Origin of the sequence: Burkholderia sp. Bp9143 (assembly GCF_003853645.1) — a bacterium.
Taxonomy (GTDB): domain Bacteria; phylum Pseudomonadota; class Gammaproteobacteria; order Burkholderiales; family Burkholderiaceae; genus Burkholderia.
This window is the reverse complement of sequence record NZ_QTPO01000014.1, coordinates 113,415-162,252: the sequence shown is the minus strand read 5'-3', so window position 1 is coordinate 162,252 and position 48,838 is coordinate 113,415. Positions and strand designations below refer to the sequence as shown.

The following is a 48,838-nucleotide window of genomic DNA, read 5'->3' as shown; positions in this document are numbered from 1 at the left end:
TCAACCGCACCGCTTCCCTTCTTCCTCCCGCGCCGCGTTTCCGTTAGCGCGAAAGAGGCGTGATTCTAAGCAGCTCCCGGCCATCGCGCAAGGGGTTGATGGATTTTTTCCTTCATCCCCGCCGATTCGGCCTTCCGGCCATGCCGCAGCACGAGACCGCTTATGGTGCAAAGAACGGACTAGAATATGAGGTTCTTCGCCCCTTTCTATACGTATTTAATATGCGCCAGCGAATCGCCAAACGCCTCCCCCCCGACGCCGACAAACTGGTCGGCCTGTCGCTTGCGCTCTTCGCCTCGGGCAGTCGCATCGAGGATCGCTTCTGGGAAGCGAAGCTCGATGCGCTGCTCGCCAAGATTGTTCGCAACGGCAACCAGACCACGCTCGACGCAGCACTCGACCATCTGCAGCAGAACCACCCCGATGCCTATGGCGCGCTCGCCGACATGGCCGAGACGCATAGTGAATCGATGGTGATCGAGCACGACGGCCAGCCGTACGATGCGCTGCTGGTCGCCGTTCCCGTTCTCGCGTGGACGCGCTACATGATTCCGTCGGGCCCGCTGAAGAGCGATGTCGCCGACGCACTGCGCGCGCACCTGCAGGCACACGTGCTCGCCACCGGCACGCTCGTCGGGCTGGCCCCGTTCCTGTACAGCATCGACCAGCTGCCGCGCCACCATGTCGAGACCTACCGGCTCGCCCAGCAGCTCGCGCATGCGGCGCTCGGCCAGCACGCCGCCAAGCTCAGCTTCGGCGACCTGCCCGAAACCTCGCCGATCCTGGCCGACCCGCGCTTCCTGCTCGCCGTCGTCGCCGCGCCGGCCGGCGCACCGCTGTTCCGCTGGCAGGAAGAAGAGCACGGCAACCGGATCGAACGCGGCCAGTGTCTCGAGCAATGGACCGCCCAGGGTGGCCCGAACCTGTCGGCTGCCCTCCCCGGCTGCGAGTTCGAATGTCTACTTCCGGACGCGTACTATTCGGCATGCCGCGATGCGGACGAGCGCATCCGTCCGCACACGGTCCGAACGGCCATCCGTTATCTTTTCGACACACTTGGTGCGGCACCGCAAGAACTGCGCGCAGTGGTCGCCGGCTTCGGCGAGCGCCGGATCGACGAGTATCGCGTCGGCTTCACGCGACGTGCCAGCAACGACGTGATCTATGGCGTCGTGTGGCCGCTCTACGGCCGCGAGAACGGCGACGTGTCGATCGACAGCGCGACGCTCGAAGGCGAAGCACCGATCGAAGGGCCGCTCGAGGAAATCGTGAGCCTGCTGAAGGAATGCGGCGTAACCGACGTCCGCCGGCACGCAGGCCGATTCGAGCCCGAATACTGCGACGACTGCGGCGTGCCGCTCTATGCGGATCCGCTCGGCGAAATCGTCCATGCGGAAATGCCGGAAGACGCATCGCCCGCCCAACCGCACTTTCACTGATCGCGCACCGCAGGCCCATTGAGCCTGCCCGACGAAGCCGCTCCCGGTTCCAGCCGGAGCGGCTTTTTTCTCGCCCGCATTTCCCTCACTCGAAATTTCAGACTTTTCCTAAGCCTTTCAGCCAAGCAGACATCGTGTAAGGTCTTTGTCATTATCGAATCCAACGCATGCCGACGGCAGCTCAATGACTTACCTTACGGAGGTTGAATATGCGGTTCCTGGTGCTGAACTCAGACGCCGAACGGCGTGACGGACTGAAGGCCCTGCTGCGGCAGATCGACCGTCACGCCAGCATCAACGATGCGCCCGATGGTTTCCAGGCGCGCCGGCTGCTGCGCACCCAACGTTTCGACCTCGTTGCCATCGACTGGCTGGACGTCGGCCGTCACAGCGAACTCCAGGCGCTCTGCAGCGCCTGCTCGCCGACACCCGCCGCGGTTCTGATCGACGAATCCACGCCGGAGGCCATCCAGCGCTTCTACAACTATGGCGTCGCGGGCGTGATCCCGCACTCCACACGGCCGCACCTGATCGTGCGGGCGCTCGAAATGGTTCTCCTGGGTGGCCATTACATCCCGCCGATCGCGCTCAGCCTGCTGCCCTCCGCCGCCGCGGCACGTCACGACACCCATTTCCAGACGCTCGCCGGATCGCTGCCGCGCCGCCCGCCAAGCGGCCTCCTGTCGCCGAGGCAGGCGCAGATCATGCGATTCGTCCATATGGGCAGCACCAACAAGATGATCGCCCGCACGCTTGGCATCAGCGAAGGCACCGTGAAGATCCACCTCGCCAGCATCTTCCAGCAGTTGGGCGCGGCAAACCGCGCCGCCGCAGTCGCGATCTACAACGGCTGGTTGTCGCCCCATCTCGAGGTGCTGCTGGCGAACCGTGATCGTGCAAGCAAGCCCGTCATCGGCGAACGCGGCCCGGTTCCGCTTCGTGCTCAACGGAACGACCGTCCATACCCGTTGCCTGCCGCGAACGCAGGCACTCGGGACCTGCCGCTCGCGGCCGAACCGCCGGCGCGGTTTCGGCGCGAGCGCTGACCGGGCAGTATCGATATTGCGACGGTCGACATGTGTGGATTCCCACGTTTGATGCTCAACGAGTAATATGAACGCATGGGTTTTCTTTTCACACCGCTTCCGCTCTGGGTTGGCATCGGCGGCTGGATCGCCGCCGTGGCGCTGCTCGCGCTCGCGCTCTGGAATCGTCCCTTCGTCCGGCTGCAGGACGCAACGCTCCAGCACGTGTGGCTCGCGCTCGTCACCGCGATCACGGTGCTTTGGGCCTCGAATGCGTGGCTCGAGGACGGCATCGTCATGCACCTGCTCGGCGCGACACTGCTCGTCACGCTGTTCGACTGGACGCTTGCGCTGATCGCGATGGGTGCCGTCACGGCCGTCGCCGCGATCGTCTTTGATGCGCCGTGGCAAGGCATCGGCCTCACCTACCTGATCTACGGCGCGCTACCGGTCGCCGTGTCCGCGTTGCTGCAACGCGCCGCGATCGCGTGGCTCCCGCACAACCTCACGTCGTTCATCACCGGCCAGGGATTCCTGTCACCGGCCATCGCGATCGCCGCGGTAGCCGGGGTCGCGGCCGGTGTCCAGCTCGCGCTCGCGGACGGCGTGCCCGTCGTGATTCCTTCCGGCTATCTGCTGAACACCGCGCTACTCGCGCTCGGCGAAGCGTGGTTCACCGGCATGGCCACCGCGCTCATCGCCGTCTATCGCCCGGCGTGGGTCACGACGTTCGACGTTCGGCGCTATCGCCTCGGCGGCCCGCGCGCCTGAACGCGCCGGTTCCGATGCGATCGCTGCACGCGGCGATCTGTTTGCGCAGCGCGGGAGAGTGCGGCATCTACTGCCGCACAACTTTTTTACGCTAAGATTGAACTCCTGTTCTTCATCGGGCATCTATACGTGCCCGATGCCTCATTCGCTTCTCACCAATAACCAGATGGACAGCTCACCTGCCTCGCTCCGGATTTTCCGGGCGCTCGGCAAGCTGGCAGCCTGTGTCGCGGGCCTGTCGCTTGCGCTTCCGGCACCGGTATTCGCCGACCTCCTCGACCAGCGCTCCGAACTGATCAACAAATTCGTCAACGAGATGCATGCCGATCCGATCGTCGCCGATTGTGCGGCGCACGGCAGCTTCATCGCCAGCACGTCGTCGGCCTTCGACCGCGTCGACTTCGCGCCCAACGCGTTCGCAAGCGGCAACGCGACGATCACGCCGTGGAACGATTCGTTCGATGAGGGCAAGCAGCGCGTGAAAGTCGACAACATCGTCACCGTGGATGGCCTGGGCGTCCATAGCGACGGCAGCGACCCGACACCGCTGAAATTTCGCTGCGGCTATGTCGGTCAGCAAATGCTTGCGTTCAGCTGGAACGATCCCGTGCCGCCGCTGAAGCCGCGCGTCGAGCGCCCGTCGTCGTCGACGAAGAAATTCAAGGGCAAGTCGCACCGCGGTAAGGTCAAGGCATCCGGCCGCACCGGCAAGAAAGCCGTCGCAACGAAGAATTCCAGCGGCCAGAAGAAAGCCGTGAAGAAGAAAACCGTGAAGAAGTCCTGATACGACGGAGCGGCAACGACAAAAGCTAAAAAGCCGGCGCATCACGCGATGCGCCGGCTTTTTTCATATCGACGACGATGCGCTTACGCAAACGTCTCGACATGCACCAGGATTGCGGCCAGCATCGCCGCGCCGAGTGCAGCGCTCCGCTCGCCGTTCCAGCCAACCCGCTCGTCGGGCAGGTTCGCGTTGTCCTTGAACGGCATCTCGAGCGTCAGCGACAGACAGCCGAACTGATGGCCGATGTACTTCGACGCGAGCTTGAGCGCATCTTCCTTGTACTTGCTCGCCGCATAGCCATGCTCGGTCTGGAAATCCGGGCTCGCGACCTTGAACGCATCGATGAACGCGGTCTGCTCCTTGCCCTGCTGCTCGGTAAAGCTCGGCAGCATCTCCGAACCCGCGACGAACACGTACGGCAGATCCTCGTCGCCGTGAATGTCGAAGAACATGTCGCAGCCGATCGCATGGATCGCATCGCGCACGGCCAGCACTTCGGGGCTGCGCTCGGCATCGGGCGCCATCCACTCGCGGTTCAGGTTCGCGCCCGCCGCGTTGGTGCGCAGGTTGCCGTGCACGCTACCGTCCGGATTCATGTTCGGAACGATGTAGAACGTCGCGCGGTCGTACAGCTTGCGCGCCACCGGATCGCCCGCCCAGTCGCCCCATCCGGCCAGTCGCTTGACGAGCCCTTCGACGAACCACTCGGCCATCGTCTCGCCCGGGTGCTGGCGCGCGATGATCCATACCTTCTTCTTCGGTGCCCCATCGACTTCCGGCGTACCGAGCGTCAGCAGCGACATCGGACGGCCTTCGACCGTGCGGCCGAGTTCGACGACGCTCGCCTGCGGCAATTGCTGGACCGCGCCGAGGAACGCCGCATGACGCTCTTCCGAGTACGGCTCGAAATACGCGTAGTAGATGCTGTCGAACTCGGGCGTATGGTCGATGGTCATCGTCTTGCCGTCGAACGTCGTCGGCACGCGGAACCAGTGGACCCGGTCATAGCTCGCGACCGCCCCGTAGTTGCGCCATCCCGACGGATACGCGCATTCGGCCGCATTCTCGAACGACATCACGCATCGCTCGCCGCGCGCGCCCGTCAGGCGGAAGTAGAACCATTGCGCGAATTCCGAGCGGTTGTCGCCGCGTACACGCAGCCGGATCGCGTCCGCGCTGTCGCATGCCACGACGTCGATGGCGCCCGCGTCGAAATTGCTGGTGATCGAAAGGGTCATCTGTCTCTCCTATGTCGACCGAAGTTACTGCTTCAGCACTTACTCCGGTCCCATGCAAAGCTGTCGACAGGAACGGGCGGTTTGCCGCGTGTCCGGCCTCATGCATGCGCCGGCCGTCTCGTGAACGGCCGGCTTGGTCACTCGCCGATTCGCCGGCGATATACGTAAGTCGAATCGTTCGACGCAGAGGCATCGAACGCGTAGTCTTCCACCGCGAAATCCTTCAGCGCCGCCGGCTCCGCGATGCGGTTCTCGACGATATAGCGCGCCATCAGGCCACGGGCGCGCTTCGCATGGAAGCTGATGATCTTGTAGCGACCGCCCTTCCAGTCCTCGAACACCGGCGTGACGACCGGCGCGGCCAACAGTTTCGGCTTGACCGACTTGAAGTACTCGGTCGACGCGCAGTTGACCAGCACGCGCGCCGCGCCGCTGCGCGTCTCGAGCTGCTCGTTCAGTGCCCGCGTGATCCGGTCGCCCCAGAACGCATACAGGTCCTTGCCGCGCGCGTTCGCGAAACGGGTACCCATCTCGAGCCGGTACGGCTGCAGCAGGTCGAGCGGACGCAGCAGCCCGTACAGGCCCGACAGCACGCGCACGTGCTGCTGCGCATAGTCGAGATCGGCGGCCGACAGCGATTTTGCATCGAACCCTTCGTACACGTCGCCGTTGAACGCGAGCACCGCCTGCTTCGCATTGGCCGTCGTGAAGGTCGGCGACCAGTCCGCGTAGCGCTGGAAGTTCAGCCGCGCGAGCGGGTCGGAGATGTCCATCAGCGTCGAGATGTCCTGCGGCGACAGCTTGCGCAGGCCGTCGATCAGTTCCGACGCATCGTCGACGAATGCAGGCTTCGTGTAAGACGGGACGTGGGCGGGCGTATCGTAGTCGAGGGATTTGGCTGGGGAGAGAACGATTATCATAGAGGCTCGCTGGCACGCCGTGCCTTGCGGTCAGACGAAAACCACCGATTGTAACGAATGACCCGCTCCCTCGCCCCGCATGCCGCACATCGCGTCGTGCTCGACTCGAACGTCTGGATCGACATACTCGTATTCGACGACCCTGCCACACGCCCGATCCGGGCTGCGCTCGAACGCGGCACGCTGGCCGCCGTGATCGACGGCCGCTGCCTGAACGAACTCGAGCTCGTGCTCGACTATCCGCAGTTCGAGGCGCGCGCGATCGACAAGATCGAAGCGCTCGCGACCGTCGCCCGCCTGACGACCCTCGTCGAGCCGCCACCCGTCGACGCCGACGCGCCGCCGCTGCCGAAGTGCAAGGACCGCGACGATCAGAAGTTTCTCGAGCTCGCGCGCGCAGCGCAGGCCGACTGGCTCGTGTCGAAGGACCGCGCGCTGCTCAAGCTCGCGAAGCGCACCGCGCGCGACTTCGGCTTCCGGATCGCGCAGCCCGCGCCGTTTACCGAAGCCTGCGCGCTCGATGCCGCGTCGGGCAGTCCCACCACGCCGGCCTGACGGGCCCGGCGCCACCCGCTTGCGACCGTATCGATGAACGCTCCTTTCGACATGCCTACGACTCCCGTTTTCCCCTCGCGCCTGCCGAACGTCGGCACCACGATCTTCACGGTCATGAGTGCGCTCGCCGCCGAGAAAGGCGCCGTGAACCTCGGCCAGGGCTTCCCGGATTTCGATTGCGACCCGCGCATCGTCGACGCGGTCGCGGCCGCGATGCGCAACGGTCACAACCAGTATCCGCCGATGGCCGGCGTCGCGCCGTTGCGCGATGCGATCGCCGACAAGATCGCACAGGTCTACGGCCGGCGCTACGATCCGGCCACCGAGATCACGGTGACCGCCGGCGCGACGCAGGCACTGCTGACGGCGATCCTGTGCGCGGTGCATCCCGGCGACGAGGTGATCGTCGTCGAACCGACCTACGACAGCTATCTGCCGTCGATCGAGCTCGCCGGCGGCAAGCCCGTATTCGTCACGCTGGAAGCGCCCGACTATGCGATCCCGTTCGATCGTCTGGCCGCCGCGATCACGCCGAAGACGCGGATGATCATGATCAACACGCCGCACAACCCGACCGGCACCGTGTGGCGCGAGGCCGGCATGCGCAAGCTCGAGGAGATCGTGCGCGGCACCAACGTGCTGATCCTGTCGGATGAAGTGTACGAACACATGGTCTACGACGGCGCGCGGCACGAAAGCGTCGCACGCTACCCGGAACTGGCCGCGCGCAGCTTCATCGTGTCGAGCTTCGGCAAGACCTATCACGTGACGGGCTGGAAGGTCGGCTATGTCGCGGCGCCTGCCGCGCTGACCGCGGAGTTCCGCAAGGTCCATCAGTTCAACGTGTTCACGGTGAACACGCCAATGCAGATCGGGCTCGCCGACTACCTGCGAGATCCGGCACCGTACCTAACACTGCCCGACTTCTACCAGAAGAAGCGCGACTTCTTCCGCGCCGGACTCGATCGCACGCGCTTCAGGCTGCTGCCGTGCACGGGCACGTACTTCCAGTGCGTCGATTATTCGGCGATCAGCGACCTGCCCGAAGCGGAATTCTCGAAGTGGCTCACGTCGGAGATCGGCGTGGCGGCAATTCCGGTGTCGGCGTTCTATCACGAGCCGCACGAATCGGGCGTCGTGCGCTTCTGCTTCGCGAAACAGGAAAGCACGCTCGCGTCCGCACTCGAACGGCTCGCGCGCCTGTAAGTCCGGCACGGCACAGGTGCCGCCCTGTGCCGTGCCCGGGTCGCGCTTACGAACGCGCGGCGCTGGTTGCCTCGACGTAGGCCTTGCGATCGGCCGCCACGCGCTGCGCGGCCGGCCGCTCGCCGACCAGCTTCGCGTGCGCCTTCCAGTCGATACCGGCGTCGAGCAGGAAATCGCGGCCGAAGATGGCCTTCGTCGCCATCCCGATCACCGGCAGATGGATCGCTGCGGCAATGTCCGCAAGACTGAATGTGTCGCCGAGCACGTAGGGCGAGAACTGCGCCATCCGCTTGAATGCATCGATCGCGCGCGGCAGGCGCTTCTCGACGTGCGCCTTCATCCCGTCGCTGACCTTGCCGCCGAAAAACGCTTCCGTATAGACCTCGCGCGCCGTCCATTCGAGATACAACTCGAGCGTCTCGACGAGTTCGCGCACCTTCGCGGCCGCGAACGGCCCGGCCGGGAAAATGGCCTTGTCGGGATAACGCGCCGCAAGATACTCGATGATCACTTGCGACTCGAACAGCGCGCCCTCTTCCGTCTTCAAGAACGGAATCTTGCCGAGCGGCGAATCGGCGAGCAGTGCCGGATCGCTGATCGGCAGGCTGCATGCCGATTCCTCGAACGGGATGTCATGCTCGAGCAGGACGAACTTCACCTTGTTGTAGTAGTTGGACAACGGAATACCGCACAGCTGTAGCATCGGAGTCTCCTTCGTTGCTGAGGCGCGGTCGCAGTGATGGCGGCCGCATCGGGACGCGTCGCGCTGAAAAGCACGTTCGTGCTAGTCTAAAGCAGTTTCGCGTCCGTCACGATAACCATACATCCGCTGCGGCAGCACCCTCACGGGGTTGCGCACGAGCCCGCGTAACATGCGGCGCCGCAGCCTCGCCATCCGATGGAGACACACTCGAATGAGTGCTGAACTGCTGGCCTCCCGTCCGCCCGAGAGCGAATCGACGCTCGTCCTCACGCTATCCAATCCCGGCGCGCGCAACGCGCTGCATCCCGACATGTATGCGGCCGGCGTCGAAGCGCTCGCCACCGCCGAGCGCGATCCCGCGATTCGCGCCGTCGTGCTCACGGGGGCCGATCGTTTCTTTTGCGCGGGCGGCAACCTGAACCGGCTGCTCGACAACCGCTCGAAGGATCCGTACTACCAGGCCGACAGCATCGATCAGCTCGGCGCGTGGATCACGGCGATCCGCGCAGCGACGAAACCCGTGATCGCGGCAGTCGAAGGTGCGGCGGCCGGCGCGGGCTTCTCGCTCGCGCTCGCGTGCGATCTGATCGTTGCCGCGCACGACGCGAAGTTCGTGATGTCGTACGCACGCGTCGGCCTCACGCCCGACGGCGGCGGCTCGTGGTTCCTTGCGCGCGCGCTGCCGCGTGCGCTCGCCGCCGAAATCCTGTTCGAGGGCAAGCCCGTCGCGGCCGAACGCCTGCATGCGCTCGGCGTCGTCAATCGGCTCGCCGTGCCCGGTGCCGCACTGTCCGACGCACTCGCGTGGGCCGACTCGCTTGCCGGCATCTCGCCGAACGCGCTTACGCGCATCAAGTCATTGCTCGACGATGCGACCGCGCAGCCGCTCGATGCGCATCTCGGCTCCGAGCGCGATCACTTCGTCGCGTCACTGCATCATGCGGACGCGTTCGAAGGCATTACCGCATTCCTCGAGAAACGCCAGCCCCGCTACAAGCGCTGATCCGGCACGCTTCCGCCGTTCCAACGGCATTGCCGCCGCGGCAGCGACATGCGCGCGCAGACGCGCGGCCGCACGTTTCCGACGCCTGCAGCACATATCGATCCATGCTCTAATGACCGCCTGTCGCGGCGCCCTGTCGGCGCCGTTTTCGCGCATGCAATCAAGGAGTTGACGATGATCGACGTCTACAGCTGGGCGACCCCGAACGGCCACAAGGTACACATCATGCTCGAGGAAACGGGGCTCGCGTATCGTGTGCATCCGGTCGATATCGGTGCGGGCGACCAGTTCAAGCCCGAATTCCTGAAGATCAGCCCGAACAACAAGATCCCCGCGATCGTCGACGCGAACGGCCCCGGCGGCAAGCCGATCTCGCTGTTCGAATCGGGCGCGATCCTCGTGTACCTGGCGGAAAAGACCGGCAAGTTCCTGCCGACCGAGCCGGCCGCGCGCTACGCGACGCTCGAATGGCTGATGTTCCAGATGGGCGGCGTCGGCCCGATGCTCGGGCAGGCGCATCACTTCCGGCTGTATGCGCCGGAGAAGATCGACTACGCGGTCAATCGCTATACTAACGAAGCGAAGCGCCTGTACAACGTGATGGAAAAGCGCCTCGGCGAATCCGCCTATCTCGCCGGCGACACATACACGATCGCGGACATTGCGACGTTCCCGTGGACGCGTTCGTGGCAAAACCAGGGCATCGTGCTCGACGAACTGCCGAATGTGAAGCGCTGGCACGAAACGATTGCCGCACGTCCGGCCGTGCAGCGCGGCGTTGAGGTGCTCGCATCGCTGCGCAAGCCCCTGCAGGACGACAAGGCACGCGAGATGCTGTTCGGCGCGACGCAATACGCGAAGCACTGAAGAAGCACGCGCCGTGCGACGCAGCGGCATCCGTCGATGCCGCTGCGCGCATCAGAAGTAGTGCAGCGTAATGAATTCCGCCGCGCAAACGAGCAACGGCGCGTCCGGACGCTCAACCTGCACCGATACCGACCACGTCACCTGTACGCCGCCCTGTGCGGCCGCCGCGACCTCCTTCACCGCGAACAGCGCGCGCACGCGTGCGCCAACCGGCACCGGCTTCAGGAACCGCACGCGGTTCAGTCCGTAGTTCACGCCCATCTTCTGCTCGAAGCGCATCGCATCGGTCATCAGCGCGGGAATCAGCGACAACGTCAGGAAGCCGTGCGCGATCGGGCCGCCGAACGGCGACTCGCGCCGCGCGCGCTCGGGATCGACGTGAATCCACTGGTGATCGCCGGTCGCATCGGCGAAACGGTCGACCCGACGCTGGTCGATCTCGACCCAGCCGCTCGCGAGCGGTTCCGCGCCGACCCGCTCATGCAGCGCTTGCGTCGACGCGATCAGCGGCAATGTCACGTCCGTCATGCGCCCGCTCCCTGCGGATGACGCAGCCCGAAGATCACCTTGGTATGCACGGTGATCACCGTATCGCCGGCGCCGTTGGTGCCGATCCACTCCGTCGACACGATGCCGCGATCGGGCTTGCTCGCCGACACGCGCTTGTCGTGGACCTTCTGGTACATCGTGATCGTGTCGCCGGCGCGCACGGGCTTGAGCCAGCGGATCGAGTCGATGCCGGGCGAGCCCATGCTGGTCGAATCCGGTCCCAGCTTCTTGATGAGCAGGCTCATGAACACCGAACACGTATGCCAGCCGCTCGCAACCAGTCCACCGAACGGCGATGCCTGGCCGGCCTCTTCGTCGAGGTGGAACGGTTGCGGATCGTAGCGTTGCGCGAACGCCTTGATGTCATCCGGTTCGAACGTGTAGCGGCCGATTTCGGTCGTACTGCCGACTTCCAGATCTTCGTAACTGATACCCACTGTCTATCTCCTCTGGCGCGCTCGCGCGTCGCCGTCATGCCGCGTCGGTCTGCGCGAAATCCGGCAGGGCCGCGATGCGCGCAAGGTGGTGATCGGTGTCGCCCAGTGTCGTCTCGATGATCGACAGCCGCTTGAACAGGTGTGCGGCGGCGACCTCGTTGGTCACACCCATGCCGCCGTGCAGTTGCACGGCCTGCTGGCCGACGAAGCGTGCGGCAGCGCCGACCCTCGCCTTCGCGGCCGAAACCGCCTTGCGCCGCGCATCGGCATCGCCGCCCGCGTAACGCACCGCGGCCAGGTAAGTCAGCGAGCGCGCCTGCTCCGCGTGAATCAGCATGTCGACCATCCGGTGCTGCAGTGCCTGGAAGCGCGCGATCGGTACGCCGAACTGTTCGCGCGTCTTCGTGTATTCGACCGTTTCGCGGTTCAGTTCGTCGAGTGCGCCGACCGCTTCCGCACAGAGCAGGAAGGTCGCGTAATCGGCAATCTGCTCGAGTGCGGCCGCATCGCGTGCGCCGCCCGTCAGCTGCCGCGCGGGCGTTTCATGCAACTCGATCGTCGCGGCGCGCTGGCCGTCGATCGTCCGGTAGTCGACGAGCTTCGCCCCCGCCGCATCGCGCTCGACGACGAACAGGCCGATGCCGCCGCCGTCGACGCGCGCGGGCACGATCCACGAATGCGCCTGTGCGCCGTGCTGAACGACCGACTTGGTGCCGGTCAGCCGGTACGTGCCGCCCTGCTCGCGCGCGTGCGTATCGAGTTCGTACAGGTCGTAGCGCGCCCGCGGTTCGTGGAATGCCACGGTGAGGCGCTTCTGCCCTTGTGCGACCGCTTCCAGCAACGCGGCATCGTCGCCCGTGCCGGACCCGGCGACACGCAGCGCCTCGATGCCGACCGCCGTCGCCCAGTACGGCTCGATCACGAGTGCGCGACCGAGCTCCTGCATCACGACCAGCATGTCGACCGGGCCGCCGCCGAATCCACCCTGTGCGTCCGGCACGGGCAGCGCGGTCAGGCCCAACTCCGCGAATGCGCTCCATTGTGCGTCCGACACACCGGCATCGCTGCGCACGATGGCCTGGCGCGCGTCGAAACCGTATTGCTCGCCGAGATAACGGCGCAGCGCGTCGGCGAACTGTTGCTGCTCATCGGTAAAGCTGAAATCCATGGTTGTCTCCGTTCCCTGATCACAGCCCCAGGATCATCTGCGCGATGATGTTCTTCTGAATCTCGTTCGAACCGCCGTAGATCGACGTCTTCCGGTAATTGAAGTAGTACGCGGCGAGCGGCGCCGCATCGTCGTCGCCCGCGCTGCTGTGTTCGCGCTCACCCTCGAGGAACGGAACGTCGAACGGCGCGGCGAGCGGCCCGATCGCCTCGAACATCAGCTCGGTGAGCGCCTGCTGCACCTCAGTACCCTTGATCTTCAGCATCGACGCTTCGGGGCCCGGCCCCTTGCCGCTCGTCTCGCGGCTCACGACGCGCAGCACCGTCACCTCGAGCGCCATCAGCTCGACTTCGAGCGCCGCGACCTTTGCGGCGAACACGGGATCGGCAAGCAACGGCTTGCCGTTCTTGCGCTGGTTCGACGCCACGCGCTTCAGGAACGCGAGCTCGCGCTTCGACGCGCCAACGCGCGCGATGCCGGTTCGCTCGTGGCCCAACAGGTATTTCGCGTAGGTCCAGCCGCGGTTTTCATCGCCGACGAGATTCTCGACGGGCACCTTCACGTCCTCGAAAAACACCTCGTTGACTTCGTGCTCCTCGTCGAGCGTGATGATCGGACGCACCGTGATGCCGGGCGTCTTCATGTCGATCAGCAGGAACGAGATGCCCTCCTGCTTCTTCGCCGCCGGATCCGTGCGCACGAGACAGAACATCATGTCCGCGTACTGGCCGAGCGTCGTCCATGTCTTCTGGCCATTGACGACGTAGTGATCGCCATGACGTTCGGCGCGCGTGCGCAGCGATGCGAGATCCGATCCGGAGCCCGGCTCGGAATAGCCCTGGCACCACCAGTCGGTGCCGTCGAGGATACGCGGCAGATAGTGGCGCTTCTGCGCTTCGCTGCCGTATTTCATCAGTACCGGCGCGACCATCGATACGCCGAACGGCAGCACGGTCGGCGCGCCGATGCGTGCGCACTCCTCGTCCCAGATGTGCCGCTGCGTCGCATTCCAGTCCGGGCCGCCGTATTCGGCCGGCCACGCGGGCGCGGACCAGCCGCGCTGGCCGAGAATCCGGTGCCAGCTCGCGAAGTCCTCGCGGGCGAGTCGTTTGTGATCGAGTACCTTGGCGCGCAGTGCGTGAGGCAGATTGGCCTCGAGCCAGGCGCGGACGTCGACGCGGAATGCGTCGTCGGCGGGGGAATAATCCAGATCCATGCGCAGTGTCTCCTGACCGCGGCCGTCCGGCCCGGCCAAGGACACACTGCGTACGTCATTGCAGCGGTTCTTTCAGCGCGGCAGGAATCGGCAGCGGCATCACGTCGATGCCTTCTTCGGCCAAGGATTGCGCATCCTCCGGCGTCGTGACGCCACGAATGCTGCGTGCCGGCGCCTCGTTGTAATGGATGCGCCGCGCTTCCTCGGCGAAGCGCTCGCCCACGTTCTCGGTCTTCTCCAGCACCTCGCGCAGCGCGCGCATCACCTGCGCCTGCAGCGCACGTGGATCGGCCGGCTGCGCCTGCGTCGCGCCCGACAGGTTCAGGCGCGGCGCCGACGGCATCCGGTTGATCTCGGTCGTCCCACACACCGGGCATTCGACCAGCTTGCGGGACAACTGCGCTTCGAACTCATCGGTGGAAGCAAACCAGCCTTCGAACCGATGACCGTGCGGGCACTGTAAATCGAGGACCTTCATGCTGAATCAGGGCGTGTGACGAGTGTAGCGCAAAACGCGCTTTTGTGAACGATCGTGCTAAATCAGGACCGCGCGGCCGGACAGCCGCCGCGTCATCCAATTGTAACGCGGCGCCCCACCCGCCGCTGACGCGTCGTCAGGGCTTCTCGACCGCACCGAGCGGCCAGGTTCCGGACAGCACCTTGTCGAGCCACATCGTGCCGATGATCGTCTTCACGTCGGTAATCTGGCCCGTGCGCACCCACTCCTGCAGGTCGGGCAGCGTCGCCGTGAAGGTTTCGAGGAATTCGCCTTCGTCGAGCTTGCGCTCGCCGGCCGTCAGCCCGCGCGCGAGATACAGGTCGATGAATTCGGTCGAATAGGAAATGATCGGGTGAATCCGGGCCAGGAACACGTATTCGCGTGCCGTGTAGCCGGTTTCTTCGCGCAGTTCGCGCACCGCGCAGGCGAGCGCGCCTTCGTTCGGATCGAGCTTGCCGGCCGGGAATTCGGCCATGACCTTGCCGATGGGATAGCGATACTGGCTTTCCATCAGCACGCGGCCGTCGTCGAACAGCGGGATCACCATCACCGCGCCCGGGTGCTGGACGTATTCGCGCGTGGCCTGCTTGCCGTCCGGCAGACGAACGGTGTCACGCTTCAGCTTGAGGAACGAGCCGTCGAAAATCGCCTCGCTCTCGAGGCAGATTTCGGTCAGTGCGGCGTCGTGATTGGGTAGTTCGGCCATCGGCGGGCTCCGGAGGAATGAGCACGCGACGGCCGAAGCCGTCAGCGTCGTTTGACGAGATACTGGAACGTGAAGCCGGGAAACGCGAACACGACAAAGAGACTGAACGTGATCGCGTAAAACTGCCAGCCCTGTTCGAAGCGGTTGCCGGCGCGCGACTCGAGCCAGAAGCCGAGCGCGCCGACGACGAAATACAGCACGATCAGCTCGCCGATCCGAACCCACGCGTTCTTCTTCGTCGCGCCGATCGGCACGACGGCGAAGAGGCGTTGGTTCAGGAACGGCAGGTTGGCGCATATGAGCGCCAACAGCACGATGAACCAGCCAGCTGCCGACATTACAGCGGCAGCGTGTGACGGATCGCCTGCAGGCAGGCCGTCAGCAGCGGGCTCGGGATCAGCCCGAGCACGACGACCGCGAGGCCGTTCAGCACGAGGATCGTGCGCTTGCAGAAATCGCCCGTGACCGGAGCAGTATCCTGCGGTGCATCGAAGTACATCAGCTTGACGATGCGCAGGTAGTAGAACGCGCCGAACAGCGACGTGATCACGGCCAGCACGGCCAGCCACGTGAGACCCGCGTTGACGGTCGCCTCGAGCACCGCGAGCTTCGCATAGAAGCCGACAGTCGGCGGGATACCGGCCAGCGAGAACATCATGACCATCATCACGAACGCGAACACCGGGCTGCGCTTGTTGAGGCCCTTGAAGTCGTCGATCGTTTCCGCTTCGAAATCGCGGCGTGCGAGCAGCATCACCACGCCGAACGAGCCGAGCGTCGTGATCAGGTAGACGATCGCGTAGAACATCGCCGAGCTGTACGCGTTCGCCGGTGCGGTCGCGTCGCCCTTCACGATGCCGGCGAGCAAGCCGAGCAGCACGAAGCCCATGTTCGAGATCGCCGAGTACGCGAGCATCCGCTTGATGTTGCGCTGGACGATACCGGTGATGTTGCCGACGATCAGCGACAGCGCGGCGAGGATCACGAGCGCGGTCTGCCAGTTCTGTGCGAGCGGCAGCAGGCCCATCACCAGGAAGCGCAGACCCCACGCGAACGCGGCAACCTTCGGGCCGCCGCCGACGAACAGCGTCATCGCGGTCGGTGCGCCCTGGTAGACGTCCGGCACCCACATGTGGAACGGCACGGCGCCGAGCTTGAACGCGATACCGGCGACGATGAAGACCACGCCGAACATCAGCACGGCCGCATCGGTATTGCCGCCGACCGCCTTGTACACCTCGCCCAGCTCGAGCGAGCCGGTCGCGCCATAGAGCATCGAGATACCGTACAGCACGAAACCCGACGCGAGCGCGCCCAGCACGTAGTACTTCATCGCGGCTTCACTCGACTGCGGGGCATCGCGGCGCAGCGCGATGACCGCGTACAGCGACAGCGACATCAGTTCGAGGCCGAGGTACAGCGTCAGGAAGTTGTTGCCCGACACCATCACCAGCTGACCGAGCAGCGAGAACATGCCCAGCAGGAACACGTCGCCGCGGAACATGTCGCGGTCTTCGAGGTACTTGCGCGAATAGACGAGCGAGACCGCGAAGCCGATCGACACGACGGCCTTCATCATGCTCGCGAACGAGTCGACGACGACCATCCGCGAGAAGAAGTAGTACTGCTGCGGATCCAGCGCCTGCACGGCGAACCACACGCCGGCGACGACCGACGAAACCACCGCGATCAGATAGGTCAGGCGGCGGCCGGCTGCACCGGTAAAGGTGTCGTTCAGCCATGCGACGACGATGGCGACCATCACCAGCGCGTCAGGCAACAGGACATTCATAGGAGCGTTCATGATCTTGATTTCCTCCGCTCGCGATTACTGGGCCAGCGGCAGCTTCGACTGCGCGACATGGGAGAGGAGGTTTTCCACGGAAACGTGCATCACGTCGGTGAAAGGCTTCGGATACAGGCCCATCAGCATCGTGAACGCGGCGAGCACTGCCAGCATCACGAATTCGCGACGGCCGATGTCCTTCAGCTTGGCAACGTGATCGTTCGCCACCGCGCCGAAGTACACGCGCTTGTACATCCACAGCGTGTAGGCCGCGCCGAGGATCAGCGTGAATGCCGCGCCAAATGCGATCCAGAAGTTGTACTGGACGGCCGCGAGAATCACCATGAACTCGCCGACGAAACCCGAGGTACCCGGCAGGCCGCAGTTGGCCATCGAGAACAGCATCGCGAATGCCGCGAACTTCGGCATCACGTTCACGACGCCACCGTAATCGGCGATCTGGCGCGAGTGCACGCGGTCGTACAGCACGCCGATGCACAGGAACATCGCGCCCGACACGAAGCCGTGCGAGATCATCTGGATGATCGCGCCTTCGACGCCGAGCTGGTTGAAGATGAAGAAGCCGAGCGTCACGAAGCCCATGTGCGCGATGGACGAATACGCGACCAGCTTCTTCATGTCGGACTGCACCATCGCGACGAGGCCGATGTAGATCACCGCGATCAGCGACAGCGTGATCACGACCGGTGCCAGGAAGTGGCTTGCGTCGGGCGTGATCGGCAGCGAGAAGCGCAGGAAACCGTACGCGCCGAGCTTCAGCATGATCGCCGCCAGCACGACCGAGCCGCCCGTCGGCGCTTCCACGTGCGCGTCCGGCAGCCAGGTGTGCACCGGCCACATCGGCACCTTCACCGCGAATGCGAGGAAGAATGCAATGAACAGCAGGATCTGCGGCGTCATCGCGATCTTGGCGTTCTGCCACGTCGCGAGGTCGAACGAATGCGTCTGCGTGTACAGGTAGATCAGCGCGACCAGCATCAGCAGCGAGCCGGCCAGCGTGTACAGGAAGAACTTGAATGCCGCATACACGCGGTTCGGGCCGCCCCACACGCCGATGATGATGTACATCGGGATCAGGGTCGCCTCAAAGAACACGTAGAACAGCAGGCCGTCGGCCGCCGAGAACACGCCGATCATGATCCCGGACAGGATCAGGAAGGCCGCAAGGTACTGCGACACGTGCTCGGTGATCACCTCCCAGCCCGCGATCACGACGATCACGGTGATGAGCGCGGTCAGCACGACGAACCACATCGAGATGCCGTCGACGCCGAGGTGATACGAGATGTTGAAGCGCTCGATCCAGGTCGACTGCTCGACGAACTGCAGCGCGGCCGTGCTCGCATCGAAGCCGGTGACGAGCGGAATCGTCACGGCGAGACCGAGCAGCGAGCCGATCAGCGCGAGCCAGCGGGCAGGCCCCGGATTTTTGTCGTTACCCACCGCGAGCACGAGGAGGCCGAAAACGATCGGCAACCAGATCGCGGTACTCAGAATCGGAAAAGCGTGCATTGTTCTTGTCCCCTCGCCTTATTTGCCGCCGAGCGTTACAAACAGGGTCAGGAGCCCCAGCATGCCGATGATCATGGCGAACGCGTAGTGATAGATGTAACCGGATTGGAGGAAGCGGATCACGCCGGCAAACCAGCCGATGAACCGGGCGCTGCCGTTGACGAGACCGTCGATCACCACGACATCGCCCTCTTTCCACAGGCCGCGGCCGATCGCGACCGAGCCCTTGGCAAACACCACCTCGTTGATCTTGTCCATGTAGTACTTGTTGTCCAGCAGCGTGTAGATCGGGCCGAACGCGCGGCGGATCGACGCCGGCAGCTCCGGACGCTTCAGGTACAGGAACCATGCGACGACGACGCCGGCGATCGCGAGCCACAACGGCAGCGTCGTCAGCGAGTGCAGCGCCATCGCGGCCCAGCCATGGAATTCCTTGCCCAGCTCTTCGAGGCCCGGGTGGTTTTCGCCGATGAAGATCACCTTGTCGAATGCCACGCCGTGTTCGAAGAAGCTGCCGTACAGCATCGGCCCGATCGCGATCGCACCGACGATGACCGACGGAATGGCGAGCAGCACGAGCGGCAGCCACACGACCCACGGGGTCTCGTGCGGTTCGTGCGCGTGGTCGTCGTGACCATGGCCGTGGCCGTGATCGTCGTGACCGTGCGCGGCCGCCATGCCCATCGGCGATTCAGGATGCTTCGGGTGACGGAAGCGCTCTTCGCCGTGGAACACGAGGAAGTACATGCGGAACGAGTACAGCGCCGTCACGAACACGCTCGCAACCACTGCGAAGTATGCGAAGCCCGAACCCGCGAGATGCGATTCCTTCACGGCCTCGATGATCGAATCCTTCGAGTAGAAGCCCGAGAAGAACGGCGTGCCGATCAGCGCGAGCGAGCCAATCAGCGACGTGATCCACGTAATCGGCATGTACTTGCGCAGGCCGCCCATGTTGCGGATGTCCTGGTCGTGGTGCATGCCGATGATCACCGAGCCCGCGCCGAGGAACAGCAGCGCCTTGAAGAACGCGTGTGTCATCAGGTGGAACAACGCGACCGGGTACGCGGACACGCCGAGCGCGACCGTCATGTAGCCGAGCTGCGACAGCGTCGAATACGCGACCACGCGCTTGATGTCGTTCTGGATGATGCCGAGGAAGCCCATGAACAGCGCCGTGATCGCGCCGATCACCGTGACGAACGACAGCGCGGTGTCCGACAGCTCGAACAGCGGCGACATGCGCGACACCATGAAGATGCCGGCCGTCACCATCGTCGCCGCGTGAATCAGCGCCGAGATCGGGGTCGGGCCTTCCATCGAGTCCGGCAGCCACACGTGCAGCGGGAACTGTGCCGACTTACCCATCGCGCCGATGAACAGGCAGATACAGGCGACGGTCAGCAGGCCCCAGTCGGTGCCCGGGAAGTGCAGGCTCGCGAGCTCCGCGCGCTTCGCGAACACTTCGCCGTAGTTCATCGAGCCGGCGAACGCGAGCAGCAGGCCGATGCCGAGCAGGAAGCCGAAGTCGCCCACGCGGTTCACGAGGAACGCCTTCATGTTCGCGTAGATCGCGCTCTCACGCGTGAAGTAGAAGCCGATCAGCAGGTACGACACCAGACCCACAGCTTCCCAGCCGAAGAACAGCTGCAGGAAGTTGTTGCTCATCACGAGCATCAGCATCGAGAACGTGAACAGCGAGATGTACGAGAAGAAGCGCTGGTAGCCGTCTTCCTCCGACATGTAGCCGATCGTGTAGATGTGCACCATCAGCGAGACGAAGGTCACGACGACCATCATCATCGCGGTCATCGAATCGACGAGGAAGCCGACTTCGAGCTTCAGCGAGCCGACCCGCATCCATTCGTAGATGGTCGCGTTGAAGCTCGCGCCGCCCATCACGTCGAGGAAGACTTTCGCCGACAGGAGGAACGCGATCAATACGCCGAGGATCGTGATCCGGTGTGCGCCCTTGCGCCCGACTGCGTTCCCGAACAGCCCCGCAATCAGCGAGCCGGCCAGCGGAGCGAGCGGAATCGCCAGCAGCAGGTTTTCATTGAGTGTCGTTGACATAACAGCGTTGCCTGAAATTAACCTTTGAGCTGATCGAGATCCTCGACATTGATCGTGTCGAGCTTGCGGAACAGGGTCACCAGAATCGCGAGACCGATCGCGGCTTCCGCTGCGGCGACGGTCAGCACGAAGAACACGAAGATCTGGCCGTGCACGTCGCCGAGGTAGTGCGAGAACGCGACGAAGTTGGTGTTCACCGCCAGCAGCATCAGTTCGATCGCCATCAGGATGATGATGATGTTGCGGCGGTTCAGGAAGATCCCGACGATCGCGATCGCAAAGAGGATCGCGCCGAGCACGAGGTAATGAGCAAGAGTCAGCATGATTTTCTTTTCCTCCGCTTAGCCGTTGGTGCTCGTACCGGCTTCGCTCTGCGCCGTTTCCGGCTGCGGCTTTTCCGCTTCCATCTTCACGAGGCGCACGCGGTCGTCGCGACGCACCTTGACCTGATCCGACACGCGCTGGCGCTTGCTGTCCTTGCCCTTGCGCTCGGTCAGCCCGATCGCCGCGATGATCGCGACCAGCAGCACCAGGCCGGCAATTTCAAACGCGAAGATGTAGTCGGTGTAGATCACCTTGCCGATCAGTCGCGTGTTCGACCAGCCGGCCATCGCGCCCGTCGCCATGGCGTGGACCGTGTGCGTGTCGCCGTAGCCGCGCCACAGGATCAGCGCGGTCTCGACCACGATGATCGCGCCGACGACCGTTGCCATCGGCACGAAGCGCTTGAAGTCGCGGCGCAGGTAATCGATGTTGATGTCCAGCATCATCACGACGAACAGGAACAGCACCATCACGGCGCCCACGTACACCAGCACCAGCAGGATCGCGAGGAACTCCGCTTCCAGCAGCATCCAGATCGCGGCGGCGTTGAAGAACGCCAGCACAAGGAAAAGCGCAGACGCCACCGGGTTGCGCGAAGTGATCACCTTCAGCCCTGATACCACCAGGAGCAGCGCGAAGATGTAGAACAGTACGGTCGTGAATTCCATGATTACCGGTTCATCGTTAGGCCATAGTCAGGCGCGGCTTGCGGGACGCTCTCGCGTGCCGCACCCGTCGCGGCGGCTCGGCCCGTTCATGCCGGGCCGGCACTGCAAACACAATCAACGATACGGCGCGTCGGCAGCCTTCGCCGCTGCGATGTCCTTCTCGTAGCGATCGCCCACCGCGAGCAGCATTTCCTTCGTGAAATACAGGTCGCCGCGCTTTTCGCCGTGGTACTCGAGAATCTGCGTCTCAACGATCGAATCGACCGGGCAGCTTTCTTCGCAGAAACCGCAGAAGATGCACTTCGTCAGGTCGATGTCGTAGCGCGTCGTGCGGCGCGTGTTGTCCGCGCGCGTTTCCGATTCGATCGTGATCGCCATGGCGGGGCACACGGCCTCGCAGAGCTTGCACGCGATGCAGCGCTCTTCGCCGTTTTCATAGCGGCGCAGCGCGTGCAGCCCGCGGAAGCGCGGCGAGATCGGGGTCTTCTCTTCCGGGAACTGCACGGTGAACTTGCGCCGGAACGTGTAACGACCGGTCAGCGCGAGCCCCTTCAGCAGCTCCGTCAGGAAGAAGGTCTTAAAGAAGTGTTGGATTGCCGTCATGATTTCGTCCGATCTTTACTTCACCCAGATGTTGAGCGGCGACATCATCCAGAAGCCGACCACGACCACCCAGATCACCGTGACGGGCAGGAACACCTTCCAGCCCAGACGCATGATCTGGTCGTAACGGTAGCGCGGGAACGTCGCGCGCACCCAGATGAACACCGACAGCAGCGCGAATATCTTCAGCACCAGCCAGAAGATGCCCGGAATGAACGACAGGAATTCGAACGGCGCATCCCAGCCGCCGAGGAACAGCGTCGCGGCCAGCGCCGAGATCACGATCATGTTGATGTACTCGGCGAGGAAGAACAGCGCGAACGCCATGCCCGAGTAATCGATCATGTGACCGGCAACGATTTCCGACTCCCCTTCCACCACGTCGAACGGGTGACGGTTCGTTTCGGCGATGCCCGAGATGAAGTAGACGACGAACGCCGGCAGGAGCGGCAGCCAGTTCCACGACAGGAAGTTCACGCCGTGGCCCGCGAAGAAGCCATGCTGCTGCGAATTGACGATTTCCGACATGTTCAGGCTGCCGGCCGTCATCAGCACGAGCACCAGCGCGAAGCCCATCGAGATTTCGTACGAGACCATCTGCGCCGCGGCACGCATCGCACCGAGGAATGCGTACTTCGAGTTCGACGCCCAGCCCGCGAGGATCACCGCATACACGCCGATCGACGAGATCGCCATCGCGTACAGCAGGCCCGCGTTGATGTTCGCGAGCACGGCCTGGGCCTGGAACGGAATCACCGCCCACACGGCGAACGCCGGCACGACGGTCATGACCGGCGCGATCAGGTACAGCCAGCGGCTGGCGGCGCTCGGCTGAATGACTTCCTTCAGCAGCAGCTTCAGCACGTCGGCGATCGGCTGCAGCAGGCCGCCGGGGCCGACGCGGTTCGGGCCGAGACGCACGTGCATCCAGCCGATCAGCTTGCGCTCCCACAGAATCAGGTACGCGACGCACAGCAGGATGACGACGGAGACGACGAGGATGCGCACGATTGCCCACACCGTCGGCCATGCGATGCCGAGAAGCTGGGCGCCGCCCGCGTTGATCGTATCGAACAAGCTCATTTACGCCTTCTCCACCACCAGTTCACCGGACAGGCTGCCGAGCGCTGCGCCGGCAGGCGTTGCCGCCGACACGCGAACGACCGTCTCCGCAAGATTCGCGTCGCGCACGGCTGGCAACTGCACCGCACGCTCGCCCTGGCGCACGCGCACCGCGTCGCCTTCCTTCAAGCCCAGCTTGTCGAACAGCGCGGCCGGCAGGGCCGCGGCGTTCGCCACCTTCGCGGCGGCCGTCAGGTGCAGCGCACCTGCGCGGCGCACGAGTGCGTCGGCATGATAGATCGGCACATCGGCGAGGCGCTCGAAACCGCCGTTCGCGGCAGTTGCCGCGACGCGAGCCGGTGCGACCGACGCCTGGTTCGACAGACGGTTCGCGACGCCTGCGTCGCCGAGGGCCGCTAGGCGCACTTCTTCCGCCGTTTCGTATTCGAAGTTCGGCAGGCCGAGCAGGCTGCCGAGCACGCGCAGCACCTTCCACGCCGGACGCGTGTCGCCGAGCGGACGCACGACGCCGTTGAAGCTCTGCACCGAGCCTTCCGCGTTCACGTACGTACCGGCCGTTTCCGTGAACGGCGCGATCGGCAGCAGCACGTCGGCGTAATCGAGGCCGTGCTTGAACGGTGACATCACGACGACCATTTCGGCCTGGTTCAGCGCGGCAAGCGCCTGGGCCGGATCGGCCGTGTCGAATTCCGGTTCGACGTTCAGCAGCACGTAGCCCTTGCGCGGCTGCGCGAACGCTTCGCGAGCGTTCAGGCCGCCTTCGCCCGGCAGTGCGCCGACGACGTGCGCACCAACCGTGTTCGCCGCTTCCGTCAGGAAGCCGAACGTGGCGCCGGTGTTGTCGGCGATCCACTGTGCGACGGCGTGCAGCTTCGCGAATTGCGGGTGACGGACGGCTGCGTTGCCGAGCAGCACCGCGCGGCGCTCGCCGTTCGCGAGCGACTGGGCGACCGCTTGCGCGGCCGGCGATGCCGTGACGCCCGCGAGTGTGTCCGGCAGTGCGACGCCGCGCAGTTGCGCGACGGCTGCGGCAACGCCGGCCAGCTCGTCGAGCCATGCCGACGGCGCGGCGACGATGCGCTTCGCGGTCGGGATCAGCGAGTCGTCAGCGGTCGCGTGCAGGAAGTGCAGCTTCGCGCCGTTCTTCGCGGCCTGACGCAGGCGTGCGGCGAACAGCGGGTGGTCGCGGCGCAGGAACGAACCGACGACGAACGCGGCATCCACGTTCGACAGGTCGGCGATCGGCATGCCGAGCCACGGTGCGCCCTGGACCGGCGCCGAGAAATCCTGCTGACGCAGACGGAAGTCGACGTTCGGCGTCTTCAGTTCGCTGGCGAGCTGCTTCACGAGGAACAGCTCTTCAGCGGTGCTGTGCGCGCTCGCGAGCATCGCCAGCGCGTTCGCGCCGTGATCCGCGGCGATGCCCTTCAGGCCCTTCGCGACGTATTCGAGCGCGGTCTGCCAGTCGGTTTCGATCCACTGGCCGCCCTGCTTCAGCATCGGCTTCGTCAGGCGCTCTTCGCTGTTCAGACCTTCGTACGAGAAACGATCCTTGTCCGAGATCCAGCACTCGTTGATCGCTTCGTTCTCGAACGGCAGCACGCGCATCACGCGGTTGTTCTTCACCTGCACGACGAGGTTCGCGCCGACGGAATCGTGCGGGCTCACCGACTTGCGGCGCGACAGTTCCCACGTACGGGCGCTGTAGCGGAACGGCTTGCTGGTCAGCGCGCCGACCGGGCACAGGTCGATCATGTTGCCCGACAGTTCGGAGTCGACCGTCTTGCCGACGAACGTCGTGATTTCCGAGTGCTCGCCACGACCCAGCATGCCGAGCTCCATCACGCCGGCGATTTCCTGGCCAAAGCGGACGCAGCGCGTGCAGTGGATGCAGCGCGACATTTCTTCCATCGAGATCAGCGGGCCCACGTTCTTGTGGAACACCACGCGCTTCTCTTCCGAGTAGCGCGACGACGACTTGCCGTAGCCGACGGCCAGATCCTGCAGCTGGCATTCGCCGCCCTGATCGCAGATCGGGCAGTCGAGCGGGTGGTTGATGAGGAGGAATTCCATCACCGACTGCTGCGCCTTCACGGCCTTGTCGGACTGCGTGCGCACGATCATGCCGGCCGACACGGGCGTCGCGCAGGCCGGCACGGCCTTCGGCATCTTCTCGACTTCGACGAGACACATCCGGCAGTTGGCCGCGACCGACAGTTTCTTGTGATAGCAGAAGTGAGGAATGTACGTATCCGCCTTGTGCGCAGCCTGGATCACCATGCTGCCTTCGGGCACCTCGACCTTCTTGCCGTCTATTTCAAGTTCAACCATGATGGTGAATGGTCCTTAACCTATTTCCGCCCGTTCGCGCCTTCGCCCGACCGTGCGCTCAAATTCCGCAACCGGTGCTTCGCTTCAGGCTGCCGCCGCGTGTGCGTGGCCGCCGACCATGCAGTGCTTGTGCTCGACGTGGTACGCGAATTCGTCCCAGTAATGCTTGAGCATCCCGCGTACCGGCATCGCCGCCGCATCGCCGAGTGCGCAGATCGTGCGGCCCATGATGTTCTCGGCAACCGAGTTCAGCAGGTCCAGATCTTCCTGGCGGCCTTCGCCGTGCTCGATACGATTCACGACGCGATACAGCCAGCCGGTGCCTTCACGGCACGGCGTGCACTGGCCGCACGACTCCTCGTAGTAGAAGTACGACAGGCGCAGCAGCGAACGCACCATGCAGCGCGTCTCGTCCATCACGATCACCGCTCCGGAGCCGAGCATCGAGCCCGCCTTCGCGATCGAGTCGTAATCGAGATCGGTCTGCATCATGATGTCGCCCGGGATCACCGGTGCCGACGAACCGCCCGGGATCACTGCCTTGATCTTGCGACCGCCTCGCATCCCGCCGGCGAGTTCCATCAGCGTCGCGAACGGCGTGCCGAGCGGCACTTCATAGTTGCCCGGACGCTCGACGTCACCCGACACCGAGAAGATCTTCGTGCCGCCGTTGTTCGGCTTGCCGATCTCGAGGTAATTCTGCGGTCCGATGGACAGCAGGAACGGCACCGCGGCGAACGTCTCGGTGTTGTTGATCGTGGTCGGCTTGCCGTACACGCCGAAGCTCGCCGGGAACGGCGGCTTGAAGCGCGGCTGGCCCTTCTTGCCTTCGAGCGACTCGAGCAGCGCCGTTTCCTCGCCGCAGATGTACGCGCCGTAACCGTGGTGCGCGTGCAGCTGGAACGAGAATTCCGAGCCCATGATGTTGTCGCCGAGGAAACCCGCGGCGCGCGCTTCATCGAGCGCGGCCTCGAAGCGTCGATACACTTCGAAGATTTCGCCGTGGATGTAGTTGTAGCCGACGGTGATGCCCATCGCGTACGCGCCGATGGCCATGCCTTCGATCAGCGCATGCGGGTTCCAGCGCAGGATGTCGCGATCCTTGAACGTGCCCGGCTCGCCTTCGTCCGAGTTGCAGACGAGGTACTTCTGCCCCGGGAACTGGCGCGGCATGAAGCTCCACTTCAGGCCGGTCGGGAAGCCCGCACCGCCACGGCCACGCAGGCCCGACGCCTTCACGTCGGCGATCACCTGCTCCGGCGAAATCTTTTCTTCGAGAATGCGGCGCAGCTGCTTGTAGCCGCCGCGCGCAACGTAGTCTTCGAGATGCCAGTTCTCGCCGTTCAGACCAGCGAGGATCAGCGGTTTGATGTGACGGTCGTGGAGGGACGTCATTTCGAGAGCTCCTCAAGCAGCTGGTCGATCTTCTCGCGGCTCATGAAGCTGCACATTCTGTGATTGTTCACCAGCAGCACCGGTGCATCGCCGCACGAGCCCATGCATTCGCCTTCCTTCAGCGTGAACTTGCCGTCGGGCGTGGTCTCGCCGAAGCCGATGCCCAGCTTCTGTTTCAGGTAGTCGGCAGTCGCTTCCGCGCCGCCGTGCGGGCCAAGCTGGCACGGCAGGTTCGTGCAGAGCGTGATCTTGTGCTTGCCGACCGGTTTGAGCTCGTACATCGTGTAGAACGTCGCGACTTCCTGCACGGCGACGGCCGGCATGCCGAGATAGTCCGCGACGAACTGCATCAGTTCGGGCGACAGCCAGCCGTGCTCTTCCTGAGCGACGGCCAACGCCGACATCACGGCGGACTGTTTCTGATCGGCGGGATACTTCGTCAACGCTCGATCGATTTCCTTCAGGCCTTCAGCTGAGATCATTTTCAGACACGACTCTTTCAATTCCTACCGAACGAACAACCTGCCGCACTGCTGTGCATGGACGGCAGACCTGGCGCTCACTGTTGACAGCTTGCGAAGCCGCGCCGGTTCAGCGCGCATCGCGTGTGACTGACTGCTCGCCGCCGGCTCGCGCGGGCGGCGCAACCATTAGCGATCGATTTCGCCGAACACGATGTCCTGCGTACCGATGATCGTGACGGCGTCGGCAATCATGTGACCGCGCGCCATTTCGTCGAGCGACGCGAGATGCGCGAAGCCCGGTGCGCGAATCTTGAGGCGATACGGTTTGTTGGCACCATCCGACACGAGGTAGATGCCGAATTCGCCCTTCGGATGCTCGACTGCCGCGTACGCTTCGCCTTCCGGCACGTGAAAACCTTCAGTGAAGAGCTTGAAGTGGTGAATCAAGTCTTCCATGTTGGTCTTCATGCCGACGCGCGACGGCGGCGCAACCTTGTGATTGTCGGTCATCACCGGGCCCGGATTCTTGCGGAGCCACTCAATACACTGTTTCGCGATACGGACCGACTGGCGCATTTCCTCGACGCGCACCAGATAGCGGTCGTAGCAATCGCCGTTCACGCCGACCGGCACGTCGAAATCCATGCGGTCGTACACTTCGTACGGCTGCTTCTTGCGCAGGTCCCACGCGATGCCCGAGCCGCGCAGCATCGGGCCCGTCAGGCCCATCTGCAGCGCACGTTCCGGGCTGACGACGCCGATCCCGACCAGACGCTGTTTCCAGATCCGGTTGTCGGTCAGCAGCGTTTCGTATTCGTCGACGCACTTCGGGAAGCGCGTGAAGAAGTCGTCGATGAAGTCGAGCACCGAGCCGCTGCGCGCTTCGTTCATCTTCGCGAGCGCCTTCTCGTTGCGAATCTTCGACGCCTTGTATTGCGGCATTGCGTCAGGCAGGTCGCGATAGACGCCGCCCGGACGGTAATACGCCGCGTGCATCCGGGCACCGGACACCGCTTCGTACACGTCCATCAGGTCTTCGCGCTCGCGGAACGCGTACAGGAACACGGCCATCGCGCCGACGTCGAGCGCGTGCGCGCCGATCCACATCAGGTGGTTCAGCACGCGCGTGATCTCGTCGAACAGCACGCGGATGTACTGCGCACGCTCCGGCACGTCGATGCCGAGCAGACGCTCGATCGCGAGCACGTAGCCATGCTCGTTGACCATCATCGACACGTAGTCGAGACGGTCCATGTACGGCACGGACTGGATGAAGGTCTTGCTTTCCGCGAGCTTTTCAGTCGCGCGGTGCAGCAGGCCGATGTGCGGATCGGCGCGCTGGATGACTTCGCCGTCGAGCTCGAGCACCAGGCGCAGCACGCCGTGCGCTGCCGGGTGCTGCGGGCCGAAGTTGAGGGTGTAGTTCTTGATTTCTGCCATGACGCCCCCTTAATGTTTCAGACCGCCATAGCGATCCTCGCGGATCACGCGCGGCGTGATTTCGCGCGGCTCGATCGTCACCGGCTGGTAGACGACCCGCTTCTCTTCCGGGTCGTAACGCATTTCGACATAGCCCGACACCGGGAAGTCCTTGCGGAACGGGTGGCCGATGAAGCCGTAGTCGGTGAGGATGCGGCGCAGGTCGGGGTGACCCTCGAACACGAGGCCGTACAGGTCGAACGCTTCGCGCTCGTACCAGTTTGCGGAGGTCCAGATGTCGACGAGCGATGCCACGATCGGCAGATCGTCGTCCGGCGCGAACACACGCAGGCGCAGGCGCCAGTTGTTCGTGACCGACAGCAGCTGCGACACGGCCGCGAAACGCGGGCCGTCGTAGGCGCCGTCGCCGTAGGTCTGATAGTCGACGCCGCACAGGTCGATCAGTTGCTCGAAACGGAGCTTCGGATCGTCGCGCAGCATCTTTGCGACTTCGAGGTAATCGCTCGCCTTCACGACGAGCGTCAGTTCACCGATCGCTTCGGTGAGGCTCACCACGCGCGCGCCGAGCGCGGCTTCGAGGTTTGCCTTGAGGGTCTCGATTTTGCTTGCCATATTGAGGGGACGCTCGGGGCTTTATTGACGGGCGATGGTGTTGGTGCGGCGGATCTTCGCCTGAAGCTGGATCACACCGTAGACCAGCGCCTCGGCCGTGGGCGGACAGCCCGGCACGTAGACATCGACCGGCACGATCCGGTCGCAACCGCGGACCACCGAGTACGAGTAGTGGTAGTAGCCGCCACCGTTCGCGCACGACCCCATCGAGATCACCCAGCGCGGCTCGGCCATCTGGTCGTACACGCGGCGCAGTGCGGGCGCCATCTTGTTGCACAGCGTGCCGGCGACGATCATCACATCCGACTGACGCGGGCTCGGACGGAACACGACCCCGAACCGGTCCAGGTCATAACGGGCCGCGCCCGCATGCATCATCTCGACGGCGCAACACGCGAGCCCGAACGTCATCGGCCACAGCGAGCCTGTACGCGTCCAGTTGATCAGCTTGTCAGCCGTCGTGGTGACAAACCCTTCCTTCAAGACCCCTTCGATACTCATTTGCTTTCCACTCCAGACGAGCGGCCCAGCGTGGCCACCCATGCAAACCGGCGATTAACCCATCACTCCCAGTCGAGGCCGCCTTTCTTCCAGATATAGGCAAAGCCCAGCAGGAATTCGAGCAGAAAAATCATCATTGCGATGAAACCCGGCCAGCCGATGTCCCGGAGCGCGACGCCCCACGGAAACAGGAATGCGGTTTCGAGATCGAAGATGATGAACAGGATGGCGACGAGGTAGTACCGGACGTCGAATTTCATCCGGGCGTCTTCAAAGGCTTCGAAGCCGCACTCGTACGGTGCGTTCTTCTCGACGTCCGGCTTGTTGGGACCAAGGAGCTTGCCGATGCTGACCAGCGCTATACCTAAACCAGTGCCCACGAGGAGGAACAACAAGACGGGGTAATAGGCTGCGAGGTTCAAGGCAATCCTCTATCGGTTGGTTCTGAGCGTCCGGAGAATACCACTTCCGGCGGAAGGAATCATTTCGGAGTGCATGCGATCACAAGACAACCGCAAGGCACACCCCACAAATGAAAAATGCCAGCCACTAGAAGCGGCTGGCATTGAGCAACTTTGGTGCCGACGGCGAGACTCGAACTCGCACAGCTTTCGCCACTACCCCCTCAAGATAGCGTGTCTACCAATTTCACCACGTCGGCACTGCATGCAACTCGGGTTGTACTGCTTGTTTCCCGCGAATCGCTTCAAGAATTAAATTCTAACCCGAGTTCCAAATTTGTTCAACGCACAAACGCAAAAATTTGAACTTTTTATTTCGGGACGTCCTGGCCCGGCGCGCTCGCGGCCGAACCCGCGGCAGCGGACGCCGCGACGGCCGGCGCCGACGCGGCAGGCGCCGATGCCGGCGCGGTCGCCGCCGCGCCGAGCACGCCTGCCGACGGCGTCGACTTGTACGAACCGAGGTACGTCAGCGCGAGCGTCGCGACGAAGAAGATCGTCGCGAGAATGCCCGTCGTGCGCGACAGGAAGTTCGCGGAGCCCGTCGCGCCGAACAGGCTGCCCGACGCACCGCTACCGAATGCAGCGCCCATGTCGGCACCCTTGCCGTGCTGCAGCAACACGAGCCCGATCACACCAAGTGCGGACAGCACCTGCACGACAATAATCAACGTCTTGAATAACAGCATCACACCCACCCGATTGGATCAGGCGACCGGACCGACCGGCCGCCATCATGGTTCAATTCGATCCCGGACCGCTCAACGTGCAGCCCGGCAGATCGCCAGGAAATCTTCCGCCTTCAGCGACGCGCCGCCGATCAGGCCGCCGTCGATGTCCGGCTGCGCGAACAGCTCTTCCGCGTTGTCCGGCTTCACGCTGCCGCCGTACAGCACCGATACGTCCGCCGCACCCTTCGCCGCGAGACGCGCACGCAGGAATGCGTGCACGTCCTGCGCCTGCGCCGACGTCGCGCTCTTGCCCGTGCCGATCGCCCAGACCGGCTCGTACGCGACGACGATGCGCACCGCTTCTTCAGCCGTCAGCACCGCGAGCACGGCGTCGAGCTGCGCACCGACCACCTGCTCGGTCGCGCCCGCTTCGCGCTCGTCGAGCGTTTCACCGACGCACACGACAGGCGTGAGGCCTGCCGCGAGCGCGCGCTGCGTCTTCGCGGCGACGGTTTCGTTGCGCTCGCCGTGATACGCGCGACGCTCCGAGTGACCGACGATCGCATACTGCGCGCCGAACTCCGCCACCATCGCGGCCGCCACTTCACCGGTGAACGCGCCTTGCTCGTGCGCGGACACGTCCTGCGCGCCGAACACGACACGGCCGCCGGCGAGCTGCGCCTGAACCTGCGCGAGATACGGGAACGGCACGCACACGCCGATCGACGTCTCAGCCGCCACCGCGCCCGCGCCCTGCACCACTTCGTTCAGCAATGCCTGGTTGCCGGCCAGCCGGCCGTGCATCTTCCAGTTGCCGATCACTCGCTTTGTTCGTTGTTTCGACATCGTGTCTGTCTCGTCACTATCTTGTCATTAACGCACCGGAAACCGGCCGTCAGGTTGGATCTGGCGAAGCAAACCCGCGATTTTACTGCGCGTGGCTTGAACCGGTCAAACCGCGCATGTCAAGTCCGGCCGCATGGACCGTCAGGCGGTCGTACCCCAATCGAGGACGATCTTGCCGATGTGTTCGCCGCTTTCCATCAGCGCATGCGCCTGCGCGGCCTCGCCGGCCGGCAGCACGCGATAGATCACGGGCTTGATGCGGCGGTCCGCGAGCAGCGGCCAGACGCGCGCCTTCAGCTGTGCGGCGATGCGCGCCTTGAACTCGACCGGACGCGGACGCAGCGTCGAGCCCGTCACCGTCAGCCGGCGGCGCAGGATTTCGCTCAGGTTGACCTCGGCCTTCGCGCCGCCGAGCAGCGCGATCAGCACGAGGCGGCCGCCATCCGCGAGCGCGGACAGTTCGCGCGGCACGTACGAGCCCGCGACCATGTCGAGGATCACGTCGACGCCGCGATCGTGCGTCAGCGACTTGACGACCTCGACGAAGTCCTCGGTCTTGTAGTTGATCGCACGCTCGGCGCCGAGCGCCTCGCATGCGCGGCATTTGTCGGCATTCCCTGCCGTCGCGAACACGCGAAAACCAAGCGCGTGCGCGATCTGGATCGCCGTCACGCCGATCCCGCTCGAGCCGCCCTGCACGAGCAGCGTTTCCTGCTCGCCGCCCTCGCCCGCACCGAGCAGCGCACGGTCGAACACGTTGCTCCATACCGTGAAGAACGTTTCAGGCAGCGATGCGGCCTCGATGTCGGTCAGCCCGTCGGGCACCGGCAGGCATTGCGGCAGCGGTGCGACCGCGTACTCGGCGTAGCCACCGCCCGCGAGCAGCGCGCAAACGCGATCGCCCAGCTTCAGGCCGAACGGGTTCAGCGCCGCATCCGACAGGTCGCCACCGACGATCTCGCCCGCGACCTCGAGGCCAGGCAGATCCGACGCACCCGGCGGCGGCGCATACGCGCCCTTGCGCTGGAATACGTCGGGCCGGTTCACGCCGGAAGCCGCCACCTTGATCAGCACTTCGCCGCGCTTCGGTTCGGGGCGCGGACGCTCCGCGAGCTTCAGCACGTCGGGGGCGCCAAATTCGGTGATTTCGATGGCTTTCATGATGGTCGCTCCAGGATCGGAATCGGGTGGTGCCCCCGTGCGCGGCACGGGCGCCTTGCCGGCGCTGCTGCGCGGCACAACGATGCTACAGAAAAAACGGCCGGCGCGCTTTCGCACTGCCGGCCGTTCTCACGCCTGTCCGCTTATTGCTGCGGCGGCGTATCCGACTGCGACGCTGCCGCTGCTTCGTTCAGCAGCGCCTTCGCCGACAGACGCACACGACCCTTTTCGTCCGTCTGGATCACCTTGACCTTCACCTGCTGGCCTTCCTTCAGGTAGTCGTTGATGTCCTTCACGCGCTCGTTGACGATTTCCGAGATGTGCAGCAGGCCGTCCTTGCCCGGCAGCAGGTTCACGATCGCGCCGAAATCGAGCAGCTTGAGCACCGTGCCTTCGTACACCTGGCCGACTTCGATCTCGGCCGTGATTTGCTCGATGCGCTTCTTCGCCTCGGCCATGCCTTCGCTGTTCGTGCTCGCGATCGTCACGACGCCGTCATCCGAGATGTCGATGGTCGTGCCGGTTTCTTCCGTCAGCGCGCGGATCACCGAACCGCCCTTGCCGATCACGTCGCGGATCTTTTCCGGGTTGATCTTGATCGTGATCATGCGCGGCGCGAATTCCGACAGTTGCGTGTTCGCACCCGAGACCGCCGACGTCATCTTGCCGAGGATGTGCATGCGGCCTTCCTTCGCCTGCGCGAGCGCGACCTGCATGATTTCCTTCGTGATGCCCTGGATCTTGATGTCCATCTGCAGTGCCGTCACGCCTTGCTCCGTGCCCGCCACCTTGAAGTCCATGTCGCCGAGGTGATCTTCGTCGCCGAGGATGTCGGTCAGCACCGCGAACTTGTTGCCCTCGAGGATCAGGCCCATCGCGATACCCGCGACGTGCGCCTTCATCGGCACGCCGGCGTCCATCAGCGCGAGACAGCCGCCGCACACCGATGCCATCGACGACGAACCGTTCGATTCGGTGATTTCCGACACGACGCGGATCGAGTAGCCGAATTCGTCGGCGCTCGGCAGGCACTTGACCAGCGCGCGCTTCGCGAGACGGCCGTGGCCGATTTCACGACGCTTCGGCGAGCCGACGCGGCCCGTTTCGCCGGTCGCGAACGGGGGCATGTTGTAGTGGAGCATGAAGCGTTCGCGGTATTCGCCTTCGAGCGCGTCGATGATCTGCTCGTCGCCCTTCGTGCCGAGCGTCGCGACGACGAGCGCCTGCGTTTCGCCACGCGTGAACAGCGCCGAACCGTGGGTGCGCGGCAGCACGCCAGTGCGGATCTCGATCGGACGCACGGTGCGCGTGTCGCGACCGTCGATGCGCGGCTCGCCGTTCAGGATCTGCGAACGGACGATCTTGGCCTCGATGTCGAACAGGACGTTGCCGACGGTGGCCTTGTCCGCGGCGACCGTACCGGCCGCCAGCACGTCTTCCTCGAGCTTCGCCGAGGTCGCTGCGTAGACTTCCTTCAGCTTCGCCGAGCGCGCTTGCTTGTCGCGCAGCTGGTAAGCCGCGAGCAGGTCGTTCTGTGCAAGCTCGGTCACGCGCGCGATCAGCGCTTCGTTCTTCGGTGCCGGCTGCCAGTCCCACTCGGGCTTGCCGCCTTCGCGCACCAGCTCGTGGATCGCGTCGATCGCGATCTGCATCTGCTCGTGGCCGAACACCACAGCGCCCAGCATCACGTCTTCCGACAGCTGGTCGGCTTCCGATTCGACCATCAGCACCGCGCGCTCCGTACCGGCGACGACGAGGTCGAGGCTCGATGCCTTGATCTGGTCACGCGTCGGGTTCAGCACGTAGGCGTTGTCGATGTATGCAACGCGCGCGGCACCGACCGGACCGTTGAACGGCAGGCCCGACACGGCGAGCGCGGCCGATGCGCCGATCAGCGCGGGGATGTCCGCCGGGATTTCCGGGTTCACGGACAGCACGTGGATCACGACCTGCACTTCGTTGTAGAAGCCTTCCGGGAACAGCGGGCGCAGCGGACGGTCGATCAGGCGCGACGTCAGCGTCTCGTGTTCCGACGGGCGGCCTTCGCGACGGAAGAAGCCGCCGGGGATCTTGCCGGCCGAGTAGGTCTTTTCGAGATAGTCGACGGTCAGCGGGAAGAAATCCTGACCCGGCTTCGCCGACTTCGCGCCGACGACGGTTGCCAGCACGACGGTGTCTTCCACGTCGACGATCACGGCACCGCTCGCCTGGCGGGCGACTTCACCGGTTTCGAGGCGCACCTTGTGCTGGCCCCACTGGAATTCCTTCACGACCTTGTTGAACATGGACATGGTTGCTCCTTTGAATTCATTCATTTCATTCGCCGCGCGGGCCATCCCGCGCGGCGGCGTCCCGACCGAATCACCCGGAGCAAGGTGTGTTTTTTATGCCATTCCAGCGCGGCGCGCGTCGAGCGGCGCGCTGGAATGACACAAATCCCGACCCCGGTATCAGCCGTTCCGGCAGCCCGGCACCCACGTGCCTGACAACCTGCGGTGCGCGTGACGCTACGCACCGCGCAAAAACAAAATGCCTGCATCAGCGGACTGACACAGGCATCTTGCTGGCGGCAACCGCCTCGATTACTTACGCAGACCCAGCTTCTCGATCAGCGCGCGGTAACGGTCGGCATCCTTGCCCTTGAGGTAGTCGAGCAGCTTGCGGCGGCGGCTCACCATGCGCAGCAGGCCGCGGCGGCTGTGGTGATCCTTCGCGTGGGTCTTGAAGTGACCCGTCAGTTCGACGATACGCGCGGTCAGCAGTGCGACCTGGACTTCGGGCGAACCCGTGTCGTTAGTACCGCGGGCGAACTGAGCAACGACTTCCGACTTCTTGATATCTGCAACAGACATGTGATTTCCTTTGTTTCCTACTTGCTAACTCAACAGGCGGACACGGAAGAATGGCCGTGCCGTGACTTACAACCGGCGGGCATTGTAGCACAACTGCACGCCGTTCCTACCGCCTCCTGTCACGGGCGCGTCATCGAGCAGGTCGACGGCATCTGCGTGCGCTGCGCGGGCACCGCGAGGACGGTCCGGAAACCGTAGCCCGAGCCTTCGTTGTCGAAGCGGACGCCCGGCGTGCCGGCCTTGTCCATCTCCATCACATAAAGGGGCTGGATCAACTGGTGATCCTGCGCACGCATCGTGGACGCGTGGAAGCCGTCGTCGATCGACAGCCCCTCCAGCGCGCGCGCCACCGCGACGGGGGCGGCCGAGCCGGCCCGATTCATCGCTGCCGCGAGCATTTCGATCATCAGGCTCATGCGTCGCACCGGATAGTCGTCCTGGGCAGCGGGGAAACGGGTCCGGAACGCACGATAGAACGCGTCCGATTTCGCGCCGCCCGCGTTCGGATGCCAGTCCGCAACGGCCACCACCCGCCCGACGCCCGCGTCGCCGAGTGCGGCCGGCGCGCCGAGGCTGTTGCCGTAGAACGTGTAGAACTTCGCGTTCAGCCCCTGCTCGCGCGCCGCCTTGACGAGCAGCGTGAGGTCGTTGCCCCAGTTGCCGCTCACGACCGCGTCCGCGCCGCTCGCCCGGATCTTCGCGATATAGGGCGAGAAATCCTTGATGCGGCCGATCGGGTGGAATTCGTCGCCGGCGATCGTCACGTCGGGGCGCCGCTCGGCCAGCGCCTGCCGCGCCAGCGCACTGACGTCGTGACCGAAGCTGTAGTCCTGATTCAGCAGGTAGACCTTGCGCAGCGCGCGGTCGCGCGCCATCACGTCCGCCAGCGCGGCCATCCGCATCCCCGCGTGCGCGTCGAAGCGGAAATGCCAGAAGCTGCAGCGTGCGCCGGTCAGCGCCGGATCATCGGCCGAATAGTTGAGGAACAGCATCCGGCTGTCCGGATTTCGCGCATTCAGCTTGTCGAGCGCCGCGACGAGCGCGGCCGCGACCGCCGAGCTGTTGCCCTGCGCGACGAAGCCGATATGGCGGTCCGCCGCCGCGCGCAACTGCACGAGCGCCTCCTCCGGGCTGCCCTTGCTGTCGAGCACGACGAGTTCGAGCGGGTGCGCGCCGTCGCGCAGCTTCACGCCGCCCGCCGCGTTGACCTGTTCGACGCCGAAGCGCAGGTTGCGCTCGACCGCCGCGCCCGCGTTCGCGAACGGGCCCGACATCCCTTCGATCAGCGCGATCCGCACCGGCTCGCCCGCCGCGAACGCGGACGACGCCAGCATCCACCCCGCGCTCAATGCGAGCGCGCACCGTTTCCACAGCTGCATCGGCTCCCTGCCCTTCAATCTGTCCGAGAAGCGCGGATCATAGGCCGCGGGCGGCGCCGGCCGCAAGCGCGGTGCGAAACGACACTCCGACGGCGCACTGCCGGCGATCCGCACCGATTTTTTCGACACGATGCACCGGTACGCGCCGTCCGTGATACAACTGAACGGTTAGAGCGTTCTGGAGAATCCCATGCGTATTCGCATTCCCGTGCGCCTGCCGGTGCTGGTCGCCTGCGCGGCGGCGCTGCTCGCCGGGTGCGCACAACCGTGGCAGCAATACCAGGCCGGCCAGGACGAGTCGGCGATCGTCGCGCGCATGGGGCCGCCGCGCGAGATCTACGACCTGCCCGGCGGCGGCAAGCGCCTGATGTGGCCGACCCAGCCGATGGGTGAGATCACCGTCGCGGCCGACATCGACGCGGCCCACCGGATCGTCAACGTGCGCCAGGTGCTGCAGCCGAGCGAGTTCTATCGCGCGGACATCGGCAAATGGACCAAGACGGACGTGCTCGTGAACTTCGGTCGCCCGGTCGAGACTTCCTACTTCCCGCTGATGAAGCGTGAGGTGTGGACCTACCGGTATCTCGAGGACAACGTCTGGTACATGATGTACAGCTTCTACTTCGATTCGCAGGGCATCCTGCGCACGACGCAGAAAACGCCCGACCCGCTGCACGATCCCGACCGCCGCAACCTGTTCTGATTGGATCAATTGCGCATTTCCGCGCAATTTTCACAATGGCCATTCACGAATCATTGCGTGAATGACCATTTCATTTTTTCCGTTATATTCAATTAATTCCCGATTCGACGCGGCAATCCTTTCCGATCGTGCACGCACGGAACACCATTGCGTGGAGTCCTTGCCGTGCGGCCACCGGCGAGAAACCAGTATTCGCAATACATGTCATGCGTTGTATTGGTGCATTTGATGCACTTCACCAGATCCACTTGAAACAATTTGTATCAATGACACCGGACATTAGGGCATACCCCTAATATCAGTCAAAATTGAACCTTTCAATTTAGAAAGAATCATATTGCTCCACTTCATCCGTCATTTGTTTGCCTTTATCAAAAAGGAGTCCTCATGAACCGCCCCAAGAGCATGCTGGTCGCCAACATCGCCTGGGCCCGCGAAACGCGCGAACGCACGCCCGGCTTTTTCGACGCGCTCGCACGCGGCCAGAACCCGCGCGTGCTGTGGATCGGCTGCGCCGACAGCCGGGTGCCGGCCGAAACCATCACGCACAGCGTGCCCGGCGAACTGTTCGTCCATCGCAACATCGCGAACCTGTTCCATCCCGACGACGACAACTCCGCGAGCGTGCTCGAGTATGCGGTGCGCGTACTCGAAGTCGACCACGTGATCGTATGCGGTCATTACGGGTGCGGCGGCGTGCGCGCATCGCTGCTGCCGCCGCCGGCCGACCTGCCGCACGTCGCACGCCGCATCGCGCCGCTCTGCACGCTCGCGCGGCACCATCGCGACGCGCTCGACGGACTCGACGACACGACCGCCGCCGATCGCCTGGCCGAGCTGAACGTGCTCGAACAGGTGCGGCTGCTGCGCGCGTCGCCGATCGTGCGCGGGCGGCAGCGGCCGCCGCTCGTGCACGGCTGGATCTTTTCGCTCGCCGATGGCCGGCTGAAGGAGCTCGACTCCGGCTATACGGCACCACCCGCCGAAGCCGAACCGGAGCATGCCGCCACGGCAGCTGCACTCGGCTAACTCGCACCTCCCCCTACGCCAATGAAGTCGCCCCGATCATGAAATTGAACCCGCATCTGTCCACCCTGCCGCGCGACATCATCGCCGGCATCGTCGTTTTCCTCGTCGCGCTGCCGCTCTGTCTCGGCATCGCCAATGCGTCCGGCGTCGAGCCGTTCGCCGGACTCGTGTCCGGCATCGTCGGCGGCATCATCGTCGCGCTACTGAGCGGCTCGTCGCTGTCGGTCAGCGGGCCGGCGGCCGGCCTCGTCGTGATCGTCGTCGAAGGGATCGCGCAACTCGGCAGCTTTTCCGCGTTCCTGCTCGCGGTGCTGCTGTCGGGCGTGCTGCAGTTCGGCTTCGGCATGCTGCGCGCCGGGCGCTTCGCGGCCTACGTGCCGTCGCCCGTCATCAAGGGCATGCTCGCCGCGATCGGCCTGTTGCTGATCGTGAAGCAGATTCCGTTCGCATTCGGCATCGGCGGCCCGGCCGCGCAATCGTTTGCATCATGGCCGGGCCTGCCGACCGCTTGGGCTGCAACGGCCATCGCACTCGTCTCACTCATGCTGCTGGTCGCCTGGGACACGCCGGCATTCAAGCGCCTCGCCTGGGTGCGCTCGGTGCCCGCGCCGCTCGCGGTCGTCGTGTTCGGCATCGGCGCAACGCTGGTGCTCGGCGTCATTGCGCCGTCAGTCGCGCCGGGCGCCGCGCATCGTGTCGCGCTGCCGGAGCTCGAATCGTTCGCGGCGCTTGCGGCGTCGCTGAAGCACGCCGAGTTCGGCCCGAACTTCGCGCAGTTGGCCAATCCGGACGTGTGGCGCGTCGCGATCACACTCGCGGTCGTCGCGAGCCTCGAGACGCTGCTGAGCCTGGAAGCGGTCGAACAGATCGATCCGAAACGCCGACCGACCGAGCCGGACCGCGAACTGAAGGCCCAAGGCGTCGGCAATCTCGTCGCGGGGGCGGTCGGCGGGCTGCCGATCACGTCGGTGATCGTGCGCAGTTCGGTCAACGTGAACGCGGGTGCGCAAAGCCGGATGTCGGCGATCGTGCACGGGATCCTGCTGCTTGCGAGCGTGTTCGCGCTCACCGGGCTGATCAACCTGATCCCGCTCGCAAGCCTTGCGGCAATCCTGATCCACACCGGCTTGAAGCTCGCGAAACCGGCGCTGTTCCGCTCGGTGTTGAAGCAGGGCCCGGCCGCGTTCGTGCCGTTCGCCGCGACGATCGCGGGCGTGCTGGCGGTCGACCTGCTGTTCGGCATCGCGCTCGGCCTCGCCTGCAGCGTGCTGGTGGTCGCGGTGGCAAACCTGAAGAGCCCCGTCACGCTCGCGCAGCACGACGATCACTTCCTGCTGTCGTTCCGCAAGGACGTGTCGTTCCTCGGCAAGGTGCAGGTCAAGCATCACCTGCGGCACATTCCGGACCGTGCGACCGTGATCATCGACGCGACGCGCGCCGACTACATCGATCACGACGTGCTCGAACTGCTCGACGCATTCGTCGCCGAAGCACCGGGGCGCGGGATCACGGTCGAATTTCGCCGCCGCAGCCCGGTGCCCCGCCCGCCCGCGCGCCGCTGGCTGTTCCGCGCGCCGGCCGCCGAATGAGCGGCGCATGAAAAACGCCCCGGGCGGCACACGGCCGCACGGGGCGTTTCGGGGCGTTTCGGGGCGCTCGACGCTCAGCGCTTACGCGCGCTGCGGGTTGACCTTGTCGTCCTTCGAGTGCAACTTGTTCAGCGCGGCGATGTACGCCTTCGCGGACGCCGCGACGATGTCCGGATCGGTGCCGACGCCGTTGACGATCCGCCCGCTCTTCGACAGCCGGACCGTCACTTCGCCCTGCGCCTGCGTGCCGGTCGTGATCGCGTTCACCGAGTACAGCAGCAGTTCGGAACCGCTGCCGACTTCGCTCTCGATCGCGTTCAGCGTCGCGTCGACGGGGCCGTTGCCGCGCGCCTCTCCGGTCACTTCCTTGCCCTCGACCGCGAACACGACCTTGGCTTGCGGTTGCTCGCCGGTTTCCGAGTGCTGCGACAGCGACACGAACTTGAAGTGCTCCTGCTCGTGCGCGAACGCCGATTCTTCGGAGACGATGGCGATGATGTCTTCGTCGAAGATCTCGGCCTTGCGGTCGGCGAGGTCCTTGAAGCGCATGAACGCGGCATTCAGTTCGGCTTCGCTGTCGAGCGACACGCCGAGCTCCTGCAGACGCTGCTTGAACGCGTTGCGGCCCGACAACTTGCCGAGCACGATCTTGTTCGCGGTCCAGCCCACGTCTTCCGCGCGCATGATCTCGTAGGTGTCGCGCGCCTTCAGCACGCCATCCTGGTGGATGCCCGACGCGTGCGCGAATGCGTTCGCGCCGACCACGGCCTTGTTCGGCTGCACGACGAATCCGGTGATCTGCGACACGAGCTTCGATGTCGGCACGATCTGCGTCGTGTCGATGCCGACGTCGAGGCCGAAGTAGTCCTTGCGGGTCTTCACGGCCATCACGATTTCCTCGAGCGACGTATTGCCCGCGCGCTCGCCGAGACCGTTGATCGTGCACTCGACCTGCCGTGCACCGCCGATCTTCACGCCGGCGAGCGAGTTCGCCACCGCCATCCCGAGGTCGTTGTGGCAATGCACGGAGAAGATCGCCTTGTCCGAGTTCGGAATGCGTTCGCGCAGCGTCTTCACGAGGTTGCCGTAGAGTTCCGGCACGCCGTAGCCGACCGTGTCGGCGATGTTGATCGTCGTCGCCCCTTCGGCGATCACGGCTTCCAGCACGCGGCACAGGAAGTCGAGGTCCGAACGGCTGCCGTCTTCCGGCGAGAATTCGACGTTGTCGGTGAACTTGCGCGCGAAGCGCACCGCGAGGCGCGCCTGCTCGAACACCTGGTCCGGCGTCATCCGCAGTTTCTTCTCCATGTGCAGCGGCGACGTCGCGATGAACGTGTGGATCCGAGCACTATTGGCCGGCTTCAGCGCGTCGGCCGCACGCTGGATGTCCTTGTCGTTGGCACGCGCCAGCGAGCAGATCGTGCTGTCCTTCACCAGACCGGCGATCGTGTGGATCGCGTCGAAGTCACCGTTCGAGCTGGCCGCGAAGCCGGCCTCGATCACGTCGACCTTCATCCGCTCGAGATGCTTCGCGATGCGGATTTTCTCTTCCTTCGTCATCGACGCGCCGGGCGATTGTTCACCGTCACGCAACGTCGTATCGAAAATGATCAGCTTGTCTGTCATGGGGGGCTCCAGGGCTCTTTATACGGAAATCAAACGTAATGAGATCGCGCCACCGCTGGCGACGCTCAACAACAGACGAGGCTTGACGGAGGGCGAGAACGGTCAGCGCGGCAGGCGCGCCAACGCTAGCGCGCGTAGCGGCGCACCGGCTAGAAGGAGGGAGAGGCGGGAAAATGCAGTCATGCCAAAGACTATAGCGGCATTCCGCCGGGCGCGCAATCGGACGGCACCCACGATGCCGGGCCGCGCCGGGCGAAAAAGGGGCAAATGAAAACGGCGGCCCGGGAATCAATCCGAGGCCGCCGTTTCCGGGCAGGTTGCGCGTCAGTGATCGCGCTGCGACGAGCGCGCGGGGTTCGCCCGCCCGCGCACGGCCATGTAGGCCCAGAACGCGTAGCCGGACAGCCCGTACAGCACGAACAGGCAGAACAGCATCAGCGGCGGATCGGACGATACGAGCACGAATGCCACGACGACCAGCAGAATCGCCGCGAACGGCACGCGGTGCCGCACGTCGAGCGCCTTGCCGCTGTAGAACGGCGCGTTCGACACCATCGTCACGCCCGCGTAGATCGTCAGCGCGAACGCGACCCACGGCAGCCAGCCGAGCTTCATCGGCACGCGGTTGTCGGTCGCGAGCCAGACGAAGCCGGCGATCAGCGCGGCGGCGGCCGGGCTCGGCAGCCCCTGGAAGAAGCGCTTGTCGACGCTGCCGATGTTCGTGTTGAAGCGCGCGAGGCGCAGCGCGGCCCCCGAGCAGTAGACGAACGCGGCGAGCCAGCCCCAGCGGCCGAGATCCTTCAGCACCCACTCGTACATCACGAGCGCGGGCGCGACGCCGAACGACACCATGTCCGACAGGCTGTCGAACTGTTCGCCGAACGCGCTTTGCGTATGCGTCATCCGCGCGACGCGCCCGTCCATCCCGTCGAGCACCATCGCGACGAAGATCGCGATCGCGGCGATCTCGAAGCGCACGTTCATCGCCTGCACGACCGCGAAGAAGCCGCAGAACAGCGCGGCGGTCGTGAACGCGTTCGGCAGCAGGTAGATGCCGCGCGTCTTCAGGAACCGCTGGCGCGCGGCGCGGCGGCTCTCGATGGGCGCCGGATCCGGCGCCATCACCTTGTTGCGGCGGAACGGGCGTGGCGTCTGGCCGGAGCCGTTGCGCGGCCGACGCGGTTTGAATGCGGCCATCGTGCGTCCCGCCGCTTACTGTTCGAGCTCGGCGAGGATCGTCGACGACGCGTAGACCTTCTCGCCGATCGATACCTTCGCGCGGCTGCCGAGCGGCAGGTACACGTCGACGCGCGAACCGAAGCGGATGAAACCGTAGCGCTGGCCGCGCGACAGCGGCTCGCCGGCGCGCACGTAGCAGAGGATCCGGCGGGCGACGAGGCCGGCGATCTGCACGGCGGTGACGGTCTTGCCGCTCGCCGTCTGGATCACGACCGCATTGCGCTCGTTCTCGGTCGATGCCTTGTCGATCGCCGCGTTCAGGAACGCGCCCGGGAAATACTCGACCTTGGTGACCGCGCCGTCGACCGGCGAACGCTGTGAATGGACGTTGAAGACATTCATGAACACGCTGATCTTCAGCGCTTCGCGGTTAGCATACGGATCCTGCGTGGTCTCGACCGCGACGATGCGGCCGTCCGCCGGGCACAGCACCGCGTTCGGCTGCGCCGGGATCGGGCGCTGCGGATCGCGGAAGAACTGGACGACGAAGACGAGCAGCAGCCAGAACGGCCACGCGAAGCCGAAGCCCCCGACGGCGTGGATCAACAGCGCGATGACGGCTGCAATCGCGATGAACGGCCAGCCTTCGCGCGCGATGATCGGATGAGGATAGTTCATGGATTCGTTCTGTGTTCGGTGAATTGCAAAGCCCGTAGGATAGCAAAAGCCGCCCGGGGCACTACTGCCTTCGGGCGGCTTTTTGATACCGACCCTCCACTCGAAGGGCCGGAACAGCACGCGGTGCTTAGTTCTTCGTCTGGTCGACGAGCTTGTTCTTCGCGATCCACGGCATCATCGCGCGCAGCTTCGCACCGACCTGCTCGATCTGATGCTCGGCCGTCAGGCGACGGCGCGACTGCAGCGTCGGGGCGCCTGCCTTGTTCTCGAGAATGAAGCTCTTTGCGTACTCGCCCGTCTGGATGTCGGTCAGGCACTGCTTCATCGCCTTCTTCGTCTCTTCCGTGACGACGCGCGGACCCGTCACGTACTCGCCGTACTCGGCGTTGTTCGAGATCGAGTAGTTCATGTTCGCGATGCCGCCTTCGTAGATCAGGTCGACGATCAGCTTCAGTTCGTGCAGGCACTCGAAGTACGCCATTTCCGGCGCGTAGCCCGCTTCGACCAGCGTCTCGAAACCTGCCTTGATCAGCTCGACGGTACCGCCGCACAGCACGGCCTGCTCGCCGAACAGGTCGGTTTCGGTCTCTTCACGGAAGTTCGTCTCGATGATGCCGGCACGGCCGCCGCCGTTCGCCGCGGCGTACGACAGCGCGATGTCGCGTGCCGCGCCCGACTTGTTCTGCGCAACCGCGATCAGGTGCGGCACGCCGCCACCTTGCGAGTACGTGCCGCGCACGGTGTGGCCCGGTGCCTTCGGCGCGATCATGATCACGTCGAGGTCGGCGCGCGGGATCACCGCGCCGTAGTGGACGTTGAAGCCGTGCGCGAATGCCAGTGCAGCGCCCTGCTTGATGTTCTCGTGCACTTCCTTCGCGTACACGTCGGCGATCTGCTCGTCCGGCAGCAGCATCATGACGACGTCCGCGCCCTTCACCGCTTCCGCGACTTCCTTGACCGACAGGCCTGCGTTTTCAGCCTTGCTCCACGATGCACCGCCCTTGCGAAGGCCGACCGTCACGTTCACGCCGCTGTCCTTCAGGTTCAGTGCGTGTGCATGGCCTTGCGAGCCGTAGCCGATGATCGTGACTTGCTTGCCCTTGATGAGGGAGAGGTCAGCGTCTTTGTCGTAGAAAACGTTCATGATGGTTCCTTCGCTAATTCAAAAATTCAACAATTCGTTCGGATTGGGTACTGCGGGCCGGGACATGACGGCGCACCCGGCGTGCCTCTTGGCATCACACCTTCAGGATGCGCTCGCCGCGTCCGATGCCGGAGCTGCCGGTACGCACGGTCTCTAGGATCGCGCTGGCGTCCAGCCCCTGGATGAATGCGTCGAGCTTGTCGCTCGCGCCCGTCAATTCGATCGTGTAGGTCTTTTCGGTCACGTCGATGATGCGGCCCCGGAAAATGTCCGACATCCGCTTCATTTCTTCGCGCTCCTTGCCCACTGCACGTACCTTGATCAGCATCAGCTCGCGTTCGATGTGTGCACCGTCGGTCAGGTCCACCACTTTCACCACCTCGATCAGGCGGTTCAGATGCTTCGTGATCTGTTCGATCACGTCGTCCGAGCCAATGGAAACGATGGTGAGCCGCGACAGCGATTGGTCTTCGGTCGGCGCCACCGTCAAGGTTTCGATGTTGTAGCCGCGTGCGGAAAACAGACCGACCACGCGCGACAGCGCGCCCGGTTCGTTCTCCAGCAGGACGGAAATGATGTGTCTCATGTTCGCTTCTTCCAGAATGTGCCGTGTCGATTCACTCGCGCCGCGCGCCGCCCGGTGCCGCACCGCCCTTCGTGAAGGCGGCCGCATTCGGCCCAAGCGCGCGTCGCGCCGTTACAGATCTTCCGATCCGAGCAGCATCTCGGTGATGCCCTTGCCGGCCTGTACCATCGGCCAGACGTTTTCGGTCGGATCGGTCTGGAAGTCGAGAAACACGGTGCGGTCCTTCAGGCGCAGCGCCTCCTTCAGCGCCGGCTCCACATCCGAGGTCTTTTCGATCCGCATGCCGACATGGCCGTACGCTTCGGCGAGCTTCACGAAGTCGGGCAGCGCATCCATGTACGAATGTGAATAGCGCTTGCTGTATTCGATCTGCTGCCACTGGCGGACCATGCCGAGATAGCGGTTGTTCAGCGAAATGATCTTCACGGGCGTGTCGTACTGCAGGCAGGTCGACAGTTCCTGGATGCACATCTGGATCGAGCCTTCGCCCGTGATGCACAGCACGTCGTCGTCCGGGTGCGCCATCTTGACGCCCATCGCTGCCGGCAGGCCGAAGCCCATCGTGCCGAGGCCGCCGGAATTGATCCAGCGACGCGGCTTGTTGAAACGGTAGAACTGCGCGGCCCACATCTGGTGCTGGCCGACGTCCGAGCACACGAACGCATTGCCGTCCGTCAGCTCCCACGCCTTCTCGACCACGTACTGCGGCTTGATGATCTCGCTTTCGCGGTCGAACTTCAGGCAGTCCTTCGCGCGCCAGCCCTCGATGTCCTTCCACCATTGCGCGAGCGCTTCGGTGTCGGGGCCATGCTCGGCCGTCTGCAACTGCTCGATCAGCTCCTTCAGCACTTCCTTCACGTCGCCGACGATCGGGATGTCGACCTTCACGCGCTTCGAGATCGACGACGGGTCGATGTCGATGTGGATGATCTTGCGCGGACGCGACGCGAAGTGCGCCGGGTCGCCGATCACGCGGTCGTCGAAGCGGGCGCCGATCGCGATCAGCACGTCACAGTGCTGCATCGCCATGTTCGCTTCGTACGTGCCGTGCATGCCGAGCATGCCGAGGAATTTCTTGTCCGACGCGCGATAGCCGCCGAGGCCCATCAGCGTGTTCGTGACCGGGTAGCCGAGCAGGTCGGCGAACTGGTTCAGTTCGCGCGCCGCGTCGGCGAGGATGATGCCGCCGCCCGTGTAGATATAGGGACGCTTCGCCGACAGCAGCAGCGACACGGCCTTGCGGATCTGGCCCGAATGGCCTTTCGTGACGGGGTTGTACGACCGCAGCGACACGCTCTTGACCGGCTCGTACTGGCACGGCGTCTTCGAGATGTCCTTCGGGATGTCGATCAGCACTGGACCCGGACGGCCGGTGCGGGCGATGTAGAACGCCTTCTTGACGGTTTCCGCGAGGTCGCGCACGTCCTTCACGAGGAAGTTGTGCTTCACGCACGGACGCGTGATGCCGACCGTATCGCATTCCTGGAACGCGTCCTGGCCGATCGCGGCAGTCGGCACCTGGCCGCTGATCACGACCATCGGGATCGAATCCATGTAGGCCGTTGCGATGCCGGTCACCGCATTGGTGACACCGGGGCCGGACGTCACGAGACAGACGCCGACGTTGCCGGTGGAACGCGCATACGCATCGGCTGCGTGCACGGCCGCCTGTTCGTGGCGCACCAGCACGTGCTGAATCTTGTCCTGCTTGTAAAGCTCGTCGTAGATGTAGAGTACCGAGCCGCCGGGGTAGCCCCAGATGAATTCGACGTTCTCGTCGGCCAGTGCCTTCATGAGCACGGTGGCGCCGATGGAGTCGCTATCGGGAGGGGAAAGGGGTTCCGACGTGGAGAATTCCGCGCTGGGCATGTTCATTTTGACCTTTCGAATTTTCGGCAAAAAATTGATCGGGTGCTCTCTGCCGGGCTTGTGGCTCGGGTTCAAGCGGCGCGTCCAGTTGAAGGGCGGGCTTCTTGGGCCAGCCTCAAATGAGACTATCACTTCATGTTGCGAATCGTTGACGATAGCGGGTCATGATTGGGTCGTCAAGCAAAATATCCCGCAGCGCATCATGGCCCCCGCCAGGCGGCCCGCGGACGCGGCTCGCACGCAACGTACCGAGCCGTCAACTGTGCCAAGTCACGCGAAAATTTGTTAGCATCCGCGGGTTTTACGAAATTTTTCGACCTTTCACACGCCGCAGTCCGCAGCGCATACCTTTACGGAATGGCATCAGACAAGGAACTCGCCGACTTTCTGGCGGGCGTCGAAAGGCGCGCGTTCAAGCAGGCTGCGTACGCCGTGCGTGACGACGATGCGTCGCTCGACATCGTGCAGGACGCGATGATCAAGCTGGCGGAGAAATATGGCGATCGACCGGCGGCCGAACTGCCGCTGCTGTTCCAGCGGATTCTGCAGAACGCGATCCACGACTGGTTCCGCCGGCAGAAGGTCCGCAATACCTGGGTCACGCTCTTCTCGTCGCTCAACAACACGGACGACGAGGACTTCGATCCGCTGGAAACGCTCGAGTCCGCGGACGACAACGCGGGCGTCGAGAGCACCGAGCACCGCATCGAGCGGGAGCAGGTTCTGGCCCTGATCGACGAAGAAATCCAGAAACTTCCGACGCGTCAACGGGAAGCGTTCCTGATGCGTTATTGGGAAGATATGGATGTCGCCGAGACTGCCGCCGCAATGGGGTGCTCCGAAGGCAGCGTCAAGACGCACTGCTCGCGAGCCACCCACACCCTGGCGCAAGCGCTCAAGGCCAAAGGAATCACGCTATGAGCTCCGCTCCCGTAAATCGAGAACACGAATTCGCGCTGAAGGTCCGCCGCGCACTGGACGAACGTGCCGCGGCGCTGCCTGCCGCGACCACCGACCGTCTGGCCGTCGCACGCCGGGCCGCGCTCGCGCGCAAGAAGCCGGAAGCCGCGACCGCGCCGGTGTTCGTGCCGGCCTTCGCCGGCGCGGCCGGCGCATACGGCACGCCGCCCGCGAGCCGCCCGCCGGCATCGTTCGCGCGCCGCCTG

General features: G+C 64.4%; 49 protein-coding genes and 1 tRNA gene (1 of these 50 running past the window's edge). 13 read left to right on the top strand and 37 right to left on the bottom strand.

The window, feature by feature from the left end; all coding sequences use genetic code 11:
- Window positions 1-221: 221 nt before the first annotated feature.
- The 4 genes from DIE23_RS13455 (at window position 222) to DIE23_RS13440 (ending at window position 4,019) form a co-directional block, all read left to right on the top strand.
- Window positions 222-1,439 carry a DUF2863 family protein gene (locus DIE23_RS13455; protein WP_124612561.1) on the top strand — a complete coding sequence of 406 codons (1,218 nt, stop codon included), beginning with the start codon at window positions 222-224 and terminating at the stop codon, window positions 1,437-1,439.
- Between the two features lie 209 nt (window positions 1,440-1,648).
- The gene (locus tag DIE23_RS13450; RefSeq protein ID WP_124612560.1) at window positions 1,649-2,485 is read left to right on the top strand and encodes a response regulator transcription factor; all 837 of its coding nucleotides are present in this window, start codon (window positions 1,649-1,651) and stop codon (window positions 2,483-2,485) included.
- Between the two features lie 75 nt (window positions 2,486-2,560).
- Complete coding sequence (locus tag DIE23_RS13445) at window positions 2,561-3,235, top strand: energy-coupling factor ABC transporter permease (protein WP_124612559.1); 675 nt, start codon at window positions 2,561-2,563, stop codon at window positions 3,233-3,235.
- Between the two features lie 136 nt (window positions 3,236-3,371).
- On the top strand, window positions 3,372-4,019 hold the full coding sequence (locus tag DIE23_RS13440; protein ID WP_124612565.1) for a BspC domain-containing protein: 648 nt from the start codon (window positions 3,372-3,374) through the stop codon (window positions 4,017-4,019).
- A gap of 83 nt (window positions 4,020-4,102) precedes the next feature.
- On the opposite strand, the gene DIE23_RS13435 is transcribed toward DIE23_RS13440, so the two are convergent.
- Window positions 4,103-5,257: a M14-type cytosolic carboxypeptidase gene (locus DIE23_RS13435; protein WP_124612558.1), complete on the bottom strand. Its 1,155-nt coding sequence runs from the start codon at window positions 5,255-5,257 to the stop codon at window positions 4,103-4,105.
- A 137-nt stretch (window positions 5,258-5,394) separates the two neighbouring features.
- Complete coding sequence (yaaA, locus tag DIE23_RS13430) at window positions 5,395-6,177, bottom strand: peroxide stress protein YaaA (protein WP_124612557.1); 783 nt, start codon at window positions 6,175-6,177, stop codon at window positions 5,395-5,397.
- A 57-nt stretch (window positions 6,178-6,234) separates the two neighbouring features.
- Between yaaA and DIE23_RS13425 the strand changes: the two genes are divergently transcribed.
- Together DIE23_RS13425 and DIE23_RS13420 are read left to right on the top strand one after the other, a co-directional pair.
- Window positions 6,235-6,732: a putative toxin-antitoxin system toxin component, PIN family gene (locus DIE23_RS13425; protein WP_124612556.1), complete on the top strand. Its 498-nt coding sequence runs from the start codon at window positions 6,235-6,237 to the stop codon at window positions 6,730-6,732.
- Window positions 6,733-6,765: 33 nt separating this feature from the next.
- Window positions 6,766-7,938 carry a pyridoxal phosphate-dependent aminotransferase gene (locus DIE23_RS13420; RefSeq protein ID WP_124612555.1) on the top strand — a complete coding sequence of 391 codons (1,173 nt, stop codon included), beginning with the start codon at window positions 6,766-6,768 and terminating at the stop codon, window positions 7,936-7,938.
- Window positions 7,939-7,984: 46 nt separating this feature from the next.
- On the opposite strand, the gene DIE23_RS13415 is transcribed toward DIE23_RS13420, so the two are convergent.
- Window positions 7,985-8,641, bottom strand: a complete 657-nt coding sequence (locus DIE23_RS13415; RefSeq protein ID WP_124612554.1) for a glutathione S-transferase — start codon at window positions 8,639-8,641, stop codon at window positions 7,985-7,987.
- Window positions 8,642-8,852: 211 nt separating this feature from the next.
- On the opposite strand from DIE23_RS13415, the gene DIE23_RS13410 reads away from it, so the two are divergent.
- Together DIE23_RS13410 and DIE23_RS13405 are read left to right on the top strand one after the other, a co-directional pair.
- Window positions 8,853-9,644, top strand: coding sequence for an oxepin-CoA hydrolase, alternative type (locus DIE23_RS13410; RefSeq protein ID WP_124612553.1), 792 nt, complete (start codon window positions 8,853-8,855; stop codon window positions 9,642-9,644).
- Window positions 9,645-9,818: 174 nt separating this feature from the next.
- Window positions 9,819-10,511, top strand: coding sequence for a glutathione binding-like protein (locus DIE23_RS13405; protein WP_124612552.1), 693 nt, complete (start codon window positions 9,819-9,821; stop codon window positions 10,509-10,511).
- A gap of 51 nt (window positions 10,512-10,562) precedes the next feature.
- Here the strand turns inward: DIE23_RS13405 and DIE23_RS13400 are convergent, their stop codons facing one another.
- The 28 genes from DIE23_RS13400 to DIE23_RS13260 all read right to left on the bottom strand — a co-directional run bounded on the left by DIE23_RS13400 (window position 10,563) and on the right by DIE23_RS13260 (window position 37,269).
- Window positions 10,563-11,039 carry a MaoC family dehydratase gene (locus tag DIE23_RS13400; protein WP_124612551.1) on the bottom strand — a complete coding sequence of 159 codons (477 nt, stop codon included), beginning with the start codon at window positions 11,037-11,039 and terminating at the stop codon, window positions 10,563-10,565.
- Window positions 11,036-11,497: a MaoC family dehydratase gene (locus DIE23_RS13395; protein ID WP_124612550.1), complete on the bottom strand. Its 462-nt coding sequence runs from the start codon at window positions 11,495-11,497 to the stop codon at window positions 11,036-11,038. Before DIE23_RS13395 ends, DIE23_RS13400 begins: the two co-directional genes overlap by 4 nt.
- Before the next feature lie 34 nt (window positions 11,498-11,531).
- Window positions 11,532-12,665 (bottom strand): acyl-CoA dehydrogenase family protein, encoded by a 1,134-nt coding sequence (locus DIE23_RS13390; RefSeq protein WP_124612549.1) that lies wholly within the window; start codon window positions 12,663-12,665, stop codon window positions 11,532-11,534.
- Window positions 12,666-12,684: 19 nt separating this feature from the next.
- A complete protein-coding gene (locus tag DIE23_RS13385; RefSeq protein ID WP_124612548.1) occupies window positions 12,685-13,881 on the bottom strand; it encodes an acyl-CoA dehydrogenase family protein in 1,197 nt (398 codons plus the stop codon).
- 55 nt (window positions 13,882-13,936) lie between these two features.
- Window positions 13,937-14,359, bottom strand: coding sequence for a DUF1178 family protein (locus tag DIE23_RS13380; RefSeq protein WP_124612547.1), 423 nt, complete (start codon window positions 14,357-14,359; stop codon window positions 13,937-13,939).
- Between the two features lie 136 nt (window positions 14,360-14,495).
- Entirely contained in the window at window positions 14,496-15,086 is a 591-nt protein-coding gene (locus DIE23_RS13375) for an NUDIX domain-containing protein (protein WP_124612546.1), read from the bottom strand.
- Between the two features lie 41 nt (window positions 15,087-15,127).
- Window positions 15,128-15,424: a DUF2818 family protein gene (locus tag DIE23_RS13370; RefSeq protein WP_124612545.1), complete on the bottom strand. Its 297-nt coding sequence runs from the start codon at window positions 15,422-15,424 to the stop codon at window positions 15,128-15,130.
- Window positions 15,424-16,878, bottom strand: coding sequence for an NADH-quinone oxidoreductase subunit NuoN (nuoN, locus tag DIE23_RS13365; protein WP_185646441.1), 1,455 nt, complete (start codon window positions 16,876-16,878; stop codon window positions 15,424-15,426). Before nuoN ends, DIE23_RS13370 begins: the two co-directional genes overlap by 1 nt.
- A 36-nt stretch (window positions 16,879-16,914) precedes the next feature.
- Window positions 16,915-18,405, bottom strand: coding sequence for an NADH-quinone oxidoreductase subunit M (locus DIE23_RS13360; protein ID WP_124612543.1), 1,491 nt, complete (start codon window positions 18,403-18,405; stop codon window positions 16,915-16,917).
- Between the two features lie 18 nt (window positions 18,406-18,423).
- Window positions 18,424-20,478, bottom strand: coding sequence for an NADH-quinone oxidoreductase subunit L (gene nuoL / locus DIE23_RS13355; RefSeq protein WP_124612542.1), 2,055 nt, complete (start codon window positions 20,476-20,478; stop codon window positions 18,424-18,426).
- 17 nt (window positions 20,479-20,495) lie between these two features.
- Window positions 20,496-20,801: an NADH-quinone oxidoreductase subunit NuoK gene (nuoK, locus tag DIE23_RS13350; RefSeq protein ID WP_004185739.1), complete on the bottom strand. Its 306-nt coding sequence runs from the start codon at window positions 20,799-20,801 to the stop codon at window positions 20,496-20,498.
- 18 nt (window positions 20,802-20,819) lie between these two features.
- Window positions 20,820-21,470, bottom strand: coding sequence for an NADH-quinone oxidoreductase subunit J (locus DIE23_RS13345; RefSeq protein ID WP_124612541.1), 651 nt, complete (start codon window positions 21,468-21,470; stop codon window positions 20,820-20,822).
- 114 nt (window positions 21,471-21,584) lie between these two features.
- Complete coding sequence (nuoI, locus tag DIE23_RS13340) at window positions 21,585-22,073, bottom strand: NADH-quinone oxidoreductase subunit NuoI (RefSeq protein ID WP_011885529.1); 489 nt, start codon at window positions 22,071-22,073, stop codon at window positions 21,585-21,587.
- Between the two features lie 15 nt (window positions 22,074-22,088).
- The gene (gene nuoH, locus DIE23_RS13335) at window positions 22,089-23,156 is read right to left on the bottom strand and encodes an NADH-quinone oxidoreductase subunit NuoH (protein WP_124612540.1); all 1,068 of its coding nucleotides are present in this window, start codon (window positions 23,154-23,156) and stop codon (window positions 22,089-22,091) included.
- Window positions 23,157-25,487 carry an NADH-quinone oxidoreductase subunit NuoG gene (gene nuoG, locus DIE23_RS13330; protein WP_124612539.1) on the bottom strand — a complete coding sequence of 777 codons (2,331 nt, stop codon included), beginning with the start codon at window positions 25,485-25,487 and terminating at the stop codon, window positions 23,157-23,159. It lies immediately after the preceding gene.
- Window positions 25,488-25,571: 84 nt separating this feature from the next.
- Entirely contained in the window at window positions 25,572-26,882 is a 1,311-nt protein-coding gene (nuoF, locus tag DIE23_RS13325; RefSeq protein ID WP_124612538.1) for an NADH-quinone oxidoreductase subunit NuoF, read from the bottom strand.
- Window positions 26,879-27,364 carry an NADH-quinone oxidoreductase subunit NuoE gene (nuoE, locus tag DIE23_RS13320; RefSeq protein WP_006478266.1) on the bottom strand — a complete coding sequence of 162 codons (486 nt, stop codon included), beginning with the start codon at window positions 27,362-27,364 and terminating at the stop codon, window positions 26,879-26,881. Before nuoE ends, nuoF begins: the two co-directional genes overlap by 4 nt.
- 168 nt (window positions 27,365-27,532) lie before the next feature.
- Window positions 27,533-28,786, bottom strand: coding sequence for an NADH-quinone oxidoreductase subunit D (locus DIE23_RS13315; protein ID WP_044844663.1), 1,254 nt, complete (start codon window positions 28,784-28,786; stop codon window positions 27,533-27,535).
- 9 nt (window positions 28,787-28,795) lie between these two features.
- Window positions 28,796-29,398, bottom strand: coding sequence for an NADH-quinone oxidoreductase subunit C (locus tag DIE23_RS13310; protein ID WP_059502607.1), 603 nt, complete (start codon window positions 29,396-29,398; stop codon window positions 28,796-28,798).
- A gap of 21 nt (window positions 29,399-29,419) precedes the next feature.
- Complete coding sequence (locus tag DIE23_RS13305) at window positions 29,420-29,899, bottom strand: NADH-quinone oxidoreductase subunit B family protein (protein ID WP_006398799.1); 480 nt, start codon at window positions 29,897-29,899, stop codon at window positions 29,420-29,422.
- A gap of 62 nt (window positions 29,900-29,961) precedes the next feature.
- Window positions 29,962-30,321 carry an NADH-quinone oxidoreductase subunit A gene (locus tag DIE23_RS13300; protein ID WP_006398798.1) on the bottom strand — a complete coding sequence of 120 codons (360 nt, stop codon included), beginning with the start codon at window positions 30,319-30,321 and terminating at the stop codon, window positions 29,962-29,964.
- A gap of 154 nt (window positions 30,322-30,475) precedes the next feature.
- Window positions 30,476-30,560: transfer RNA gene (locus tag DIE23_RS13295), tRNA-Leu, on the bottom strand.
- A gap of 111 nt (window positions 30,561-30,671) precedes the next feature.
- Window positions 30,672-31,049: a preprotein translocase subunit SecG gene (gene secG / locus DIE23_RS13290; protein WP_047898610.1), complete on the bottom strand. Its 378-nt coding sequence runs from the start codon at window positions 31,047-31,049 to the stop codon at window positions 30,672-30,674.
- Window positions 31,050-31,121: 72 nt separating this feature from the next.
- Window positions 31,122-31,877, bottom strand: a complete 756-nt coding sequence (tpiA, locus tag DIE23_RS13285) for a triose-phosphate isomerase (protein ID WP_124612537.1) — start codon at window positions 31,875-31,877, stop codon at window positions 31,122-31,124.
- 141 nt (window positions 31,878-32,018) lie between these two features.
- Window positions 32,019-33,038: an NAD(P)H-quinone oxidoreductase gene (locus DIE23_RS13280; RefSeq protein WP_124612536.1), complete on the bottom strand. Its 1,020-nt coding sequence runs from the start codon at window positions 33,036-33,038 to the stop codon at window positions 32,019-32,021.
- Window positions 33,039-33,181: 143 nt separating this feature from the next.
- The gene (gene pnp, locus DIE23_RS13275) at window positions 33,182-35,329 is read right to left on the bottom strand and encodes a polyribonucleotide nucleotidyltransferase (protein ID WP_124612535.1); all 2,148 of its coding nucleotides are present in this window, start codon (window positions 35,327-35,329) and stop codon (window positions 33,182-33,184) included.
- A 291-nt stretch (window positions 35,330-35,620) separates the two neighbouring features.
- Window positions 35,621-35,890, bottom strand: coding sequence for a 30S ribosomal protein S15 (rpsO, locus tag DIE23_RS13265; RefSeq protein WP_006398792.1), 270 nt, complete (start codon window positions 35,888-35,890; stop codon window positions 35,621-35,623).
- A gap of 119 nt (window positions 35,891-36,009) precedes the next feature.
- Window positions 36,010-37,269 carry a branched-chain amino acid ABC transporter substrate-binding protein gene (locus tag DIE23_RS13260; RefSeq protein ID WP_124612534.1) on the bottom strand — a complete coding sequence of 420 codons (1,260 nt, stop codon included), beginning with the start codon at window positions 37,267-37,269 and terminating at the stop codon, window positions 36,010-36,012.
- Between the two features lie 190 nt (window positions 37,270-37,459).
- Here DIE23_RS13260 and DIE23_RS13255 point away from each other — a divergent pair, with 190 nt between their 5' ends.
- From DIE23_RS13255 to DIE23_RS13245, 3 genes are all read left to right on the top strand, one after another.
- Entirely contained in the window at window positions 37,460-37,972 is a 513-nt protein-coding gene (locus DIE23_RS13255) for a hypothetical protein (RefSeq protein WP_124612533.1), read from the top strand.
- Window positions 37,973-38,359: 387 nt separating this feature from the next.
- Complete coding sequence (locus tag DIE23_RS13250; protein WP_124612532.1) at window positions 38,360-39,001, top strand: carbonic anhydrase; 642 nt, start codon at window positions 38,360-38,362, stop codon at window positions 38,999-39,001.
- 38 nt (window positions 39,002-39,039) lie between these two features.
- Window positions 39,040-40,590 (top strand): SulP family inorganic anion transporter, encoded by a 1,551-nt coding sequence (locus DIE23_RS13245; RefSeq protein ID WP_124612531.1) that lies wholly within the window; start codon window positions 39,040-39,042, stop codon window positions 40,588-40,590.
- 81 nt (window positions 40,591-40,671) lie between these two features.
- Here DIE23_RS13245 and DIE23_RS13240 read toward each other — a convergent pair whose 3' ends face one another.
- The 6 genes from DIE23_RS13240 to DIE23_RS13210 form a co-directional block, all read right to left on the bottom strand.
- A complete protein-coding gene (locus tag DIE23_RS13240; protein WP_124612530.1) occupies window positions 40,672-42,216 on the bottom strand; it encodes a 2-isopropylmalate synthase in 1,545 nt (514 codons plus the stop codon).
- 324 nt (window positions 42,217-42,540) lie between these two features.
- The gene (pssA, locus tag DIE23_RS13230; protein ID WP_124612529.1) at window positions 42,541-43,413 is read right to left on the bottom strand and encodes a CDP-diacylglycerol--serine O-phosphatidyltransferase; all 873 of its coding nucleotides are present in this window, start codon (window positions 43,411-43,413) and stop codon (window positions 42,541-42,543) included.
- A 15-nt stretch (window positions 43,414-43,428) separates the two neighbouring features.
- Complete coding sequence (locus tag DIE23_RS13225; protein ID WP_059468119.1) at window positions 43,429-44,073, bottom strand: phosphatidylserine decarboxylase; 645 nt, start codon at window positions 44,071-44,073, stop codon at window positions 43,429-43,431.
- A 127-nt stretch (window positions 44,074-44,200) separates the two neighbouring features.
- Complete coding sequence (gene ilvC / locus DIE23_RS13220) at window positions 44,201-45,217, bottom strand: ketol-acid reductoisomerase (RefSeq protein WP_014896490.1); 1,017 nt, start codon at window positions 45,215-45,217, stop codon at window positions 44,201-44,203.
- 94 nt (window positions 45,218-45,311) lie between these two features.
- A complete protein-coding gene (gene ilvN, locus DIE23_RS13215; RefSeq protein ID WP_006750445.1) occupies window positions 45,312-45,803 on the bottom strand; it encodes an acetolactate synthase small subunit in 492 nt (163 codons plus the stop codon).
- 111 nt (window positions 45,804-45,914) lie between these two features.
- Window positions 45,915-47,678 carry an acetolactate synthase 3 catalytic subunit gene (locus DIE23_RS13210; RefSeq protein WP_124612528.1) on the bottom strand — a complete coding sequence of 588 codons (1,764 nt, stop codon included), beginning with the start codon at window positions 47,676-47,678 and terminating at the stop codon, window positions 45,915-45,917.
- 351 nt (window positions 47,679-48,029) lie between these two features.
- Between DIE23_RS13210 and DIE23_RS13205 the strand changes: the two genes are divergently transcribed.
- Together DIE23_RS13205 and DIE23_RS13200 are read left to right on the top strand one after the other, a co-directional pair.
- Window positions 48,030-48,593, top strand: coding sequence for an RNA polymerase sigma factor (locus DIE23_RS13205; RefSeq protein WP_124612527.1), 564 nt, complete (start codon window positions 48,030-48,032; stop codon window positions 48,591-48,593).
- On the top strand, window positions 48,590-48,838 hold the 5' portion of the coding sequence (locus DIE23_RS13200; RefSeq protein WP_124612526.1) for a DUF3619 family protein. The gene runs 177 nt beyond the window's last position; the window shows 249 of its 426 coding nt (coding positions 1-249); its start codon is at window positions 48,590-48,592; its stop codon lies off the right edge, out of view. The genes DIE23_RS13205 and DIE23_RS13200 overlap by 4 nt, the downstream gene beginning before the upstream one ends.

Bases quoted from the DNA above. Each gene is read 5' to 3' on its own strand.
- ilvC (WP_014896490.1), bottom strand. From the start codon at position 45,217: ATGAACGTTTTCTACGACAAAGACGCTGACCTCTCCCTCATCAAGGGC.
- secG (WP_047898610.1), bottom strand. From the start codon at position 31,049: ATGCTGTTATTCAAGACGTTGATTATTGTCGTGCAGGTGCTGTCCGCA.
- nuoK (WP_004185739.1), bottom strand. From the start codon at position 20,801: ATGCTGACTCTTGCTCATTACCTCGTGCTCGGCGCGATCCTCTTTGCG.
- yaaA (WP_124612557.1), bottom strand. From the start codon at position 6,177: ATGATAATCGTTCTCTCCCCAGCCAAATCCCTCGACTACGATACGCCC.
- DIE23_RS13245 (WP_124612531.1), top strand. From the start codon at position 39,040: ATGAAATTGAACCCGCATCTGTCCACCCTGCCGCGCGACATCATCGCC.
- DIE23_RS13370 (WP_124612545.1), bottom strand. From the start codon at position 15,424: ATGTCGGCAGCTGGCTGGTTCATCGTGCTGTTGGCGCTCATATGCGCC.
- DIE23_RS13240 (WP_124612530.1), bottom strand. From the start codon at position 42,216: ATGACAGACAAGCTGATCATTTTCGATACGACGTTGCGTGACGGTGAA.
- DIE23_RS13210 (WP_124612528.1), bottom strand. From the start codon at position 47,678: ATGAACATGCCCAGCGCGGAATTCTCCACGTCGGAACCCCTTTCCCCT.
- DIE23_RS13425 (WP_124612556.1), top strand. From the start codon at position 6,235: ATGACCCGCTCCCTCGCCCCGCATGCCGCACATCGCGTCGTGCTCGAC.
- DIE23_RS13375 (WP_124612546.1), bottom strand. From the start codon at position 15,086: ATGGCCGAACTACCCAATCACGACGCCGCACTGACCGAAATCTGCCTC.
- DIE23_RS13415 (WP_124612554.1), bottom strand. From the start codon at position 8,641: ATGCTACAGCTGTGCGGTATTCCGTTGTCCAACTACTACAACAAGGTG.
- rpsO (WP_006398792.1), bottom strand. From the start codon at position 35,890: ATGTCTGTTGCAGATATCAAGAAGTCGGAAGTCGTTGCTCAGTTCGCC.
- DIE23_RS13345 (WP_124612541.1), bottom strand. From the start codon at position 21,470: ATGGAATTCACGACCGTACTGTTCTACATCTTCGCGCTGCTCCTGGTG.
- DIE23_RS13280 (WP_124612536.1), bottom strand. From the start codon at position 33,038: ATGAAAGCCATCGAAATCACCGAATTTGGCGCCCCCGACGTGCTGAAG.
- nuoL (WP_124612542.1), bottom strand. From the start codon at position 20,478: ATGTCAACGACACTCAATGAAAACCTGCTGCTGGCGATTCCGCTCGCT.
- nuoF (WP_124612538.1), bottom strand. From the start codon at position 26,882: ATGACGTCCCTCCACGACCGTCACATCAAACCGCTGATCCTCGCTGGT.
- nuoI (WP_011885529.1), bottom strand. From the start codon at position 22,073: ATGACGGCAATCCAACACTTCTTTAAGACCTTCTTCCTGACGGAGCTG.
- DIE23_RS13410 (WP_124612553.1), top strand. From the start codon at position 8,853: ATGAGTGCTGAACTGCTGGCCTCCCGTCCGCCCGAGAGCGAATCGACG.
- DIE23_RS13310 (WP_059502607.1), bottom strand. From the start codon at position 29,398: ATGGCAAGCAAAATCGAGACCCTCAAGGCAAACCTCGAAGCCGCGCTC.
- DIE23_RS13255 (WP_124612533.1), top strand. From the start codon at position 37,460: ATGCGTATTCGCATTCCCGTGCGCCTGCCGGTGCTGGTCGCCTGCGCG.
- ilvN (WP_006750445.1), bottom strand. From the start codon at position 45,803: ATGAGACACATCATTTCCGTCCTGCTGGAGAACGAACCGGGCGCGCTG.
- DIE23_RS13360 (WP_124612543.1), bottom strand. From the start codon at position 18,405: ATGCACGCTTTTCCGATTCTGAGTACCGCGATCTGGTTGCCGATCGTT.
- DIE23_RS13455 (WP_124612561.1), top strand. From the start codon at position 222: ATGCGCCAGCGAATCGCCAAACGCCTCCCCCCCGACGCCGACAAACTG.
- DIE23_RS13390 (WP_124612549.1), bottom strand. From the start codon at position 12,665: ATGGATTTCAGCTTTACCGATGAGCAGCAACAGTTCGCCGACGCGCTG.
- DIE23_RS13450 (WP_124612560.1), top strand. From the start codon at position 1,649: ATGCGGTTCCTGGTGCTGAACTCAGACGCCGAACGGCGTGACGGACTG.
- pnp (WP_124612535.1), bottom strand. From the start codon at position 35,329: ATGTCCATGTTCAACAAGGTCGTGAAGGAATTCCAGTGGGGCCAGCAC.
- DIE23_RS13445 (WP_124612559.1), top strand. From the start codon at position 2,561: ATGGGTTTTCTTTTCACACCGCTTCCGCTCTGGGTTGGCATCGGCGGC.
- nuoG (WP_124612539.1), bottom strand. From the start codon at position 25,487: ATGGTTGAACTTGAAATAGACGGCAAGAAGGTCGAGGTGCCCGAAGGC.
- DIE23_RS13435 (WP_124612558.1), bottom strand. From the start codon at position 5,257: ATGACCCTTTCGATCACCAGCAATTTCGACGCGGGCGCCATCGACGTC.
- DIE23_RS13420 (WP_124612555.1), top strand. From the start codon at position 6,766: ATGAACGCTCCTTTCGACATGCCTACGACTCCCGTTTTCCCCTCGCGC.
- nuoE (WP_006478266.1), bottom strand. From the start codon at position 27,364: ATGATCTCAGCTGAAGGCCTGAAGGAAATCGATCGAGCGTTGACGAAG.
- DIE23_RS13400 (WP_124612551.1), bottom strand. From the start codon at position 11,039: ATGACGGACGTGACATTGCCGCTGATCGCGTCGACGCAAGCGCTGCAT.
- nuoN (WP_185646441.1), bottom strand. From the start codon at position 16,878: ATGAATGTCCTGTTGCCTGACGCGCTGGTGATGGTCGCCATCGTCGTC.
- DIE23_RS13260 (WP_124612534.1), bottom strand. From the start codon at position 37,269: ATGCAGCTGTGGAAACGGTGCGCGCTCGCATTGAGCGCGGGGTGGATG.
- DIE23_RS13380 (WP_124612547.1), bottom strand. From the start codon at position 14,359: ATGAAGGTCCTCGATTTACAGTGCCCGCACGGTCATCGGTTCGAAGGC.
- DIE23_RS13205 (WP_124612527.1), top strand. From the start codon at position 48,030: ATGGCATCAGACAAGGAACTCGCCGACTTTCTGGCGGGCGTCGAAAGG.
- DIE23_RS13225 (WP_059468119.1), bottom strand. From the start codon at position 44,073: ATGAACTATCCTCATCCGATCATCGCGCGCGAAGGCTGGCCGTTCATC.
- DIE23_RS13440 (WP_124612565.1), top strand. From the start codon at position 3,372: ATGCCTCATTCGCTTCTCACCAATAACCAGATGGACAGCTCACCTGCC.
- DIE23_RS13250 (WP_124612532.1), top strand. From the start codon at position 38,360: ATGAACCGCCCCAAGAGCATGCTGGTCGCCAACATCGCCTGGGCCCGC.
- DIE23_RS13305 (WP_006398799.1), bottom strand. From the start codon at position 29,899: ATGAGTATCGAAGGGGTCTTGAAGGAAGGGTTTGTCACCACGACGGCT.
- DIE23_RS13385 (WP_124612548.1), bottom strand. From the start codon at position 13,881: ATGGATCTGGATTATTCCCCCGCCGACGACGCATTCCGCGTCGACGTC.
- pssA (WP_124612529.1), bottom strand. From the start codon at position 43,413: ATGGCCGCATTCAAACCGCGTCGGCCGCGCAACGGCTCCGGCCAGACG.
- nuoH (WP_124612540.1), bottom strand. From the start codon at position 23,156: ATGAGCTTGTTCGATACGATCAACGCGGGCGGCGCCCAGCTTCTCGGC.
- DIE23_RS13315 (WP_044844663.1), bottom strand. From the start codon at position 28,786: ATGGCAGAAATCAAGAACTACACCCTCAACTTCGGCCCGCAGCACCCG.
- DIE23_RS13405 (WP_124612552.1), top strand. From the start codon at position 9,819: ATGATCGACGTCTACAGCTGGGCGACCCCGAACGGCCACAAGGTACAC.
- tpiA (WP_124612537.1), bottom strand. From the start codon at position 31,877: ATGTCGAAACAACGAACAAAGCGAGTGATCGGCAACTGGAAGATGCAC.